We start from the raw sequence: 57,671 nt of genomic DNA, 5'->3' as shown, positions 1-57,671 counted from the left end.
CGATTGCCGAGCTGACCGGCGATCGAAGAGACCAGGACCACCGCCCCGCCTCCGGCCCTGGCGATCTCCGGCCTGGCCAGGTGGCTCAGGCGGAGCGAGCCGAAGACATTGTTGTGCATGATCACGTCGAAGGCCTTGCGATCGACGTTGTCCGACGGACCGTAGACCGGGTTGCTGGCCGCATTCAGGACCAGGTTGTCCAGGCGGCCATAGGCGTCGACGGTGCCGGCGACCAGCGCCTCGAGCTGTTCGTCCTGGCCAACGTGACAGGCGATGGCCCGAGCATCGCCGCCGGCTTCGCGGATCGCCTCGGCCACGGCGTCGCACGACTCCTGGTTGCGGCTGGAGATCACCACCCGATGACCGCGCGAGGCGAGCAGTTCGGCCGCCGCTCGGCCGATGCCGCGGCTGGATCCGGTGATGATGGTTACGGGCCCTTCGCTCATCGAGACTCCCACTGGGTTGACGATAATCGGGTCGACAATGATCGGGTTGACAATAGACGCGATCCGATCCGGGTCACGGACGCGGGTCAGCACATCCGATCATGCAAGCGTACGGTGTTCGGACGGCAGAAAGGCCACGCAGTTCAACCGTTCGGCGTGCCACCGCCCCGCCCTGTCGCGCTGCAATTCCGTGACCGACGCATTGTACAACTCCACATTCAGGCGGCGCTGCCAGGCGAGATCGCGACCGAGCAGCGCGGCCGCCAGCGTGCTGATGACGCCGGCGGACGTCACCGCGATGACGCAGCCGCCACGATCCAGCCCGGCTTGCAGGCGTCGTCCGGCACGGCGAACGCGCTCATCGAACCCGGCCCAGCTGCCGTTCACGGGACACGCCAGCCGCTCGCCCTGCCAGGCGGCCAGCACGTCGGGAAACAGGTCCAGGAAGGTCTGGAGGTAGGCCACCGGATCGGCCCGGGCTTCGTCCGGCGGCGGCGTCATGTCCAGTCCGGAGGCCGGATCGAACGCAGCCTCCAGCAGATGATCGACGCGATATTCGTCGAGATCCTCATCGACCCGGTGAGCGGCGCCGATCCGCTCCGCGGTCTCGCGATGGCGACGCAGCGCGCCTCGCACCACCGGCCCGGCATCGTAGCGCTCCTGCAGGTGACGCCCGAGGATTCCCGCCTGGACGTGTCCGGTCGGTGACAGCCGGTCGTAGTCGTCGGTCCCCAGCGACCCCTGGGCGTGGCGTATCAGCACGAGCCGGGCCGGGCCGACCCCGCAAGCCGACGTCGTCGAGCGCTCGCTGCGGGACTCGCCGCAGGCATCGAGAGCGGGTCTGGTCGTGGTGGCGGTCATCGGAGGAATCGGACCTCGGGCATGGGTGGGTCGGACGGCGATGGCGAACAAGCGTACACGGGGTCGGTCGATGGATGGGAAGGACGTCCGAAGACCGTTCCGCGAACCGATCGAGCGACCGGCAACGGGCTAGACTAGCCTTCTTCGTTGCGTTGGGTCCGTCATTCCATCCAGGAGGGAACAAACGATGACCATCGAAAGCATTCTCGGGGCACTGATCATCGGCGGGCTGGCCGGCTGGATCGCCGGCCTGCTGGTCAAGGGCCGCGGCCAGGGTCTGATCCTGAATATCGTGGTCGGCATCGTCGGTGCGATCCTTGGCAGCTGGTTGTTCGGCTTGCTCGATATCCATGCCGGTGGCGTGATCGGCAGCCTGGTCATCGCGATCGTCGGCGCCGCCGCGCTGCTCGGACTGCTGCAGCTGTTCAGGAAATAGTCCCTCGGCGCTCCGCTGCGGGCGCGGACCGATCCCCGGCTCCGTGAATCCGACGCCCTGATCTTCAACCCGCCCGGATCCCGAAACGATGAAACCGAAGGCATGACCGCGGACACCTTTCTCTGGCACGACTACGAAACCTTCGGCGCGGACCCGCGCCGCGATCGCCCCTGCCAGTTCGCGGCCATCCGCACGGACCTCGAACTCGCGCCGGTCGGTGAACCGGAAATGCTGTACTGCCGGCCGACCCTGGACATGCTGCCGGCACCGGAGGCCTGCCTGATCACCGGTATCACGCCCCAGCTCGCCGAGCAACGCGGCGTACCCGAGTACGAGTTCGCTCGACGGATCGCCGAACTCATGGGCGTGCCGGGCACCTGCGCGGTCGGCTACAACAATTTCCGCTTCGACGATGAAGTCACGCGCTTCCTGTTCTGGCGCAACTTCCTCGACCCGTACCGTCGCGAATACGCCAACGGCAACAGCCGCTTCGACCTGATCGACGTGCTGCGCCTGACCCGCGCGCTGCGCCCCGAGGGCCTGACCTGGTTCGACCGCGACGACGGGACTGCGGGGTTCCGCCTCGAGGACCTGGCGGCGGCGAACGGGCTGGAGACGGGGGATGCGCACGATGCACTGGCCGATGTGCGCAATACGCTGGCGCTGGCGCGGCGAGTCCGCACCGCGCAGCCGAAGCTGTGGAACTGGGCGCTGCGCCTGCGCGACAAGGCGATTGTCGACGGCCTGCTGTCGAAGCGCGAGGTGATCCTGCATGCCTCGGCGCGCTTCCCGGCGTCGATCCACTGCATCGCACCGGTCCTGCCCTTGTTCCGCCATCCGCAGATCGCCAGCCAGTGGCTGGTCTGGAATCTCCGGGTCGATCCTGCCGAGTACGCGGACCTCGACGCCGAAATGCTGTCCGACCTCTACTGGACTCCGGCGGCCGACCTGCCCGAGGACCTCGAGCGTCTTCCGGTCAAGTGGGTGCGGACCAATCGCTGCCCGATGATCGCGCCGACCGGCGTGCTCGACGACGCGGCCGCCGAGCGCACCGGGATCGACCTCGCCCTGGCCAACCACCACGCCAAACGGCTGGGCCGCGCCGAGGCACTGGTCGCCCGCCTGCTCGAGATCTTCGGCGCACCGCGCGAGCCGGCCGCCGGCGAGGCCCGCGAGGACGCCGACAGCGCGCTGTACGCCGGCTTCGTGCCGCGCGGGGACCGCGTGCTGGCCGACCGCATGGCCGACCTTTCACCCGAGCAGGTCGCCGAAGAGGTGAACCGGGATCCGTCGCCGTTCGCCGATGCGCGCCTGAACGATCTGCTGCTGCGATTTGCCGGGCGCCACGCACCCGGGACCCTCCATCCCGACCTCGAGGCCGCCTGGGAGAGCTGGAGACGACGCAGGCTGGTCGACGACCCGGACCTGGCGCCGATCCGGATCGACGAGTACCGTCTGCGCGTCGAGGCCTTGGCCGAGCAGCATCATGACCGGGGCGAGCTGTTCCGGGCCCTGCGCCAGTGGCCCGATCGGCTGGGTCTGGACGCGGGCGCCACCGCATCCTGAACGATCACCGGCCCGGCGCTGGCGGGGCCGCCAGGCCATCGATCACTCCCCTGCCGGCGACGCCGGTCCGCATGATTCCCGAATGAAATCCCACGCTTGGCCGAATCGGCGGCCGCTTTCGTTATGCACACACGAGACGGACCGCACGTTGACGCTTTCTTTACGCAAATTTCCTACAAAAAGTTTCAAGCTTTCGTCAATAAAGCATTGAAATATATACGCTTGTTGTGAAATGGCTGATTTTTGGTCAATTCCGTGACACCTGCGCGGCTGTCGGGGCCGGCCCGTTTACACACAAAGTTTTCCACAGGTTTTGTGGATAAACGAGCGGCTCCGGCGACACGCACCACCACCGGCCAGTCGCCGCCCGATGGCCGCTCCGACCGGGGCCTACGCCACCGCCAGCGCAAGCTGGTCGGGTGCCGCCTGGGGCCGTCCGCGCCGGGTGGCGTCGATCGCCTGGCGCAGCAACCGGTCGCTGCGCGGCGACACGAACTCCAGCACGCTGCCGTCGTCGAACTGCAGCATCATCACGACCGGCGGCTCGCCGTTCCGTCCGGGGCGCGCAATCACGCCCTCGATGCACTTGCCGACGATGCCGTCGCGCAGGCCGCGGCTGGATGAGGTCTCGATCGGGTTCATGGCGGTCTCCTGGTTCACCGGATTGGATCGTCCTGATGGTCGTAGTGGACCACCCGGCGTTCTCAGAACCCGAGAACGGAACCGCAGGATCTGCAGCAGGAGACTTCGAAGACGGCGACCGGCTTCGAAAACCGGTCCCGGACAGGGTCAGACGTTGAAGCGGAAGTGCATCACGTCGCCTTCCGCGACGATGTACTCCTTGCCTTCCAGGCGGAGCTTGCCGGCCGCCTTGGCCCCGGCTTCCCCGCCCGCGGCGATGTAGTCGTCGTAGGCCGTGACCTCGGCGCGGATGAAGCCCTTCTGGAAGTCCGTATGGATGCGTCCGGCCGCTTCCGGCGCGGTGGCGCCGCGTCGAACGGTCCAGGCGCGCACCTCCTTCGGTCCCGCGGTAAAGAAGGTCAGGAGGTCGAGCAGCTCGTAGCCGGCCCGGATCAGGCGATTCAGGCCGGGCTCGGACTCACCGAGATCGGCCAGGAACTCGGCCTGCTCGTCCGCCTCGAGCTGGGCAAGCTCCGCCTCCATGGCCGCCGACACGACGACCACCTCGGCCTGCTCGGCTTCGGCGCGCTCTCGAACGGCGGCAACGAAGGCATTGTCCTCGGCGCTGGTGTCGTCGACGTTGGCCACGTACAGCACCGGCTTGGCGGTAATGAACTGCCAGCTGCGCAGGCGGGCACGATCCTCGGCATCCAGCGACATCGAGCGCAGCGGGTCGCCGGTGCCCAGGTGGGCAACCACCCGTTCCAGCAGTGCGGCCAGCTTGATCGCGTCCTTGTCCCCCGACTTGGTCTGCTTGGCGGTCCGCGCCAGGGCCTTTTCGGCAGCATCGAGGTCGGCGAGCACCAGCTCCGTGTCGATGGTCTCGATGTCGGAGATGGGGTCGACCCGGCCGGCGACGTGGGTCACGTCGTCGTCCTCGAAGCAGCGCACGATGTGCGCGATCGCATCGGTTTCCCGGATGTGGGCCAGGAACTTGTTGCCCAGGCCCTCGCCCTTCGATGCACCGGCGACCAGGCCGGCGATGTCGACGAACTGCATGGTGGTCGGCAGGACTTTCTCGGGCTTGACGATCGATGCCAGGGCGTCGAGCCGGGGGTCGGGCACGGGGACCATGCCGACGTTCGGGTCGATGGTGCAGAACGGGTAGTTCTCCGCCGCGATCTCGGCCCGGGTCAGGCAGTTGAACAGGGTCGACTTGCCCACGTTCGGCAGGCCGACGATTCCGCACTTGAATCCCATCAGGTCCTTCCTCGATTTTCTGCTGATCTGTAGTCCGACCGTCCGATCGACCGGCTTGCCGACTCAGTCGGCCGACCGGTCCCGGGCGTGCAGCCGCTTCATCGCCTCGCCCGGGCGACCGGCCAGGAACTCGGGCACGACGTCGAGCGCCTTGTCGATCGAGGCTTCGATCGACCGTTCGTCGTCCGCCGGCGCCCTGGACAGCACCCAGGGGGTCACCTGCTCGGCAGTGCCCGGGTGGCCGATGCCGATCCGCAGCCGCCAGAACTCGGGGGTACCGAGATGGCGGAAGCTGCTGCGCAGGCCGTTGTGACCGCCGTGACCGCCGCCCTGCTTCAGGCGGGCCGTGCCGGGCGGCAGGTCCAGCTCGTCGTGCGCGACCAGCACGCGACCGGGGTCGATCCGGTAGAAGTCGGTGGCCGCCCGGATCGATTGTCCGGACTCGTTCATGAAGGTTTCGGGCGCGAGCAGTACGACATCCCGGCCATCCAGGGACGTCTTCAGCGCACGGCCCAGCAGCTTCTTCTCGCGGCGGAGTTCACCGCCGAAGCGGCGCAGCACGGCGTCCAGAAACCAGAACCCGGCATTGTGCCGGGTCCTGTCGTACTTCGAGCCGGGGTTTCCCAGCCCGGCTATCAGCCAGAGGCCGTCCATCGGTGATCGAAGTCAGGGACGTCCTTATTCGGACTTGTCCTTGTCCTCGTCGTCGGACTTGCCTTCGGCATCGCCATCGGCATCGCCGTCTTCGGACTCTTCGCCCTCGACGTCCTCGGCGGCTTCTTCGTCGGCCAGCTCCGGCTCGGCGCCTTCGGCCAGCGCGGCATCGGCTTCGGCGGCCAGCTCGCCCGTACCCTGGCCGGCACGGACGAAGACCGCGGAGACCAGGGTCTGGTCGAACTCTTCATCGTGCGCGATCGCCGGGATGGTCACGCCTTCCGGCAGCTTCAGCTCGCTGAGCATGAACGCACCGCCGGGCTCCAGGTCGCCCAGGTCGACCTCGATGTACTCCGGCAGATTCTTCGGCAGCGCCGAGATCTCGACTTCGGTGACCATGTGCGAGATGACCACGCCGCCCTTCTTGCCGGCCGGCGAGCTGTCTTCGTTGACGAAGTGCAGCGGCACGGAGATGCGGATCTCCTGGTCGTCCTTCACCCGCAGGAAATCGACATGCATGATCCGCGGCTTGTACGGATGACGCTGCAGGTCGCGAAGCACCACCTTCTGCTTGCGCCCGTCCCCGACCTTGAGCTCGAGGATGGAGGCATGGAAGGCTTCTTCTTCGGAGGCGTGGAAGAGGAAGTCGTGTTCGAGGGTCAGGGACACCGGGTCCCGGCCACCGCCGTAGACAACGGCCGGCACCTTGTTCGCGTGACGCAGGCGGCGGCTCGCACCTTTCCCCACGTCCTCGCGGACTTCGGCCGGCACTTTGTAGATCTTGCTCATTCGGGAATACCCCATGAAAGTTGAATGGAAACACCGGACGCCCGCGACCAGGCCTCCGAACCAGCCGCCCATTATAAACCGGTTTCAGGGGTCGAGAAAACCCCAGCGATATGGCCGCCTCGGCGTCTGCGGGGAATCCCCGTTCACCGCAGATGAACGCGGATGGACGCAGATAAAGAAGCCCGCGCACAAGCCGATCACATCCCTGCCCTGCGCTCGCTCACCCGATCCGGGACTGGCCCGGACGAACTCCCTGGGTCGACGCGGAATCGCACGGTAGAGCGGCTCCCCGTTCCGGCGAGTCGGCATCGGACGAGCGATGCTGACCTCCCTCAGTGCGGCGCTGCCGCACTGGAGAAAAACAGCAGCTGGAGATGGTGCGCGCTCCGTCGCTTCACGAACTCTAGCCAGGGTTCGCGTCTTCCTGATCCGCGTTCATCCGCGTTCATCTGCGGTAAGCGAATTGCTCTCCTGCCCGTCCAGACTCCGCCTAGTTACTCCGCTCCGCGGGCGGCCGCGAGGGCGTCGGCAAGGCGCTTGCAGCCGCGCAGGTCGAGCTTCGCCTTGACGCCCTTGACGTTGCCCGAAGGCACGAGCGCCGTGCGGAATCCCTGCTGGGCGGCCTCGCGAAGGCGCTCCTCGCCGTTATAGACCGGCCGCAGTTCGCCCGACAGACCCGCCTCGCCGAACGCGACCAGACCGCGGGGCAGCGGCTTCTCGCGCAGGGACGACTGGAGGGCGAGCGCGACGGCGAGGTCCGAGGCGGTCTCGCCGACGCGGATGCCGCCGGTCACGTTGACGAACACGTCCTGGTCGCCGACCTGGATGCCGCAGTGCCGATGCATCACGGCCAGCAGCATCGCCAGCCGGCCGGCGTCGACGCCGACTGCGACCCGTCGCGGCTGCGACAGGCTGCTGGGCGCGACCAGGGCCTGCACTTCGACCAGCATCGGCCGGGTGCCTTCCCGCGTGACCAGCACGCAGGAACCGGCCGACGGCTCGCTATCCTCCGACAGGAAGATCGCCGACGGATTGGCCACCGCCCGCAGCCCGCCGTCGGTCATCGCGAACACGCCCAGCTCGTTGGCCGCGCCGAAGCGGTTCTTGACCGACCGGATCAGTCGGAACCGGCTGCCGGAGTCGGATTCGAAGTACAACACGCCGTCGACCATGTGCTCGAGCACTCTCGGTCCGGCCAGCGCACCTTCCTTGGTCACGTGGCCGACCAGCACGACGCTGCAGCCGGTCTGCTTGGCGAACTGGACCAGCCGCGAGGCGCACTCGCGCACCTGCGCGACCGCGCCGGGCGCCGACTGCAGGGCTTCGCTCCACAGGGTCTGGATCGAGTCGATGACCAGGAACTTCGGCCCCTTGGCTGCCGCGGTCGCCAGGATGGTTTCCAGCCGCGTCTCGGTCAGGCACTCGAGCCGGTCGGGCTCCAGGCCGAGGCGCCGGGCCCGCATCGCGACCTGCGCGGCCGATTCCTCGCCGGTGACGTAGAGCGACGGGACCCGCTCGGCCACGGCGGCCTGGGCCTGGAGCAGCAGGGTCGACTTGCCGATGCCCGGGTCGCCGCCGATCAGGATCACCGAACCGGGCACCAGGCCGCCGCCGAGCACGCGGTCGAGCTCGCTGAGCCCCGAAGAGAAGCGCGGCGTGTCCTCGGCGCGCACGGCGCCGAGCCGCACCACCTCCGCCGATGCCTCGCCGGTCCAGTTCGAACCGCGCCGCTGGCGCGGCCCGCTTCCGCTCGCGGCCGCGGCGCTCTCCTCGAGGCTGTTCCACGCACCGCAGTCCGGGCACTGGCCCGACCACTTGGGCTGGCTGGCGCCGCATTCGCCGCACAGGTAGAGAGTCTTGGTCCTGGCCATGCGACTATTCTGGCAGAAGCCCGGGCGCAGCTTGCATCCCTGCGCCCTGCGCGATCGGTATCCGGGCTCGATTCCGAGACGGGGCGCAGGACCGGTCACCGATACAATGCAGGTACCAACTCCGAACCGACGAGGCCGCGTGGAGCGCGAAGAACAACCCCTGATCGGCGAGTCCGGCGCGTTCCTGGCGGTCCTGGAGCGCGTCTCGCACGCGGCCGCGCTGAACCGTCCGCTGCTGATCGTCGGCGAGCGCGGGACCGGCAAGGAATTGATCGCCGAGCGGGTGCACTTTCTTTCCCCGCGCTGGGACCAGCCGCTGGTCAAGCTCAACTGCGCAGCGATCAGTCCGGCGCTGCTGGAATCCGAACTGTTCGGTCACGAGGCGGGCGCGTTCACCGACGCCTCGCGGACCCGGATCGGGCGCTTCGAGCAGGCCGACGGCGGCACGCTGGTCCTCGACGAACTCGCGACCACCGCCGCACCGGTGCAGGAAAAGATCCTGCGCGTGATCGAGTACGGCGAGTTCGAGCGGCTGGGCAGCTCGGACACCCGCCGCGTCGACGTGCGCGTGGTCGGCGCGACCAACGAAGACCTTCCGGCGCTGGCCGCCGAGGGGCGGTTCCGCGCCGACCTCCTCGACCGGCTCGCCTTCGACGTGATCACCCTCCCTCCGTTGCGCGAGCGGCCCGAGGACCTGATGCCCCTGGCCGAACATTTCGCGATGCGGATGAGTCGCGAGCTGGGGCGCGAGCTCTTCGCCGGGTTCTCGCCTCGCGCTGTCGATCAGCTGCGCGCGTGGTCCTGGCCCGGCAATGTGCGCGAACTGAAGAACGTCGTCGAGCGCGCCGTCTACCGGCAGCCGGACGCCGACACTCCGATCGACGGGGTCGAGTTCGATCCATTCGAATCGCCGTGGCGCCCCGGTTCCGACGATCGCGCTGCAGCCTCCGATCGCTTGCCCGACGACCTGAAGGGCTGGCTGGCGGAGCGGGAGCAGGCATGGATCGAGCGGGCCCTGGCCGAATGCGGCCATCACCAGAAGCGCACGGCCGCTCGCCTGGGCCTGACCTACGATCAGCTGCGCGCGGCGCTGCGCAAGTACGGAATCTCGCGGTAGCGGACCCGCCGCGTGACCCGGCAGGCCAGCTCGTAGGGGATGGTGCCCAGGGCCCCGGCCACTTCTTCCACCGGCAGGCCTTCGCCCCACAGCACGACCGGATCGCCGACCGCGGCGTCGGGCTGCCCGTCGAGGTCGATCGTGACCATGTCCATCGACACGCGCCCGGCGATCCGCTGGCGACGACCGTTGACCAGCACCGGCGCGCCGTCCGGCATGTTGCGCGGGTAGCCGTCGCCGTAGCCGATCGCAGCCACCCCGATGCGCAGATCGCGTTCGGCGACGTAGCGCGCGCCGTAGCCGATCGAGTCCCCGGCCGGCACGTGGCGCACCGAGATCAGCTGGGTCGAGAGCGTCATCACGGGCTCCAGGCCCAGCGATGCGCCGGGACGATCGGCGATCGGCGAGACGCCGAACAGGAGCAGGCCCGCCCGGACCCAGTCCCGGCGCGCGTCGTGGCGAGTCAGCAGCGCGGCCGAATTGGCGATGCACCGCGGCCCCGCCAGGCCCTCGACGGCGTCATCGAAGAGCTGGATCTGGCGTGCGGTCATCGGGTGATCCGGCTCGTCGGCGCAGGCCAGGTGGGTCATCAGCACGACTTCGTGCACCCCGGGCAGGTCGCTCAGCCGCGCATGGGCCTCGCGCGCCCGGTCGAGCGCGAAGCCCAGGCGGTGCATTCCGCTGTCGATCTTCAGCCAGATCCTTGGTGCCAGCGTGCGGCCCGAGCGCTCGATCCACTCCAACTGTTCCGGCGAGTGGACGACCATTTCCAGGCCGAGCTCTTCGACGGCGGCCAGTTCGTCGCCGGTCAGGACACCCTCGAGCAGCAGTACCGGGATGCGCGGATCGAGGACCCGGATCGCGCGCGCCTCGTCCAGCGTCGCGACGGCCAGCAGGTCGGCCTGTCCGAGCGCCGGGAAGCAGCGCTCCAGCCCGTGGCCGTAGGCATCGGCCTTGACCACGGCGACCACGCGCGCGTCGCCGGCCCAGTCACGCACCTTCTGCAGGTTGCGCGCCAGGGCGGGAACATCGATGACCGCTTCGGTGCCTCGCGCCATGGGTTGGGTCCGCGTTTCGTTGTGTGGGCGCCGCGAAGATCCGACGGAAGATCGACCGTCTCGTCGGCCGATCAGCCGATCAGGATGCCACGGCGCTTCAGGTAGGCCAGCAGCTCTTCGACGCACTCGTCGACGCTGAGTTCGGACGTATCGACCACGATCTCCGGATCCTCGGGCGCCTCGTAGGGCGAGTCGATGCCGGTGAAATTCCGGATCACGCCGGCGCGGGCCTTGGCGTACAGGCCCTTGGGGTCGCGCGACTCGCAGACTTCCAGCGGCGCGTCGACATGGATCTCGATGAACTCGCCGTCTTCCATCAACTCGCGCACCATCGCCCGATCGGCCCGGAACGGCGAGATGAACGCGGACAGCACGACCAGGCCCGCGTCGGCCATCAGCTTGGCGACCTCGCCGATCCGGCGGATGTTCTCGACCCGGTCGTCGTCGCTGAAGCCGAGGTCGCGGTTCAGGCCGTGACGCACGTTGTCGCCGTCGAGCAGGTAGCTGTGGTGACCGCGCCGGAACAGCGCCGTTTCCAGTGCGTTGGCCACGGTCGACTTGCCGGCGCCGGACAGGCCCGTGAACCACAGCACCGCCGGACGCTGGGCCTTCTGCGCGGCCCTCGAGCGCTTGTCCACCGCCTGGCGATGCCAGACCACGTTCTGCGACTTGTCGGCCAGGGCGTCGGTAACGGGACGGACGATCATCCCGGCACCGACGGTCAGGTTGCTGACCCGGTCGACCAGGATGAAGGCGCCGGTGCCCGGGTGTGCGTGGTAGCCATCGAAGGCCAGCGGCCGGCCGGTCCGGATGCGGCAATAGCCGATCTCGTTCAGATCGAGCTGGTCGGCCGGATGGTGCTCGAGCGTGTTGACGTCGATGCGATGGTGCAAGGTCTCGGGCGTCGCAGGCAACTCGGTCGCGGCGAGCTTCAGGTCGTACTGGCGACCGGGCAGCAGCGGACGCTCGTTCATCCACACGACGCGGGCGTCGAACAGTTCGCCGACCCGTGGGAGGTCCCCGCCATGGACCAGCATGTCGCCGCGGCTGACGTCGACCTCGTCGGCCAGCGTGATCGTCAGCGATTGACCGGCCTTGCCCCGCTCGACCGGCCGACCGTGCAGCAGCACCTCGCGGATGCGGCTGCGCTTTCCCGACGGCAGCACGACCACCTCGTCGCCCGGCGTCACGGTACCGCCGGCGAGCTGGCCGCAGTACCCGCGGAAGTCCGAGCGACTGCGGTGCACGTATTGGACCGGAAACCGCATCGCACGCATCGCGTCGCGCCCGGCCCCGGTCGGCACCCGCTCCAGCCAGTCCAGCACCGTCGGCCCCTCGTACCAGGGCATGGACTCGGCCGGCCGGGTGACGTTGGCGCCGGTCAGCGCACTGACCGGCACGCAGTGGTAATGCTCGATGCCGAGCTGGTTGGCGAAGGCGGCGTAGTCCTTCTCGATCGCCTTGAAGGTCGACCGGTCGTGGTCCACCGCGTCCATCTTGTTGACCGCCACCAGCACGTGCTCGATGCCCAGGAGGTGGACCAGGTAGCTGTGGCGCCGGGTCTGGACCTGCATGCCGCGGGTCGCATCGACCAGGACCACCGCCGCCCTCGCGGTCGACGCCCCGGTCACCATGTTGCGCGTGTACTGCTCGTGGCCCGGCGTGTCGGCAATGATGAACTTGCGCGTGCCCGTGGTGAAATAGCGATAGGCGACGTCGATCGTGATGCCCTGCTCCCGCTCGGCCTGCAGACCGTCGACGAGCAGGGCGAGGTCCGGCGCATCGCCGGTGGTGCCGAATTTGCGCGAGTCGCGCTCGACCGCGGCCAGCTGATCGTCGAAGACCTGCTGCGTATCGAACAGCAGGCGCCCGATCAGCGTGGACTTGCCGTCGTCGACCGAGCCGCAGGTGATGAAGCGGAGCAGGTCCTTGGTCCGATGGCGGTCCAGGTACTGGTGGATGTCGAAGTCGGTCGAGGCCGTGCCGTTCATGGTCAGAAATACCCCTGCTGCTTCTTCTGTTCCATCGACGAGGACGCGTCGTGGTCGATCGCACGGCCCTGGCGTTCGGACGAGCGCGCCAGCAGCATCTCGTGGATGATCTCGGGCAAGGTCTCGGCCTCGGAGCGGATCGCACCGGTCAGCGGATAGCACCCCAGCGTGCGGAACCGCACCCGCTCCATGCGCGGCGTTTCGCCTTCGGCCAGCGGCAGGCGGTCGTCGTCGACCACGATCAGCATGCCGTCGCGATCGACCACCGGGCGCTCTGCGGCGAAGTACAGCGCGGGCACCGGGATGTTTTCCAGGTGGATGTACTGCCAGACATCGAGTTCGGTCCAGTTCGACAGTGGAAACACGCGAATGCTCTCGCCGTCGGCGACGCGGCCGTTGTAGAGGTTCCAGAGCTCCGGGCGCTGGTTCTTCGGGTCCCAGCGGTGATGGCGGTCGCGGAACGAGAACACCCGCTCCTTGGCCCTCGATCGCTCCTCGTCGCGGCGGGCGCCGCCGAACGCGGCGTCGACCCGGTGTTCGCTCAGCGCCTGCTTCAGTGCCTGGGTCTTGAGCACGTCCGTATGCACGCCCGGGCTGTGGTCGATCGGATTGATGCCCTGGGCCAGCCCTTCCCGGTTGCGATGGGTGATCAGCTCGATATCGGGGTCGGCGGCGACCCGGTCGCGGAACGCGTAGACCTCGCGGAACTTCCAGGTGGTGTCGATGTTGAGCAGCGGAAACGGCAGGCGCCCCGGCGCGAAGGCCTTGCGCGCCAGGTGCAGCATGACCGCCGAATCCTTGCCGATGGAGTACAGCATCACCGGTCGCTGCGCGGTCGCCGCGACCTCGCGGATGATGTGGATCGCTTCGGCCTCGAGCGCCTCGAGGTGGGTCATGGCAGCGTTGCCGGATGCCCGGCCGTTCATGGCGTGGTTGCCTTTCCCGTTCATAGCGACCGCACTCGCTCGCGCAGGAAGCCGGCGAAGTCGGCGCCCAGTTCGTGGTGATTCAGCGCGTAGTCGACCGTCGCCTGCAAATAGCCGAGCTTGCTTCCGCAGTCGTAGTGGCGGCCCTCGAACTCCAGGCAGTCGACGCCCTGCTCGTCGATCAGCGCCGCGATCGCGTCGGTCAGCTGGATCTCGCCGCGCGAATCCGGCGCGGTCGTTTCCAGCAGCTTGAAGATCCGCGGCGTGAGGATGTAGCGCCCGACCACGGCAAGGTTGGACGGCGCGTCTTCGGGCGCCGGCTTCTCGACGATGCCCCGAATCGGCTGGAACGGCCCGTCTCGCTTCTCCGGCTCCACCACCCCGTACTGGCGCGTTCGCGACGGATCGACCGATTCGACGCTCAGGACCGATCGGCCGGTGGCGGCGTAGCGTTCCGCCAATTGCTTGAGCACCGGGCGATCGCCGGCATCGATCAAGTCGTCGGCGAGGATCACGCCGAACGGCTTGTCGCCGACCAACGGCTGCGCGCACAGCACCGCGTGGCCGAGGCCCAGCGCCTCGCGCTGCCGGACGTAGACGCAATGGATGCCTTCCGGCAGAACGTCGCGGACCTTGTCGAGCAGGTCCTGCTTGCCGCGCTCGGCGAGCTCGGTTTCCAGCTCGTAGGCCATGTCGAAGTGGTCTTCCAGCGCGCGCTTGGTCCGTCCCGTAACGAACACCAGGGTGCGGGCGCCGGCGGCGATGGCTTCCTCGACCGCATACTGGATCAGCGGCTTGTCGACGACCGGCAGCATTTCCTTCGGGCTGGCCTTGGTTGCGGGCAGAAACCGCGTACCGAGGCCGGCGACCGGAAAGACCACCGTTTCGATCGCGGTGCGGGTCATGGCAGGGATGTCCTGGAGCCGGAAACTGGCGGCCTATTCTACCCGGCGCATTCGGCGAATGCCCGGAACCGGGGCGGCTGTCATGGAATCGTCCCCGGTGCTGCCCCCGTACCGGCGACCGCCGGGACCGGCTGGATTAAGCTGTCGAGTCCAGCCCGGAGGAAGGCCCCATGGCTCTGCTGCTGATCGCGCCGGACCGCGACACGTCCGAACTCGAACGCCGGCTGCGCGGCCTCGACCCCGATCTCGACCTGCGCCGCTGGCCCGATGTCGGCCGGCCGGGCGACGTCGTCTTCGCCCTGGCCTGGAAGCCGCCGGCGGAGGCCTTCGCCGGGCTGCCCGCGCTGCGCGCGGTCGGTTCCCTGGGGGCAGGCGTCGACCACCTGGTGGATCGACCCGACCTGGCCGACGACCTGGCCCTGACCCGCCTGGCCGGCCCACGCCTGGCCGCCGACCTCGCCGCCTACCTGGTCGCCATGACCGTGGACTGGTGGAAGCGCCTCGACGAGCAGCGCCATTGCCCGGACTGGCGGCCGCTGGAACCTCGCTCCACGCCCCGGATCGGCCTGCTCGGCACCGGAGCCATGGGCCGGACTGCCGCCCGGGCGTTCCGAACGCTGGAGCTCGACGTCGCGGGCTGGAACCGGTCCGGGGCGGCCTGTGATTCGATGGCGACCTGCAGCGGAGCCGACGGCCTGACCCGGCTCGCCGGCCGCTCGGACGTCCTGATCAACGTGCTTCCGCTGACCCCGGCGACCCGTGGCCTGCTCGACGGGGCGCTGTTCGAGCAGATGCCTTCCGACAGCCTGCTGGTCAATGTCGGCCGGGGCGAGCACCTGGTCGAGGCCGACCTGCTCGATGCGCTGGAGCGCAACCGTCCCGGGCGGGCGGTGCTGGACGTGTTCGGCGAGGAACCGCTGCCGGCCGACCACCCGTTCCGCCGTCATCCCCGGGTCGTCGTCACGCCCCACATCGCGGCACGAACCGACGCCGCCGAGGCGGCGCGACTGGCCCTGGAGCAGTACCGCGCGATCCGTCGTGGCGATCCCCCGCCCGGCCGTGTCGACCGGGCGCGGGGCTATTGACGCTTCGGAACCGCGCTGTCAGCGCTTGACGAACTTCAGCGTGAACCGGTCGCTTTCGCCGATCGCCTCGTAGTCCGCCGGATCTTCTCCCTCGGGCGTCCGCATCGACGGCGGCAGGGTCCAGACGCCGTTGGGGTGATCGGCCGTGTCCTTCGGATTGGCATTGACTTCGCTGGAGGCGGCCAACCGGAAACCGTGGGCTTCGGCCCGGGCGACGACCCAGCTGGCCTTGACGTAGCCGGTGAACTCGCTGTCGTCGGCGCCCTCGGGCAGCCGGTGGCCGACGATGCCGAACACGCCGCCGGCCTTCAGCACTTCGTGGACCGCGTCGAGCACATCGTCGAACACCCCGTCACGCTTCCACCCGTGCACGCTGCGGAACGAGACCACCAGGTCGGCCGAGCCGGGCTCGCCGAGCGACGCGCTCTGCGGCGGGTGGAACGGATGCACTTCGGGCTCGCCGAAGCGCTCTTCGTCGGCCACGCGTTCGCGCCACGCAGCCATGGCGGGCTCGTAGTAGCTCGGTGCGTCCTCGATGCTCAGGTCGAAGTGACCGGCCACGTAGCGGCCCTCTTCGGCCAGGTAAGGCGCGAGGATTTCCGTGTACCAGCCCCCGCTGGGCGCGAGTTCGACGACGGTCATGTCCGGCGCGATGCCGAAGAAGGTCAGCGTCTCGTACGGGTGCCGGTACTCGTCCCGGGCCGCTTCCTCCGCCGGCCGGTCCGGGTGGGCGATCGCGGCTTCCAGGCGCTCGTCGGCAAGGGCAGCGGACGCGAACAGGGTCGAGGTCAGGAACAGGCCGGCGATTCGGGCCGGGGAACGCTCGATGCGATGGTGCATGGTCGGATCTCCTTGCGTTGTAGATCGGCGATACGGATCAGGGATGCAGGTCGGCGCTACAGGTCAGGTGCGGTTCGCTTCGTGTCTTCCTCGCGGAGAATCGAGACGAAGGGTCAGGTCGAACAGGTCGTGCCCGCTTCGCGAGTACTTTCGCTCGAACGGCGTCAGTGCCGTGTCCGTGCCGAACGATACCACCGGCGGAACCGCCAGGCCGTGCAGCTGCAAGGTGCGCCGGCATTCCTCGGCGTAGATCGCCCAGTTCGTTCGCAGCGTAAGCGTGCCGCCGAGCGCGACCACGACAGGCCAGACCGGGTGGGCGTGCCAGCGGCGCTTCAGGTGCCCCGGCTTGGGCCAGGGGTTCGGATACAGCAGGTAATGACGCACCGGGCGATCGCCGCTCTCGAGCAACAGTCGCCAGACGTCTTCCAGGCGCGCACGCAATCGGAGTTCGTTGGCCATGGGCGGGCACGGCGCGCGAGACAGGCGGTGCGCCGAGCGGTCGACGCCGACGACCTGGGCCCCCGGATGGCGCCGCGCCAGGGTCGCGGTGGAGGCCGCCGTTCCGCAGCCCGCATCGAGCACCAGCGGCCGATCGCGCTGGCGCCAGCGGAGAAAGGTCTCGAACGCGGTTCGACTGCCGGCGTGGATCGGGGCCGCCCAGGAAGCGTGCCGGTGCCGGCGGACGGTTTCGGCCAGGCGGAGATGTGGACCGCGTTGCGATGAGTGCACGCGGCGGGCCGGTGTTTCCCGGGGAGACGGCAGGGGTGGTTTCGGGAAAATGGTGGGCCGTGAAGGACTCGAACCTTCAACCAACGGGTTAAAAGCCCGGTGCTCTACCACTTGAGCTAACGGCCCGCCCGAAACAAGCGCGGAATTATAGCAGCACGGACCGGCCCGATGAACCTCGGCGGCTTCGACGTCATTCTTCTCGCGCCTTGACGCGCTGGTAGACGAGTTCCTGCTCGTCGAGCGCGCGCTGGTCGAGCGGACGACCCTCGGCCTCGGCCTCGGCTTCCATCGCCCGGAATCGGCGCTCGAACTTGTGGTTGCTGCGGCGAAGCGCGCTGCCGGGATCGACGTCGAGCTTGCGCGCCAGATTGGCCACCGCGAACAGCACGTCGCCGAGCTCGTCCTCGAGACGATCCGGGTCCGCGCCGTCTAGCTCGGCCTCGAGTTCATCGAGCTCCTCGCGGATCTTGGCGAACACTTCGGCGGGGCCCGGCCAATCGAAACCGACCCGGCCGGCCCGCTTCTGCAGCTTGACCGCGCGACGCAGGGCCGGAAGGCCCCGCGATACGCCGTCGAGCACGCTGGTGGCGCCGGCCGAGGCCCGCTCCTCGGCCTTGATGGCCTCCCAGTTCGCGGTCTGGGCCTGCGAATCGAGCCCGGTCCGATGGTGATCAGACGGATCGTCGTCCGACCGATCGAAGACGTGCGGGTGACGCCGGATCAGCTTCTTGGCGATGCCGTCGGTCACCGCGGCGAAATCGAATACCCCCTGCTCCTTTCCGAGCCGGGCGTGGAACACGACCTGGAACAGCAGGTCGCCGAGTTCTTCCCGGATATGTTCCGGGTCGCCCTGCTCGATCGCATCGGCCACCTCGTGGGCTTCCTCGATCGTGTACGGCGCGATCGACCGGAAGTCCTGCTCCAGGTCCCAGGGGCAACCCGTGTCCGGGTCGCGCAGCCGGTCCATGACCTGCAGCAAGCGATCGATGGCTCGATGGGTCTCGCTCATTCGGATTCCTCGTCGGCGGTGGACGGGCGCGGGCGGCGCGCCTCGGGCGGCAGATCGACGATCACGCGCAGGCCGCCGAGCGGCGATCGCTCTGCCCGCACGCTTCCATCATAGCTGGACACGATCCGCTCGACGATCGACAGGCCCAGCCCCTGGCCTTCGACCGGCCCGCCGCGTCGCTGGTCGCCGCGCACGCCTCGCTGAAGCATCTTCTCGAAGTCCTCGCCGCTCATGCCCGGCCCGTCGTCGTCGACGCAGATCCTCAGGCCGCGCCGACGCAGGCTGGCCGTACCCTGCGTGGCCGACACACGGACGTGCGACGAGCCGTACTTGCCCGCGTTTTCGGCCAGGTTGCCGACCAGTTCGAGCAGGTCGCGTTCCTCGACGTTGGCGGCCAGCCCGGCATCGACGTCCAGCTCGAAGTCGACGCCCCGGTAGAGCTTGCCGAGGGTCCGGACCGCGCGCTCGAGCACCGGCCGGACGCCGACCAGGGCGCGCATGGTTCGCCGGCCGGACCGCAGCGCCCGGTCGAGCTCGGCGCGCACGCGCACCCGCATCTGCTCCACGGTCTCGCGCAGCGATTCGAGGTCGACGGAATCATCGTCGAGTTGCGTACCCAGCACCGCCAGCGGCGTCTTCAGCGAATGGGCCAGGTCGCCCAGGGCCCGACGGTATTGCTCGACGTTGCTGCGCTCGGTTTCCAGCAGCGCGTTCAGGTTCGCCGTCAGCGGCTCGAGCTCTCTCGGATAGCGGCCGCGCAGGCGGTCCGAGCGCCCTGCTTCGACATCGCCGATTTCGCCGGCGACGCGACGCAGCACCATCAAGGGCTGGATCAGCAGCACGATCAGGGCGATCAGCAGGATCAAACCCGCCAACACGAGCCAGCGCCAGAGGACCGACCGGAACCGGGCCAGGGTCTCGTCGAGGCGGGCACGATCCTCCGCCGCCCAGATCACGAAATCGACGATTCTGCCGTCGGGCAGCTCCCAACCCAGGCCGATGCGATAGCGATGCAGATCGTCTTCGCCGGCCGGAATGCGCTGCTCGGTCCCTCGCTCGACGGAGGCCGCCAGCGGCTCGACGGAGGTCCCCAGGACCGACGGTGACGCCCAGGACGCCGAATTCGCGACGATGCCGGCGTAGAGGCCGGACTCCGGCCGGGCAAGAAGCGAATCCCCGAGATTATCGGGTGGGACGAGCCGTCCTTCGGCGTCGACGTCCATGCCGGCCAGGACCTGGAAGGCCGCCCCTTCCAGCCGCTCGCCCAGGGCCAGCTCCGCTGCGCCGCGGTAGGCCTGCTGGATCGCCAGGCCGATCAGGCCCAGGGCCACCAACAGCACGACCAGGGCCGAGGCGGCGAGGCGGACGAACAGCGATGGGGCGGGCCGGCCGAAGCTCTCCGACTCGGCGGCAGGGTCGGAACCTGCGTGCTCGCGGACCGGGCCGCGCCGGCGGATCGACGGGACTCGAGAACCTCGGGAATCAGGCATCCGGACTGAAGCGATACCCCCGGCCGCGCAGGGTCTGGATCGGTTTCCAGTCGCCGTCCGGATCGAGCTTGCGCCGCAGCCGGCCGAGAATGACTTCGATGACGTTGGACTCGGGGTCCGCGTCGTCTTCGTACAGGTGTTCGTTCAGCTGCAGCTTCGACAACACCTGGTCCGGGTGGAGCACGAAGTAGGCCAGCAGCTTGTATTCGAACTGGGTCAGGTCCAGCGGCTCGCCGTTCAACGCGACCTTCTGCGAATTCAGCTGCACCTTGAGGGGTCCGAACTCCACCTCCGAGGTCGCGTGTCCGCCGGCCCGCCGCAGCAGCGCGTTGACCCGGGCCAGCAGTTCCTCGGTGCGGAACGGTTTGGTCAGGTAGTCGTCCGCGCCGGATTCCAGCGCCTCGACCTTGTCCTCCCAGTGATCGCGCGCGGTCAGGATCAGGACCGGGTAGCGCTTGTCGGCCCGCCGGAGCTCCTTGACCACGTCCAGGCCGGAGCGGCCCGGCAGGCCCAGGTCGACGATCGCCAGGTCCAGCGGATACTCCAGCGCCATGTAGGCGCCTTCGACGCCTTCGCCGCAGGCATCCACCACGAAGCCCTCGCGCTTGAGGCGCTCGGCCAGGGTCTCGCGGAGGGCGGTCTCGTCTTCCAGCAGCAGGACTCTCATCGACGACCTCTCTCGGCGGGAACCCGGATCGTGCGGACGACCCCGTCGCGGGTCATGATGCGGATTTCGTAGAAGCGTCGACCGTTGCGTTCGACGACTCGCGCCGACACCACCCGGGCATCGTTCTGGCGGGCGACCCGTTCGGCGACCTCGCGCAGGCTGTCGGCCCGCACCGGCTCGACCGGCACGAAGGCCGCGGCGCACGCAGCCACGAGCAGCGCGGCAAGCGTGGTTCGAAGGCGGGCGGTCCGGGTGGGTCGACGATTCATGCAGCCATTCTAGTCCGGCGGTCTGAATCCGTGCTGAACCGCGGATCGCGGCGTGGCCGACCGCTCGACTTCAAGCCGGGTCGGTGCCGCCACAAATGAAAAAGGCCGCCCCGGGGGCGGCCTTTTCCGAATCGGGGCGTCAGGCGCCCGGCGATTGCGTTACGCCATCATCCGGCGACCGGCGAACCCGCCCAGGGCGAGAAGCACCAGTGCCATCAGGATCAGGCCCCAGCGGTTCATGGTCGGAACCACGAGCGGCTGGCCGGCGCAGGTCACGGTGTAGTTGGCCGATGCCACGTCCGCGCCGGTCACCGTGCAGGCCACGTCGGCCTGGTAGATCTGCGGTGCGGCCGGGGTGCACTGGAACGTCGCGGACTGCGAACCGCCCGGTGCGACCGTGAAGCTGATCGGATCCGGCGAGAAGGTGAACACGCCGTCCGGATCGGTCACGGTGCAGTCCACGTCGTAGCTGTCGACCGAACCACCATTGGAGAACGTGATGTCGCCCGGGGGCGTCATCGTCACCGGCGGAACGATGCCGAGGTTCAGGGTGCCGCCGTCCGGCGGGGTCGACGAGAACGTGGCGTCGGTCTGACCGGCGCACTCGAGGTTGTACGTGGTCGGATCGTCGTCACCGTTGTGGTTGATCGTCAGCGTGCCGGTGAAGGAACCGGTGGTGCCGGCGTCCGGCGTACAGGTCACCTCGACCGCGTCGGCCGTGGCCGGATCGCCGACCTGGAACGGACCCGGGTCATTGATGACGGCCGCGAACTGCGGATCGCTGACGGTCACGCTCGACAGCAGCAGGTCGGACGCCGGGCTCGGGCCGACGCCGTCGTTGGCCACGTCGATACCGATCGGCGCCGAGGTGGTGCCGTTGGTCACCGTGCCGAAGTTCAGGGGGCCCGGGGACGCCGGGGTACCGGCGAAGGACGGAACCGCGTTGGCGATGTCGCAGTTGACGGTGACCGTGCGCGTGCCAGTGCCGCCGGCTTCGTTCGGGTCGTCGAAGGTCAGGGTAATGTTCTCGGACGACATGCCCGCCGTGGTCGTATCGCACTCCACGGTCACCGAGTCGGTCTCGTCGACCTGGATGGTGGCGTCGTTCAGACCGTCGGTGATGATGATGTCCGGCGTGCTTGCGCCGCCGTCGGTCAGCGTCGCGTTGGTGGCGGCATTGGTGAAGCCGTCGTCCGCGTTGGTAATGTCGAACGAGCCCGACGGGTTCGTGCCGCCGATCACCCCGGTCAGGTTGATCGTCGTGGTCGAAACGGCCACGTTCGGCGACTCGCCCTGGCACTGCACATCGTAGTTCGCGTTCGGCTGGTTCACCGAGTTGTTGGTGAACTCGACGTTGCCCATGATGTTGCCGCGGGTCGAGGGCGTGCACTCGATGTCGACACCGACCGACGCACCGCCGTCCGGAATGCTGAACGGCGCGGTGGTCACCGCGATGTCTGCGTTGCTGCTCGGGAACCCGGTCACGTCGAGCTGCTGGTCACCGATTTCGCTCACGGTCACCGCACCGATGCCGCCGACCGTTGTGCCGACCGGGGTCGGCCCGAGGTCGATGGTCGCGCCCGAAGCCGGGGTCGACGAGTACCCGGCCGCGCCGGTGATCGAGCCGGTGATCGTGGCGTTGTTGCCGGTCATGTTGACGTTCCCACCGGCGGTATCCGAACCCACGGCATTGGTGAAGGTCAGCGTGTGGGTGCCCGGCTGGTCGATCTGGAACGTGAACTGGCCGAACGACGCGATATTGAACGGCGTGATTTCGTCGGTCGGCGGGGTGAAGTCCGCGATCAGCGTGCGGATGGTCCCGTTCCCGGCGCCGCCCGGCTCGGTGCACGATGCATTGTGCGTGCCCGGTCGGTTGTTGCCGCAGTTGGAGATATCCGTCGGCGTGAGCGACGACGGGTCGTAGGTGATGTCGAACTGGAACCCACCGACGTCGTCGGCATCCAGCGCGCTGTAGTCATAGGTGATGACCACGGTGCTGCCGACAGAACCCGAAGCACTGTTGACAGTGATGTCGATATCGGCAAACGCGCCTGCCGAGGCCAGCAGAGCGGCCCCGGCGATGCTCGCCGGAAGAAGTTTCTTGAAGTACATGGCTAGTCTCACTCCTGGATTGAGATCGGTTGTCTAGTTATTGGAGGTGGTCGGGCGTGACGTCCGCGCCCTGCGCATCGGCGAAGAGCACGCCGTCCAGCGCGACCGATTCGGCCTCGCTGGCGGCCGCCAGCTGGCGCGCCTGCATCCGCGACGTGTTGTCGCGCGAAGGCGGCGCAATCGTCACCATCGTGCCGTCGGGCAGGACCTCGTTGGTCATCGAGAACACGATGACCCGGAGGTTGCCGTCCGAGTTGATGGAGCAGCTGGCGGTGTGCGATTCGGCCACGCTGGTGCCGCAGTCGAACTGGCCGTCGACCACCTTGATCCCCTTGACGTCGAACTGCAGGCCTGCGACCCGGCCGTCCGACACGTACTCCACGGTGAAGCCGTTGCCGGACTTCTGGATCCACAGATCCGCCGACGAGGCTTCGTTGTCGCTTGCAATGGCCGCGCCTGCGGCCAGCGTCACGGCTGCTGCTGCAGCCAGAATTCCACGATTGATCGACATGATGGTCAACTCCTCAAAAATTCGGTTTACAGCAGGCAGGCGCCGGTGGTGCCGGCGATGTTCACGGTCTGAACGATGTCCTGGATGTTGATGTTGCCGTCTTCGTTGCAGTCCGGCGTTCCGGTGGACAGCGCAGCACCACCCGCCTCGTTGACCAGGACGATGACGTCCTGAACGTTGACCGAGTCGTCGGCGCTACCGTTTGCATTGCAGTTGCAGACCCGACCGACCGCCGTGCTGCGGCGCGACTCGTACGCGTCGAAGCCCAGGGTGCCGGCGGCGCCGTTGATGTTGCCGAGGCGAACCGACTGCAGCTGCGTGCCGACGTTGCTCAGCGTGGTGTTCTCGACCGCGGCCTGGCCGTTGACCGAAAGGGAAATCACGCCGTTGCCGGCGCCCTGTGCCCAGTCGATCTCGACCGAGTTCCAGTTGCCCGAAACGCCGGCCTGGCTGACGCTCTGGCCGGTCAGCGTGTCGGTCAGGGTGATGTTGCCGCTGGCATCGACGCTGACGTCGAAGCGCTGGCTGCCGCCTGCGGTGTCGCCGAAGCCCTGGTAGACGTTGGCGGTCGCGGAATTGTCGGCGAGCACGTAGAAGCGCGCGACGATCCGGTCGATGCCGCCCGGGTTGTTGTCCTGGACGTAGCCGGCACCGGTGGCTTCCATGCCGCAGAGGCCGGCGTAGCGCGCAATGCTGTTCGCCTGCGGATCGCCCGCAGCGACGGCGCCGGAGTTGGCGCTCCAGTTGTTGAGCGTGCAAGCCATGGCGGCCTGGCCGGCGAATGCTGCACCCAGCAGCAACGCGCCTGCGGCGGCCGTCCGTCCGAGGATGGAATTCGAAATAGCGTTTCTCATGAGAACCAACTCCTGAATGTCATCGAGTTCAATGTGTTGCAGCAACATAAGTTAGGTGTTCGCGGGTCGTACCTAGGGCCCTCGGTAATCTTGCACACTCCCCGCCGGCGTCCGTGGTTTCCGGACCGCCAAGCGCGATAGTAGCAGCATTCCCGCCGGGTTTCCAATCCCCGATTCGTGCCGATTACGGCCCCGAAAGTGCCGATTTCATCACGTTTCGGAGCCCTGTTCCGGGCCGGTTCGCGACTTCGACCCCTACCTGTATAAACGCGATCCATGACGAATTCGCGTCACCGCCTGCTGTCCGGACGCCGACTCCCCCGCGGGTCCTGCCGTCGCCCGCCGCGCTCGGCCTGCGGAACGGGCCGTCCGGACCCCGGCATCAGAAGATCTCGGCGATGCAGCAGCGCAACGATCCGCCGGCCTTCTCGATCTCGTCGAGTTCGACCGCATGGACCCGGAATCCCCAGTCCTTCAGCCGCTCCCGCTTCTCGGGCGCCAGCGCCCGCCAGGCCGTGGCACTGAAGAACAGGTCCTTCGCGGTCAGGGCCAGGCAGTTGCCGGCGAAGGCCGTTTTTTCCTCCTGCGAGATCTCGAGCACGTGACCGGGAAACGATTCGGCGATCGCATCGGGCACCGCCGGGTCGACGAACGCGTCCGGGCAGATGACCAGGGCGCGCGAGGCCAGCACCGACATGACCACGTTGGTGTGGTACTCCGCCGGATCGAGATCGAAGCGGAAGGTCATGGCGAGTTCGAAGGCCTCGTGCATGGCTCGGCAACCGGCCTCGTCGACGCGCCGGGTCATGCCGCAGAACCCGAGCCTGCGCGCACGGTCCATGACCAGCGCGCCGGTGAGCTCGGCGACGCAGGAATCGTCCGCACCGAGATCGACGGTCTCGTATTCCATCAGGTCGGCGAAGAAGGCGCGGATATCGTCGCGCCGGGCTTCGCGCTGGCGCTCGGGGTTGAGCATGGCGCCGACGATGAAGCGCCCGGGAATGGTCGCGAACACGTTGTTGGGGAACAAGTCGTCGGGGTTGTCCTCGCGACCGGGGAAGCGGATCACGGGCACGCCGCAGGCGGCGATCTCCTCGGTCAGGCGCCGGTGCTGCGCCAGCGCGAGCGACGGGCTGACTCCGACGGTCAGGTCCATGTAGCGGTTGTCGCGAGCGGCCTGGCGGGAGAGGCGGAAATCGGCGGGCTCGACCAGGAACACGGCGCGCGGCACCGACGGGCAATCGGCGTTGAGCCAGCCTTCGGCCAGGCGTTCGCGAAACTCATCGGGACGGGTGACGATCATGCTGCGACAGACCTTTCGGGGCAGTACGGGGTGGACGACCATGGCTCGAACGCTCAGGGTTCGACCCGGGATGTGCGGACCGGGCGCGTGCCCGGCCGGGCGCAATTGTCGAGGCGACGTCCGACTTCGTCAACCGTTCCTGGCGCTGCGCCGTCGCGCCCGGAAGAACCCTCTCAGCCGGTCGGCCGCAACGTCGGCGAGCACGCCCTCGTCCACCCGGCAACGATGATTGAGCATCGGGTGATCGAGGATGTCGAACACGGAACCGGACGCCCCCGCACGCGGGTCCCGGGTCGCGAACACGACCCGCTCGACGCGGGCATGCACCAGCGCGCCGGCGCACATCGCGCAGGGCTCCAGCGTCACGTACAGGGTCGATCCGGGCAAGCGGTAGTTTCCCAGGCGTGCTGCCGCGCGACGCAGGGCCACGATCTCCGCATGGGCGGTGGGATCGGCATCGGCGATCACGCGGTTGGCGCCTTCGGCCAGCAGCGAACCCTGCGCGTCGACGAGCACCGCGCCGACGGGCACTTCGCCGGCCGCCTCCGCACCATCGGCCACCTCCAGGGCGCGCTGCATCCATGCCGCATCGACATCGCTCATCGCGGGCCCTCACGCTGGACCGGCAGCGACACGGGGCACGGCGCACCGGCGCGTTCCGGGATCACCGGGAAACGGTTGCGATCATTCATCCGGGGATCATATCGGAGTCCGGCGCGCGACTCGAAAGATGACGGAAATGTGACGCTATACTCGCCGCGTCGGAGTCGTCGGGCGAGCCGTTGAGCACCAAGCATGTCATAGGTCCGGGAGTGAACCGGCGGAATCGCCGTTCGAGGTGGCCCTGGACCGGCCGCCTTGCGCTGCACGCCCTCGCCGTGCTGGCACTCGCTGCCGCGGTCGTCGCGCTCGACCCCTGGATCGACGCCGTCCGGCCGCTGCCCCGGCTGCTTCTCAACATCGCGCCCGTCCTGGTGATCTACCTCGCGGCGCTGGTGCTGGTTCGCAGGGCCTCGCTGGCCGCGTTGGCCGCCCTGCTTCCGCTTGCGTTCATCCAGTACATCAATGCGGTCAAGCTCGAGGAACTCGGCCAGCCGTTCTCGATCCACGACATCGGGTTGACCGCCCAGCTGCTGGCCGACATCGGCCTGTTCGTACGCTACAGTCACGGGGCGATCCTGCTCGTGGTCGTCGGGCTGGTGATCGGCCTCGCGCTCGCGATGCGGCGCCTCGAGCCTCCCCAGCGAGCCGGCGCCTGGCAGGTCGCCCTCCTGGCGATCGCCCTCGCCGGCGCCGGCTGGTTGCTGTCGTCGTCGGCCGAGCGCGTCTACGAGGAGGCCGGTTTCTACGAGCGCGCGTGGGCGGTGGATGGCCGGATCGAGAACGTGGGGCTGGTCGCGCAGCTGGTCGCGCACTCGGCGCGGCGCGTGGCCGCCCGACCGGCACGGAATCCCCGTGCGCTGGCGCGCGCGCTGGAGAAGATCGAAGGTGCAGACGCCGGGGATCAACGCACCGGGGTCGGCACCGTGGTCGGCACCGGCGACACCCCGCCCGACGTTCTCGTGGTCCTCAGCGAAAGCTTCTTCGACCCGTCGATGCTGGCCGGACTCGAGGACTGCACCGCCCTGCCCGGCTGGTGCCGCATCCGGGACGCCGGCCTGTCCGGCGAGATGCTGGTGCCGACCTTCGGCGGCAACACCACCCGGACGGAGTTCGAAATCCTGACCGGCGTTCCATACCGCGCCCTGGCGCGAGAGGTCTACCCGTACAACTCGGTCGTGACCCGGCCGACGCAGTCGATCGCCTGGACCTTCCGCGAAGCCGGCTACCGGACCGCGGTCGTCCATCCGCACTCGCGCGGCTTCTGGAACCGCGATCTCGCGATGCCTGCGCTGGGCTTCGAACGCTTCATCGCCGCCGACGAGCTGCATGACCGCCAACGGCGCGGATTCTGGATTTCGGACACGGTGCTGACGGACGCCGTCATCGACCTCGGCGACGCGCTCGCCGCACCCTGGTTCCTGTTCGCGATCAGCATGGAGAACCATGGCCCCTGGAACGAAGAACGCCCCGGGCCCGGCGCCGCGGAGCTCGATCGCATTCCCGTCCCGCCGAACCTGCGGGCCCACGAAGCGCTGGCGCTCCGGCAGTACACCTACCACGCGCGCGCTGCCGTGGCCGAACTGGAGCGCCTGGTCGACTGGATGATGCAGCGCGACCGCCCGACGCTGCTGCTGTTCTTCGGGGATCACCTTCCAGCCCTCGACGAGGTCTTCGATCGCAGCGGCTTCGACCGACCGGAACCGATGAACCGGCAGCCGGTGCCCTGGCTGCTGCTCTCGAACCGCGATCTCGCTCCGATCCGGCCCGGTGCGGCACCCGAGCGCTCGTACGAACTCGGCCTGTGGCTGGTCGACCGGAGCGGGGTGTCGCGATGCCCGATCCAGCATGCGCTGATCCGGGCTCAGGGGGATCCCGCGCTGGCCGGGGTGATCGAGAGCGACGAGATGCTGGCGCTGTATGCCGAAGTGCTTCATCGACCGCCGGGCGATTGCCGGGCGAGGCCTGCGAGGGCGGCCGCAAGCCACACACCCTGAGCCGCAATCGGACGTCGTGGGGGCGCACGGTCGATGCGCCTTGCACGACCCGGCCGAGCTCAGCGTGAATCGCCCAGTACGCCCCGACAGGTCCGGCCGTCGATGGCCAGGTGCCAGCCGCCGGGATCGCCGACCGATCGCCCTGCTGCCAGCTCCCGGCCTTCGTCGACCTCGATCCAGGCCAGCGGCGACGAGTGCTCGATCACGGTCGCCAGCGGTGCGTCGATCATCGAGGTCGAGCCGGGCGCGCCCAGGCGGGCCACGAACGCGCTGGCCGCTTCGGCGAGGTCGGCGTTCAGGTCCTCGTCCGTTTCCCCCGGCCCGAGTTCGAAGGGGCGATAGCGGCGGGCCAGCACCGTACCGTCGCGATCGAGCAGGGTCAGGTACCAACCGGGCCGCTGCGGGGGCACCGGCCGCCCCCGGTGGATGAAGCGACCCGCCTGGTCCCGCCCCCCGAAGCGAACCTCGAGCGCCTGCGCGTCGGCGCCGACGATGGTCATCTCGGCCGGAACGCGGTCGGAGCAGCGGAGCCGGGTCGGAGCCAGGGAAAAGCTCGCCGCCAGGCCGTTGAGCACCGACAACAGCTCGTCCTTGGCGCAGGCGTCGACCGGGTATTCGATCGGCGCATCTCGTTCGCAGGGGCGCTTGTTGTCGAGCGGACGACCCGCATGAAAATCGACGAAGCGGGTGACGAAGTAGCGTGGCCCCTCGGCGGCCTCGCTCAGCGATCGGCCCAGGGCGAACTCGGCGTCGTGCTCGACGCCCAGCAGGTCGAGCACGGTCGGCGCCAGGTCGTAGCTCGCGCCCTCGGACTGCGCGGCTTCTGTCTCGGCCGCGCCGAGCACGACCATCGGCAGCCGCCGGTCGAACACGCCGTCGCCGAACAGGTCCTGCATGTCGTCGCTCGGGAAGATGTGGTGGTCGGCGGTGATCACCACCACCGTGTCGTCGAGCACGCCGGACGCCCGGATCGACTCCACCCATCGCGCCAGCAGCTGGTCGGTGCAGTGCACGGCGTCGAGGAAGCGGTCGTTGCCGCCCGGGTACGGGGTGCATTCGGCGTAGCGATAGCCGGGCAGATGGGTTCCGATGGTCAGCAGCGTGAGGTTCCACGGCGCGTCGCCGGTCTCGAGGCGTTCGATCCACTCCAGCGACTGCTCGAGCAGGTCGGGATCGGCCAGCCCCCAGGTGTCCGGTCGCTGGTCCAGGCCACGCTCGCGCCAGTCCTCGATGCCCAGCACCTCGTCGTAACCGTGCGCGGCCAGGAAGGCGCCCTTGCCGGCGAACCCGGTACCGGCCCCGCCGAGATAGACCTGGCGGTAGCCGGCGCGGTCCAGCACATCGCCGAGACAGGGCAGCTGTGCCGCCAGTCCGGCGCCTTCGGCCAACGAGTCGCTGCCGCGATCGAAGGGAATCAGCGTGCCGCAAAGCGAATTGGTGAGGCCCTCGATCGTGATGTAGCCGCTCGCCCAGAGGTGATCGACCCAGCCATGGTCCTCGATCAACCGCGCCAGGTTCGGCATCAACCCCGGCCAGCGCTGCTGATCGACGAGATGGACCCCGATCGACTCCAGGTAGACGACGACGAGATTCTTCGGCGAGGCGGCGGGGGCGGCATCGATGCGGTGCTTGCCGCGCAGGCTCACGTCCACCAGGCCGCTCTCGGCCCACCGGTCGAGCACGGCCCGGTCCACCGTGGTCACCCGCGGCGAGTTCCAATTCAGCCACCCCTGCACGAAGCGGACCTCCGGCTGGAGGACGAAGCCGGTGGCGAGCAGCCCGCCGCCGAGCGCCGCAACGAGGCCGATCGCCCGTCCCCCCGCGAGCACCGGCCGTCGAGTCAGGCCGATGACCAGGGCCAGCATCAGCACCAGCAGCACGGCGCCGCGACGCGCCAGCCGGTCGTACTCCTGCAGCGCGACACCGACCGACTCGCCCTGCAGGTGGAGAAAGAACTCCTGGGTGAAGCCCGCGCCGCTGAAATCCACCACCCCGTGCTGCAGCAGGCGCGTCACCAGCAGCAGGAGAAGCACGGGAATCAGCCAGGCCCAGCCGGGCTTCGGTCGACCCAGGGCGTGCAGGGCGATCAGCACGAGCACCAGGCCCAGGGTGCCGAGCAGCGCCAGCAGGCATTCGAACCCGGTCGCGTCCAGCGTCCGGAGCGTGAGCACCACGGGCAGCGCCAGGATCAGGGTCAGGCCACCGGCCAGGGCAGCCAGCGCGCCGGGTCGATGCGGGTGCTGCCCGCGTCCGTGCCCTGCCTCGCCGCCTCGGGCGGGGGCTGTGTCAGTCCCGACCACGCGCCGGACCGCCGATCATTCCCACTCGATCGTCGCCGGCGGCTTGCCGGAGATGTCGTAGACCACGCGCGAGACGCCGTGGCATTCGTTGATGATGCGGCGCGAGACGTGGTCGAGGAACTCGTGGTCCAGGTAGGCCCAGCGTGCGGTCATGAAGTCGATGGTTTCGACCGCACGCAGGGCGACCACGTACTCGTAGCGACGCGCATCGCCGACCACCCCGACCGACTTGACCGGCAGGAACACCGCGAAGGCCTGGCTGACCTTGTCGTACAGGCCGGCAGCGCGCAGCTCGGAGATGAAGATGTGGTCGGCTTTCTGCAGCGGCTCGACGTACTCGGGCTTCACTTCACCGAGGATCCGGACGCCCAGGCCCGGACCCGGGAAGGGGTGGCGCATGACCAGCTCGGCGGGCAGGCCCAGTTCGACGCCGATCCGGCGGACCTCGTCCTTGAACAGTTCGCGCAGCGGTTCGATCAGGTCGAGGTTCATGTCCTCGGGGAGGCCGCCGACGTTGTGGTGCGACTTGATCACCTTGGCCTTGCCGGTGGTCGCGCCGGCCGATTCGATGACGTCCGGGTAGATCGTTCCCTGGGCCAGCCACGACGCTTCCCGGTGGCGCCCGGCCGCGGCCTCGAACACCCGGATGAACTCGCGGCCGATGATCTTGCGCTTGGCTTCCGGGTCGGACACGCCGGCCAGCGCGTTCATGAACTGGTCGCGCGCGTTGACCCGCTCGACGCGCACGCCGAGATGTTCGGCGAAGGTCGCCATGACCTCGTCGCCTTCCCGGTAGCGCAGGAGGCCGGTGTCGACGAAGATGCACAGGAGCTGTTCGCCGATCGCCTCGTGCAGCAGCGCGGCCACGACGGAAGAGTCGACGCCGCCGGACAGGCCCAGGAGCACCGTGTCGTCGCCGACCTGCTCGCGAACCCGGGCGACCTGGTCCTCGATGATCGCCTCGGTGGTCCACTCCGCGGCGCAACCGCAGATGTCGAGGACGAAGCGCTCGAGGATCCGGCGCCCCTGCGCCGTGTGGGTCACTTCCGGATGGAACTGCAGCCCGTAGTAGGCGCGCGCGTCGTCGGCCATGCCGGCGATCGGCGCCGAGGCGGTGGTGCAGATGACGTCGAAACCGTCCGGCGTGCGGATCACCTTGTCGCCGTGGCTCATCCAGACCTCGAGCAGGGCCTTGCCCGACGCGTCGACCCGGTCCTCGATGCCGTCGAGCAGCCGGCAGGTGGCATTCAGGGCGACCTCGGCGTAGCCGAACTCCTTTTCGTCCGAGGGCTCGACGGAGCCGCCGAAATGCGCGGCCATCGCCTGCATGCCGTAGCAGATGCCCAGCAGCGGCACTTCGAGCTCGAACACGATGTCCGGAATCCGCGGGCTGTGCAGCCCGACCGACTCGGGCCCGCCCGACAGCACGATGCCGCTGGCCCGGAAGTCGCGGATCGCGTCGTCGCCGACGTCGAAGGGAAGAATTTCCGAATACACGCCGATCTCGCGGATCCGGCGCGCGATCAGCTGCGTGTACTGCGAGCCGAAGTCCAGGATCAGGATCCGGTCGGCGTGGATATCGTGGGTCGGCGTGGTTTCGGACATGATGTTGGATCCAGGGGCTGGGGGTCGGGAATCGGGAATCGGCGGCCGGGGGCCGGCGCAAAGCGACCGGGCGGCGGGCTAGGAACGATCCGACTCACGCTCGGGCCGCTCGCCCCGGTTCCATCAACCCAACTTGTAGTTCGGCGCTTCCTTGGTGATCGACACATCGTGGGCGTGGCTCTCGGTGACCCCGGCGTTGGTCACGCGTACGAAGCCGGGACGGGTGCGCATATCCTCGATCGTGGCGCAGCCGCAGTAGCCCATGGCCGAACGCAGGCCGCCGAGCATCTGGTGGATCACGCTGCCGAGCGGCCCCTTGTACGGCACCCGGCCTTCGATGCCCTCGGGCACCAGCTTCTCGGCTTCCGTGTCGCCCTGGAAGTAGCGATCCGACGAGCCGAGCTGCATGGCGCCGAGCGAGCCCATTCCGCGGTAGCTCTTGTAGGACCGGCCCTGGAACAGCTCGACGTCGCCCGGCGCCTCCTCGGTGCCGGCGAACAGGCTGCCGATCATCACCGCCGAGGCCCCGGCCACGATCGCCTTGGCCAGGTCACCGGAGAAGCGGATCCCGCCGTCGGCGATGACCGGCACTCCCTTCTTCTCCAGCGCGCGCGCCGCGGCAGCCACGGCACTGACCTGCGGCACGCCGACCCCGGCCACGATCCGCGTGGTGCAGATCGAGCCCGGTCCCTGGCCGATCTTGACCGCGTCGGCGCCGGCGTCGACCAGCGCTTCGGCCCCGTCGGACGTCGACACGTTGCCGCCGATCACCTGGACATGCGGATAGTGCTTCTTGCACCACGCGACGCGGTCGAGCACGCCCTTGGAGTGGCCGTGCGCGGTATCGACGACGAGGATGTCCACGCCCGCCTCGACCAGGCCGGCCACGCGGTCTTCCGTATCGCCGCCCGCACCCACCGCGGCAGCGACCAGGAGCTGTTCGGAATCGTCCTTGGCGGCATTCGGGAAATCGCGCGACTTCTGGATGTCCTTGACCGTGATCAGGCCGCGCAGCTGGAAGTCGTCGTTGACCACCAGCACCTTCTCGATGCGGTGGCGATGGAGCAGCTCGAGCACTTCGTCCTGGCTGGCACCTTCGCGCACCGTGACCAGCTTGTCCTTGCGGGTCATGATGTTGCGGACCGGGTCGTCGAGCTTCTTCTCGAAGCGCATGTCGCGGCTGGTCACGATGCCGACCAGCTCCCCGTCGTCGACCACCGGCACGCCGGAGATGTTGTGGCGGCGGGTGATCTCCAGCACTTCGCGGATGGTCGTCTGAGGTCCGACCGTGACCGGGTCCTTGATGACGCCGGCCTCGTACTTCTTGACCACGCGGACCTGGTGGGCCTGTTCGTCGATGGTCATGTTCTTGTGGACCACGCCGACCCCGCCGGCCTGGGCCATGGCGATCGCCAGTCGGGCCTCGGTGACCGTGTCCATGGCCGCCGAAAGCAGCGGAATGTTCAGGGTCAGGTCGCGGGTCACCCGGGTCGACAGGTCCGCGTCCTTGGGCAGCACGTCGGAGAAGGCGGGCACGAGCGAGACATCGTCGAACGTCAGGGCTTCTTCGATCAGGCGCATGGCGGCTCCTCCGGCAGGTAAATCCGGCCATTATAGCCCGGGCTGTCAAGCCCTCCGAGGATTCGCACACGAGGCGGCGTCTCCCTACAATACGGCGCTCTGCGACCGCCCTGCCCCCTTTCCGGAGCCGCCCGATGAGCCAGTCCGACCGCACGCCCGAACACGCAGCCCAGCCCGGCGCCGATCACGGATCCGAGCGCCCAGCGCGCGGCTTCCGCATGCCCGACACGCTGGCGCTGATGTTCTTCCTGATGATCGCCGCGCTGGTGCTGACCTGGATCCTGCCGGCCGGCAGCTACGAGCAGGTGACCAACGAGGCCGGCCGCGAGGTCGTGGTGCCGGGCACCTACGAGGTCATCGAGGACGCCGAGACGCTGAAGCCCTGGGCGCTGTTCACCTCGGTGCCGAAGGCGATGGAGGGCGCGGCCGACATCATCGTGTTCATCCTGATCATCGGCGGTGCGATGTCGGTGATCCGCTCGACCGGCGCGATCGAAGCCTTCCTCGCGAAGTTCATCACCCGCTTCGACCACCGCCCCGCCCTGCTGATCGGCGCCGGCATGCTGGTCTTCGGGATCGCCTCGGCAACGCTGGGCATGGCCGAGGAATACATCCCCCTGGTCGCGATCCTGATCGCGCTGTGTCGAGCGATGAAAATGGACGTCGTCGCCGCGATCGGCATCATGGTCTGCGGGTACTGCATCGGCTACGGCGCGACCTGGGTGAACCCGTTCACGCTGTTCATCGCTCAGGGCATCGCCGAGCTGCAGCCGGGCTCCGGCTTCTGGTTCCGATTCTTCATCTTCTGGCCGTTCCTGGCGATCGGCGTCCATCACGTCTGGCGCTACGCAACGAAGGTCCAGGCCGACCCGTCGGCCAGTCTGGTCGCCGATGTTCCGGGCGCACAGCCGCCGAAAATCACCGAGCAGCCACCGTTGGACGGAACTCGCAAGGCGGTCATCGCGCTGACCGTCGGTGCGATCGGATTGATGATCTGGGGCATCACCCAGCAGGGCTGGTACCTGAACGAACTCGGCGCCATGTTCATCGCGCTGGCCATCGTGGTCGGCCTTGCCGCCCGGATGAGCATCGACGACGTCGCGATCGGGTTCACCAAGGGGGCGGCCGAACTGGCCGGCACGGCGATCCTGATCGGCTTCGCCCGCGCGATCGCGGTGCTGCTCGAGGACGGCCAGGTCCTGCACACGATCGTCCACGGGCTGGCCGAGCCGCTGGTGGGCCTGCCCGCGGAACTGTCCGCCGTGGGCATGCTGGCGATCCAGGCTCTGATCAACCTGTTCGTGTCCTCCGGCTCGGGCCAGGCCTTCCTGACCATGCCGCTGATGGCCCCGATCGGCGACCTGGTCGGCATCGAACGCCAGGTCAGCGTCCTCGCCTACCACTTCGGCGACGGCTTCGTGAACATGGTCGCGCCGACCAACCCGGTGCTGATGGGCATCCTCGGCCTGGCCGGCATCCCCTACCTGCGCTGGCTGAAGTTCGTCGTGCCGCTGCTGCTGAAGCTGCTGGCCCTGGCCGCGGTGTTCATGGTGGTCGCGGTGCAGATCGGGTATCGGTAGCCTGGCGCGACTCGTCTGCCGCTGGCAAGGTCGATCGCCCGTTGCCCGTTCACAGGGCAGCCCTCCCTGTAGCCCGGGTAAGCAAAGCGCACCCGGGGCCTTCCAACCCGCTCCCGGGTGCGCTTCGCTTACCCGGGCTACGGAGACCGGCGCCAGCCACGAGACTCATCGCCCGTGCTTTGGTTAAGGTCGGCGACCCCCAGCCCCAAAAACCGGGACCGGAAATCCGGACACCGCGAGGGCGTCCGGCTCCGACGATGCCTCAGGGACAAGCGCCCTGCACGATGCGCGTCAGGTCGATCGTGCGGTCCGGGAAGTCCGGCAGGATCGAGTCGATCTGGATCGTCGCGTTGTTGCAGTCGCTGAAGGTCATCGTCAGCGTTCCGAACGGGGTGCGCACGACGTCGTCGGCGTCGAAGTTCGAGCCGAAGCCGGTGCCCGAGGTGATCACCGTGTCGGCGAACTCGATCGTGTCGCCCTGGATCGTGCCGGTGCCGATCAGCCACACCTGCTCGCCGTCGAGGTAGGTGTAGAAGGTGATCACGTGGACGCCCGCGCTGCCCTCGACGGCGAGCTGGAAGCCCTCGCCCGACCGATCCGGATTGAACCAGTTGCCGGCGCGCGTCGCATTGGCCGGGTCGGGGATGCCGCCGGCGCAGTCGACGGGGACGATGCGCTGCATCGGCAGCACCACGTCCTCGAAGCCGGCCACGATCGGCGCCATGGAGACGGTCGCCGTGTTGCAGTCGTCGAACTCCATTTCGACCGGACCGAACGGGATCCGGACCACGTCGTCCGGGTCGAAGGCCGCGCCCCAGTCGGCGCCCTCGGTGATCACCATGTCGTCGACCACGATCCGGCCGTCGCCGAGGCCGCCGGTGCCGATCATCCAGACCTGGTCGCCGTCGCGGTAGACGTAGCAGGTCAGGATGAACAGCGAGCCGTTGGCCTCGCGAGTCAGCTGGCAGCCCTCGCCGGAGCGCAACGGCTCGAACCAGTTGCCCGACACCGGCGCCTCGGGGGTCACGCTGCCGCAGCCGAGCACGCGGACGTCGTCGATCAACCACCCGTCGCGGCCGCCGATCGACGAATCGGTGCCGAGGCGATAGCGCAGGCGAACGGTCTGCCCGGCGAAGTCGCTGAGATCGACCGCATAGTCTTCCCAGCCCCGCGGATCGCCGCACCATCCCGGGGATCCGGCCAGGGGATTGTCGAAGCCGTCGTCGATGAGACCGTCCTGGGCGCGGAATCCGATCCTCGCACCGTTCAGCTCGGTCCAGCTACCGCCGTCATTGGTCGAAATTTCCAGGATCGCCCCGTCCCAGCACAGACCCGACCCGGCCTCGATCTCCTGCCGATTCTGGAAGCGCAGGGTCAGCGGGCCGATGTTCGGCAGGTCGATCGGCGGCGAGACCAGGCGCTGGTCGCTGACGGAAGCGACGTTGAGGGCCTGCCACGACGCCGAGCCGCTGACCGAGTCGCTGGTGATCCGGGCCCAGGTGTTCTGGATGCTGCCTGCGCCCTGGGTCCAGCCGTTGGTGCCGCTTTCCATGTCGTCGGACCAGAACTCGAAGGGCTGCTGGCCGGCGGGACACTCGCCGGCCGCCGGCGCGGTGACGAAGCTGCGCGTGACCGAAGGGGCGGCGGTTCCGCAGCCGTTCTCGGCGGTCACGCGCCAGAAGTACTGGGTGCGCGTATCCAGGCCGACGGTGGTCGACGTGGCGCCGCGGACCTGCTGACTGACCACCACGTCCTGGAACGCGAAGTCGGTCGCGACCTCGACCCGGTAGACCGCCGTCTCGCCGCTGCCGGTCCAGCTCAGGCTCACGCTGGCGTCCAGGCCGGTCTGGCCGTCGGCCGGCGCCACCGGCGAGGCGGCGCCCGGGGCCGACGCGGCGAGATGGAAGGCGAACGACTGCGACGTGCTGTTGCCGCCGCCGGTGCCGGTCACGGTGACGGTCCGCGGGCCGAGCGCCGCTCCGGCGAGATTGCCCAGGGTCAGCGTGCTGCTGCCGGGAGGAACCAGGGCCGCGGGCGAGAACGACGTCGATGCCCCGGACGGAGCGCCGGAGGCCGACAGGGTCACGGTCGCGGAGAATCCGCCGTCCGCGGACACGCCGACCGGCACCGCGACCGAGCCGTCGGCCCGGCAGGCCTGGACCGGGTCGAACGCATCGATCGTGAACGGCGACGAACCGCGGCCGGAGATCGTGAGCGGATTGCTGCCGATCGGGTCGAGGTGGTCGCGCATCCGGGTGCTGGGCGATCCGAGGCCGTCCCAGGCGTGGGCGAGCTGGCCGTAGAAGTCCGACAGCTGCAACCCGGTCGCGCCGCAGAAGGCCGGTCCGCCGGAGAGCACACCGACCAGCCGCTGGCTGGCCGTGTAGAGCGGCGAGCCGGACGAACCCGGCTCGGTCACGCCCGGCGGCAGTGACGGCGGCTGCGGCGACGGGATGTTGGTCAGGATCGGCGGATCCGTGTGCCAGAACGCATGCCAGTGCACGCCGGCGGCGCCCGCGATGTCGCCGGACTCGAGGTCCGTTTCGACGAAGGTGATGCGCTTCTCGTCACCGCTCGGGTGGTGGATGCTCGCGCACAGCCCCGCCGTGCTGCCGGCAGCGCCCTGCGGTCCGCAGCTGGCCGGGGTCGGACGCCGGTCCCAGCCGGACCAGAACAGGTCGAAGTCCGGATCGGCCGGGTCGTCGAACTCGATCAGCGTGAAGTCCGAGCAGTCGCCCGGATCGCTGCAGCTCGCACCGAAGGGGTCGGTGGTCGCCGCCAGAAACTCCGCGCCGCTGTTGGTCTGCGCAGGATCGGGCGGATTCACCTGCCCGCTGGCCGCGCTGCCGGGCGTGCGGCAGGACGGCCACTCGTAGTTCCAGTAGGCGACCACCGAAGAGGCGTTGCCTGGTTCGACGCCACAATGGCTGGCGGTGGCGAACAGCATCCGGCGATCGTTGGCGGTGTTGTTGACCAGGGACCCGGTGCACAGGAACTGGCCTTCGAGCGTGTAGCGGGCCACCGATCGCCGCGGGTCGTTCCAGGCGTCGCCCGGGCCGAGGCAGGCCACATCCATGTTGCAGCTGCCGGAGCGTGTGCCGCCGTCGCTCTTGCCGCAGTCCGACTCCCGCTTGCCGGGACCGTCGCCGACGCTGTCCTGGCGGTAGCCCGTGGCCACGCGCCCGAAGCCGCGATACCCGCGATTGACGCGCGCCAGTTCCAGCGAGGCGGCGTGCTGCTGTTCATAGGGAACATTCAGCTCGATGACGACATCGCCTGCGGGCAGCACCGGTGTCCAGAACTCACCGTGGCGCTCGTTGATCTCGGGCCCGAAGGGACCGAGCACTTCGAAGCGATCGAGCTCCCTGGCGGCGGCCGCGTCGAGCGAGTAGATCCAGAGCCGCGCGCCTTCGGGCAGGAACACGTTGCGGAAGCCGAAATTCAGCGACACCGCGTCCGGTGCCCGGACCCGCATGCGCCAGACCGCGTCGTCGCCGACCGCGCTCCAGCGCCCGCCCTTCGCCGGCGTCTCGGCGACGTCGATTCCCTCGGCGAAGCGCGGCGGCTGGCCGAAGGCCTCGGCGACCGCGTCTTCCGCCGCCAGGCGTTGGACCTCCAGCGCAGGCGCGGTCCAGCCATCGAGCGATTCGGACAACTTCCGGTCGTCGGCCCAGCTCGCGGGCTGCGCGGTGACGGCAGCGCTGACGCACAGGTGGGCCAGGACAAGGAAGGCGGCGAGGAAAAGTCGAAAGGAAGTCATGGCGGGCTCGGCCAGGAAAGCATCCGATTATCCAGACCCGTAGACAGCGCGGTCAAGCACAGCCCCGTCCCGCACCACCCGGACACGAAAACGCCGCCCCGGAGGACGGCGTTCTCGATGGATCGCAGCCCGGGTCGCCGGGGCAGGCCCCGACGACACACGGAAACGCTCCGGGGGCTTACCTCGGCGGCGCGCTCTCGAAGCCGTCGGCGAAGATGTCCTCGCCGACACAGCTTTCCACGCGAACGTCGTCGATCGTCCAGCCCTCGCGGCCGCCGACGGTACCGTCGGTTCCGACGCGGAAGCGCAGCTGGATCGTCTCTCCGGCGAAGTCGGACAGGTCGATCACGTAGTCCTCCCAGTCGCGCGGGTCGCCGCACCAGGCCGGGAGCCCGGCCAGCGGGTTCGGCCCGCCGGAAAAGTCGTTGACGATGCCGTCGTGCTCGCGGAACAGCACGCGAGGATCGGACAGTTCGGTCCAGTTGGCGCCGGCGTCCGTCGAAACCTCGACGATGGCCGCATCCCAGCAGGCGCCGGACGCGTCTTCGAGCTCCTGGCGGTTCCAGAACCGCAGCGTCAGCGGCAGTTCGGCCGCACCGGGCAGGTCGATCGGCGGCGAGACCAGGCGCTGGTCGCTCTGCGAATCGAGGTTCGCGGCGTTCCACGCGGTGGTGCCGCTGACCGAGTTGGCGTTGGTCTGCTGCCAGGTGTTCTGCAGGCTGCCCGCGCCCAGCGTCCAGCCGTTGATGCCGCTCTCCATGTCGTCGGAGAAGCGGGTCAGCGGGAACAGGTCGATCGGGCAGTCGCCCGGTTCGGGCTGGGTCGTGAAGTCGAACACCGCGCTGACCGCGCCGTCGCCGCAGGCGTTGCCCGGCGTGACGCGCCAGAAGTACTGGGTGCTGGAGTTCAGCGCGCCGGCGCCGACCTGGTACTCGTTGTTGCTGACCAGTTCGCTGATCACCACGTTGCCGAAACCGGCGTCGGTGGCGACCTCGACCAGGTACTCCTGCACCTGCGACGAGGCGGTCCACTGCAGCAGGGGCGTGCGGCTGGTGTTCATGGCGCCGTCGGCGGGCGCCGTCAGGTTGAAGGCACCCGGGAAGTCGTCGAACACGGTCAGGCCGAGGTCCACCGTCCGGTCCGATGCACCGGGCGACTGGCCAAGAACGGTCAGCGTGTACGGCCCGTTCGGTACCGTCTGGTCGACGGAAATCGTGGCGACCGACGAGTTGTCGGGGACCACCGGGTTCGGATTGAACGAACCGGTCATGCCGGCTGGCAGGGCCGGGTCGAAGCTCAGGGCGACCGGGTTGGTGAAACCGCTGATCGACAGTACGTCGATGGTCGGCTGGAAATCGTCGGCCGCAGACGCCGTGCAGACCTGGCCGACGGCGTTGGGCGAGCTCAGGGCGAAGCCGGGTTCGCCGCAGGCGTCGAAGCGGAAGGCCCCGATCCGCGTGCTCCAGGAGCCGCTGGTGTTGTACTCGCCGGTGAACCAGAAGGTGCATTCGTCGACCGGGTCGACGTTGAGCGACGAATAGTCGCCGTAGCGGTTGCTGTTGTTCGAGGCGCTGCCGTCGACGAGCACGAACTCGCCCCGCGGCATCGTATCGAGCGCATCGGAGACCAGCCGGCCGATGTAGCGCAGGCCGGGGAACACCGATGTCGCGTCGGACACGTTGTAGCCGAGGGCGATGTTGCCGGTACCGTCCATCGCGATCGACGACATCCACCGATTCACGTTGTCCGGCGAGACCACGCCTTCCTGGTACAGGTTCCATCCGGCCCCGGTGTTGCGCAGTTCGGCCCACAGCACGCCGTGGACGTCTGCCGAGCCGCCAACGACGTCGCCGACCCAGGTACCCACCAGTGCTTCGTAGCTGCCGAAGTTGCGGTACTGCGCCCGCCACATCACCGGCTCGCGCAGGGGGTCGAGCTGGGTGCCGCTGGTCGGCTGCGGCACGCAGGCGAACGCGGTCAGGCCACACAACTCGGACTCGAAGTCCTGGACCGGGATGTCCGTCGGACCGGTGAAGGTGCTGTTGGCCGGCGTGTCCCAGTCGACCGAGAATTCCCAGATCTCGAGGAAGTCCTGGCTGGGATCGACGCCCGGCGTGGCCGCCGAGCCGCCGTGCACTTCGTCGTCGCGGTGGCGGAAGAACAGGCCGGGTGTTCCGGGAGGCGGCGGCACCACGCCGTCCCAGTCGGCGGGCTGGACCATCTGGAAGCCGAAGCCCGACAGCGTCGGCACCTCGAAGACCTGGGCCGGCCGCGTCGGCAGGCCCTGGAGCATGTTCTCGCGATCGAACGCGTACACCGTGCGACCGGCGCCCGGCGGCGCACCGTTTTCGTTCGCGCCGATGTAGTAAGCATCCGGCCAGACGCCCCATTTGGGATAGTCGGGCAGGCCGCCCGACGACGAGGCGAACTCGTACAGGAACCAGTTGCCCGCGGTCGGGTCGGCGGTTTCGCTGATGTAGACGCAGAACGAGTTGCCGGTGAACTCGGACAGGAACCAGCGGCCGGACGGCTGACCGACGCCGTTGTCGACGGTCTCGTCGAACATGACGATCGGGTCGCCGCTGCCGCTGGTGCAGCCGGTGCCGGAACCCGTGGCCAGCGACGACAGGTTGAAGTTCGCGACCTCGGTGCCGTCGGTCTTGTCCAGGATCAGCACCCGGGTATTCCCGTTGATCATCTGGATGTAGTAGTCGTTGCCGACATCGCCGATCGTGTCCGGCGGGTTGACGCCGGTAAAGCCATTGCCGTCCTGATTGATCAGCGGCGTATCGAAGGCCCGGCCGCCGGACAGGGAAGGCATCCGGTTCTGCCATTCGCGAAGCAGGTTGGGCCCGGTCGGCTGGGGCTCGGTCACCGGCGGCACGTAGTCGCGCGGCACCCCCTTGCGCTGCGGAATCTCCTTGATCGGGTCCCCGGGTTTCCACTCCTGCGGCTCCGGCAGGCGGCTCATGTCGACCTGGATGTAGGCCGGCACCACGCCGTTGTCGTACAACTCGGCGCCGCGCAGGACGATCCTCTCCTGGGCGATCGCGGCGCTGGCGGCCACCAGGCCCGCCGTGGCCAGCACGAGCGCGCTGCGTGTCGGGGCGCGTTTCGATGACTTCATGTTCGTTTCTCCCTGGTTCGTTGCGTTCGATTCGATGCGACGCGTTCCCGGTCGAAGCACTGCGCGGCTTCGAGGCGTTCCGCGTTCGCGAATTCTCGGTTCTGCCGTTCGTTCAGGCCTGTCCTTCGAGTCGGCCGGTGGTCGGTCTCACCGGATGCCTTCGAACACGAGGCGGACCGGGGCCGCGTCGGTCCGGATCGCCAGCGTGGCGTCGGCCTCGTCGCCGCCGAAGTGTGCCGTGCGTCCGCGCACTTCGCGCCGGTTCAGCAGCCACGGCGAGTCGGTAGTGACCGCCGCGCCGGACAGCACTTCAAAGGCCAGCAGCCGGGGGTCGTTCATCAGCACGTCGACCGGCGCACCGCTGGTCGCGATCCGGCCGCCGGCCGGCGCGACGCCGCGCGGCGGCAAGTACACGACGTGGCCCTCGGTGACTTCGACATCCACCTCGCCGCTGGTGCGCACGCGCACGGTACCGCGATCGGCGCGCAGGCGGACCGGATAGCTCGCGCCGTGCATGGTGAAGTCGCCCTCGGCCAGTTCGACATCGAGCTCGACCCGGTCGGGCACGGCCAGCGTGAGGTCGATCCGGAGCACGCCGTCGAACGATTCCTGCGATCCCTCGGAGGCCGGCCGGAATTCGAGTACACCGTCGTCGCGCATCTCGATCGACGGGCGCACGGGGTTGGCCGCACCGGGTTCGGTCTGCACGGTCAGGGCCAGTTCGACCGACGAGGCCAGGGGTACTTCGCGAATGCGGACGTTGCCGAGGTGGTTGACCACGCGCAGGGACTGACCGTCCTTGACCGCGATCTCCTCGGTCAACCGGACGATCTCGCCCGCAGCGGCCGGCTCCGGTTCCGACGACGCGGCCGGACCGGCCAGCAGGAGCAGGCAGGACAGCACGAGAAGCCTCGGAAGGAGCGCTGCAGACCGGGGTGACATCATCGCCCAGAGCGTAGCAGACCCGTACGGCGAATTACACCTCGGCGGCTGGCCCGGGGTGAGCGCTTCGCCTCGCACGGGGCCCGCGAGCGGGGCGGAGGAATCCGCGGCCCCGACCCGTCGTGCCGAGCGCGACTCGGCTCAGTCGACGTAGAGGGAACTGACCGACTCGCCCTCGGCCATGCGACGGATCGTCTCGGCGAGCATCTGGGCCACGGAAAGCTGCCGGACGCGTCCGCACTCGAAGGCGGCCTCGGACAGCGGGATCGTGTCGGTCACGACGATCTCGTCGAGCCTGGAATTCGAGATGTTGTCGATCGCGCGCCCCGAGAGCACCGGATGCACGCAGTAGGCGACGACCTTCTTCGCGCCCTCGTCCTTCAGCGCGCCGGCCGCGGCGCACAGCGTGCCGGCGGTGTCGATCATGTCGTCGACCAGCACGCAGGTCTTGCCGCCGACGTCGCCGATCAGGTTCATCACCGTGGCCTCGTTGGCCCGCGGGCGACGCTTGTCGATGATCGCCAGGTCCGCATCGAGCCGCTTGGCGATGGCGCGGGCCCGCACCACGCCGCCGACGTCGGGCGAGACCACGATCATGTCGTCGTTGCCGTAGTGCTTCCAGATGTCGGCGAGGGTCAGCGGCGAAGCGTAGACGTTGTCGACCGGGATATCGAAGAACCCCTGGATCTGGTCCGCATGCAGGTCGACGGTGACGACGCGGTCGGTGCCGACCACACCGATCATCTTGGCCGCGACCTTGGCCGTGATCGGCACCCGCGTGGAGCGGGGCCGGCGGTCCTGCCGGGCGTAGCCGAAGTAGGGAATGATCGCGGTGACGCGGCCCGCCGACGCGCGCTTGAGCGCGTCGATCATGACCAGAAGCTCCATGAAGTTCTCGGCCGTCGGGTTGCAGGTCGGCTGGATCACGAAGATGTCCCGGGCCCGGACGTTTTCGACGATCTCGACCATCACCTCGCCGTCGCTGAACCGCCCGACGTTGGCCTTGCCCATCGGGACCCCGAGATGGCGAGCCACGGCGTGAGCGAGCTCCGGGTTGGCGTTGCCGGTGAACACCATCAGCGACGGTGTGTTCGAGGACGTGCTGGACGAAGTGCTCAACGCTCCGCTCCCTGTTCGGATTCGGCTGTTCGGTTTCGAGAAATGGCAGGGACGGCAGGACTCGAACCTGCGAATGCGGGGATCAAAACCCCGTGCCTTAACCAACTTGGCGACGTCCCTGTCGAGTGCCGTGAACCTGTGGCGTCCGGACGCGGCGGATTATAGCGGCTCGGCTTCCGGCGCGCGACCGGTCGGCGCCTTTTCGGCCGGGTTTCCACCCGACGGCACGGGCCGCTCGAAGGACCACCCGCTCAGCGCGGCGCGGATGCGGTACGGGGGATGGCGCGCCTCGATCCGGGCCGGCATCAGCACCGAGTAGCCGGGCGGAACCGACAAGCGCTGGAAGTCCAGCGCCCAGTCGTCGATCGTCAGGGCGGCCAGCGTACCGTCCTCGGCGTAGCGAAGCGCGGCGCGGTCGGGCGCCGGCAGCCCGACCAGCCAGCGCCTCATCCAGCGCACGGGAATCGGCCAGCCGGTCGCCTCGCGGACCAGGCGGTCCGCATCCGGACCGTGCCATTCCTCGAGATCGCTTCCGACCAGCCGGGCACCATCGGGGCCGAAATCCAGGCGCCATTGCTGGCCGCCGGCGAGCGTTCGCAGGTGGACCCGGTGGCGTTCGCCGTCGGCGGACCAGTCGAAGGCCAGGCTGCCGCCGCGCTCGCCGTCGGACAGGCCGAGCCGGCCGGAAACGGACCACACCGGGTGGGCCGCCAGCCAGCGCTCGCGCTCGTCGAGCCAGGCACCCTCCTCGCGGGCCTCGCGAACCGTGGCGCAGCCCGCCAGCGCGAGAAGGAAGGCGAAGGCGACGGCCGCCGCCCTGCGGTTCCCTGCACTGTTCATCGCCCCCCCCGAAGCAGCGACCGTGCTCATGAGTCGACGCCGACCCGCTCGAGCGTGGCGACGAACAGCGGGTCGTCCGGAAATTCCGCCCGGCCGCGCTCGATCCAGACGCGCGCTTCGTCGTAGCGTTCCAGCGCCCAGAGGACCTCGACCAGGTGGGCGACGATCTCGGCGTTGAGTTCGGCGGTCGCGGCCCGCTCGAGATAGGGTGCCGCCTGCTCGGCGCGGCCGAGCTTGAACAGCACCCAGCCCATCGAATCGAGGATGGCGGGGTTTTCGGGATCGATCGCGAGCGCGCGCTCGATCAGCCGATAGGCCTCTCGCTGCCGGTCGGTCCGGTCCGACAGCGTGTAGCCCAGTGCGTTGAGCGCGAGGGCGTTGTCCGGCTCGCGCTGGATCAGCGTGCGGAGGTCCTGCTCGGCCAGTTCGAGCCGGTCGAGGCGGACCGCGGCCATTGCCCGCCCGTAGAGCAGCGCGGCGCTGCCGGGCGTCTCGGCCAGGGCATCGCTGAACATCGCCAGCGCCTCGTCGCCGCGGCCCTGCTGGAGCAGGAGCTCGGTCTCGATCAGCCAGGCCTGTTCGGCCCGGCGCGGGTCCGGCAGGGCGCGGACCGCGGCGAACAGGTCCGAGGCCCGGTCCATCTCGCCCTGCTCGCCGAGCAACGCCGCCCGACGCAGGTCCGCATCGGGGCGGGCCGGACCCCGGACGCGATCGAACCAGTCGATCGCCGCCTCGTTCAGTCCGATCGCCTCGGCCGCCAGGGCCGTCAGCCAGGCCGCCTGGTCCGGGTCGCCGACCCCGGCGCCGTCGGCCCCGGCGTCGTCGGACAATTCGGCCAGCTCGTGCCAGTGTTCGCGCGCGCGGTCCTTGCGACCCAGCTGGTGCTCGACCAGGACCCGCGCATAGAGCACCTCGACCGACGGTGGCAGCTCGGCGAGTACCGCCAGCGCCTCTTCACGTCGCCCTTCGGCGCGTAGCAGCTCGACCTCCGCCAGGCCGGGGCCCACCGGATCTTCGGCCAGCTGCCGTGCCGCCGCGAAGCGTGCGCGCGCCCCCTCGACCTCGCCCAGCGCCTCGGCCAGGCGCCCCGCCCACATCGCGGCGGCGGCGGAAGGTTGGGCCTCGAAGGCACGATCGGCGTAGTTCATTGCCTCGGGCAAGCGATCGAGCTGCACCTGCAGGCGGCTGCGCTGGAGATCGGCGAAGGCCGGATCGTCGACCGGCGCATGGCGCTGCAGCAGCGCATCGAGGATGGCCTCGGCCGCCGACGGCGACGGCGCCGACGGAAGCAGCGCGGTCACCGTGCCCCAGGTCGACGGGTTGCCCGGACTGCGCTCGATGAACTGACCGAGACGCTGGCCCGCGGCGTCGAGATCGTCCTGCCGGAACGCCCCGAGAATCAGGAAGTGATGCGGCGGCGCGGCGTCCGGGTCCAGTTCCAGCCAGCGCCGGGCCGCGCGGTCGACCGCCGGCCAGTCCCCCAGCTGCGCCGCGACCCGGGTCGCCTGTTCGGCGATCTCGATGCGCTCGGACAGCACCATCGCCTCGAGATAGAGATCCAGCGCCGTCGCCGCGTCCCCCAGGTCCTGCGCCTGCCGTGCATCGGCCAGCAGGGATCGGATCGCGACGTCCCCCTCGGTGCTCGATGCCGCGGCCTGCGGATCGTCCGGTCCGGACGAAGAGAGCGGCCGCTCGGCCGTGCCGGCGCATCCCGCCAGCAGGACCAGCGCCGGCACCAACGACCCCCAGAGCCCCCGCAGGCCTCCCTGCGGCCGGGACGCACGCCGCGCGAAGCGGGCAGTGAGGACCCCGGGCAGGCGGCTGTCGCGCGGAATCCCCGTCGTTTTCTTGATTTGCTCTCGTCGAACGTCGAAAATGAGTGGTTTGTCCGAACCTGGTTCGCGCATGTCGCTTCTTGCCCTCGGGCTGAGTCATCAAACGGCGCCGGTCGCGGTTCGCGAGCGCCTCGCGTTCGTGCCGGACCGCCTCGACGACGCCCTGACCGCGCTGCACGCCGTCGACGGTGTCGAGGAATGCGCGATCGTCAGCACCTGCAACCGGACGGAACTCTATGTCGCCGGCGCCGAGGCTAGCATACAGGCCCTCGACGACTGGCTACACCGTTGGCACGGCGCGGCACCCGGCTCGATGGGCCGACACCTCTACGGCCTGCGGGGGTCTCCGGCGGTCGCCCACCTGCTGCGCGTGACCTCCGGCATGGACTCGATGGTGCTCGGTGAACCGCAGATCACAGGCCAGGTCAAGACCGCCTGGAGCGGGGCGCGCGAGACCGGCACGCTGGGCCCGGTGCTCGATCGGCTGTTCCAGCATGCGTTCCAGACCGCCAAGCTGGTCCGGACCGAGACGGGCATCGGACACAATCCCGTGACCCTGCCTTTCGCGGCCCTGAAGCTCGCGCACCAGATCTTCGGCGACGTCGGCCGGGTCGGCGCGCTGATGGTCGGCGCCGGCGAGATGATCGAGGACTGCTGCCGGCACTTTCTGGGCAAGGGCCTGAACCGGCTGACGATCGCCAACCGCAGCGCGGAACGGGCGGATCGACTGGCCGCGGAGTTCGGCGCGCGCGCGATCGGCCTCGATGCCCTGGCCGACGCGCTACCGGACCACGACGTGGTCGTTGCCTGCACCGGCAGCCCCGAGCCGGTGGTGACCGAGCCGATGATCCGGCGCGCACTCGAGAAGCGCCGGCGACGCCCTCTGTTCATGGTCGACCTCTCGGTACCGCGCAACGTCGAGCCGTCGATCGGCGAACTCGAGGATGTCTACCTCTACACCATCGACGACCTGCGCGAGATCGCCCAGCGCGGTCACCAGCAGCGCCTCGATGCACTGGACCAGGCCGGCGCCATCGTCGATGGCCAGACCGAAGCCTTCGATCGCTGGCTGAACCTGCACGCGGCCAGCGCCACGCTCAAGGCCATGCGCGAGCAGGCCTTCGACGAGCGCGACCGACTGCTCGATCGCGCGCTGCGCGACCTGGCCGCCGGGCGCGACGCCGAGGACGTGCTGAAGCAGTTCGGCCACCGCCTGACCAACCGGCTGCTCCACCCGCCGAGTACGGCGGTGCGCGAAGCCGCCGAGCGCGCCGACGATCCGCTGCTCGACGCGGCGCGTCGGCTGATGCTGCGGGGAGACGACGCGTGAGCCCGGGCATGCGCCGCCGGTTGGAACAGGCGGTCGAGCGCTTCGAGGAGGTCGAACGCCAGCTGGCCAGCCCCGAACTGGCCGGCGCCAGCGATGAGTTCCGGCGCTTGAGCAAGGAATACGCCGACCTGCAGCCCATCGTCCAGACCTGGCGGGCGCTCGAGGCGCTGGACGACCGCGAGGCCGAGGCTCGCGGACTGCTCGACGACCCGGAAATGCGCACCATGGCCGAAGACGAACTGGACGCCGTCGAGCAGGAGCGGCCGGCCCACGAGCGCGAACTGAGGCGCCTGATCATGCCGGCCGATCCCAACGACGAACGCAATCTCTACCTGGAAGTCCGCGCCGGCACCGGTGGCCAGGAGGCGGCGCTGTTCGCCGGCGACCTCCTCAGGATGTACACCCGCTACGCCGAAGGGAACGGCCTCCGGGTCGAGATGCTGTCGGCGCAGCCCGGCGAGGCCGGCGGGTGGCGCGAAGCCGTGGTCCGCGTCGTCGGCCGCGGCGCGTATTCGAAGCTCAAGTTCGAGTCGGGCACCCACCGCGTGCAGCGTGTGCCTGCGACGGAATCGCAGGGCCGAATCCACACCTCGGCCTGCACCGTCGCGATCCTGCCGGAAGTCGACGACGTCGATGCGGTCGACGTCGATCCCAACGACCTGCGCATCGACACCTTCCGCTCCTCCGGCGCCGGCGGCCAGCACGTCAACACCACGGACTCGGCGATCCGCATCACGCACCTGCCCAGCGGCATCGTGGTCGAGTGCCAGGACGAACGCTCCCAACACAAGAACAAGGCCCGCGCGCTGGCCCTGCTCGGCGCACGGCTACTGGAGGCCGAACGCGAGCAGCAACGCGCCGAACAGGCCAGTTCGCGGCGCCTGCAGGTCGGCAGCGGCGACCGCTCGGAGCGGATCCGGACCTACAACTTCCCCCAGGGGCGGATCACCGATCACCGGATCGGCCTGACCGTCTACGACCTGGAGAACGTGCTCGACGGCGACCTCGAGGCACTGATCGAACCGCTGACCGAAGCCGACCAGGCCGACCGGCTGGCCGAGCTGGGTTGACCGCCGGCCGCGGTCGAACGTCCAGCACGAAACCGGGCCGCACATGCGATGCCGGCGGATCGCGAAGGAAACGTGCCGGCGCGCCCGGACCGCTCCGGCCGATCAGCGGGAGGTCTTGCCCGCCTCGGGCATCATCCTGCGCATCTGCTTCATCATGATCCGGAAGTACAGCTCCGGGAACCAGCGCTTGAGCCGGTACATCCAGCGCGTGTCGCGATGGGTCAGGAGCATGAACTTCGGTCGTCGCACGGCCGACAACACCACGGCCGCGACGTCCTCCGCGCTGACCCCGGACCGGGCCATCCAGCGCTGGACCCGCTCGGCGTAGTCGCCGTCCGGCGCGCGCATGGTTTCGGTGAGCTTGGTCGTCACGAAGGCCGGGCACAGCACCGAGACCTCGACGCCGGCCGGCGCCAGCTCGGCGCGAAGCATTTCCGACAGCGCGATCACGCCCGCCTTGGCCGTGCCGTAGGAGGCGATCGCCGGCGCGCCGGCCAGGCCGGCGAAGGACGCCACGTTGATGATGTGCCCGTGCCCCTGGCCGCGGAACCGGTCGACGAACTGATGGCAGCCGCGCACCACGCCCATCAGGTCGATGTCCAGCACCCAGGTCCAGTCGTCGAGCGGCGTCTCGCCGAGCATCCCGCCGGTCGCCACGCCCGCATTGTTGATCAGCACATCCAGGCGCCCGTAGCGGGTGCCGATCTCGTCGTCGAGGCGCGCCCACTGCGCGCTGTCCGTGACATCCATCGCACAGGCCCAATGGCCTTCACCGTCGAGCCGGTCGGCGACCTGCCGGGCCCGGTCCTCGTGCTGGTCCGTGACCACCACCCGGTACCCCGCCGAAGCGAACGTCTTCGCCATCGCCGCGCCCAGTCCCGAACCCGCGCCCGAGATCGCGACCACCGGGGCCGTGCTGCTGCCATTCGTCATTGAACGAGTCTCCGTGCGAACCGTACCCGCGCCGCGATGGCGCCCCCGGCCGAGCATACCGGACCGCGTTCGCGCGGAGGAACCGGGTTCGCGAAACCGCCAGCCCCGTCGCCGCTCACCGGGACGCCGGACCCTGTCGCTAGAATAGCCGCCCTTCTGCCTTCGACCCGGATCACCCTTCCCGCATGTCCAGCCGCTTCCATCCGCTCGCTCCGCCCCGCGCCGCCTCGGGCGACCGCAGCCAATGGCCGGCCCTGGACGGGCTGGGCCTCGCGCTGGCGCTTTCGGCCTTTGCTCGACGGGCCGGCGGCCCGGTCCTCGTGGCGGCGGCCGACGGCTACGCCGCGCGGCGCCTGCGCGACGACCTGAACCTGCTCGACGGCCCGCGGGCCGAGCTGTTTCCCGACCTCGAGATCCTGCCCTACGACCTCTACTCGCCGCACCCGGACCTGATCTCGCGGCGGCTCGAGGTGCTGACCGCGCTGCCGGCGCGCACGGAGGGCATCGTGATCGCGCCGATCAGCGCGCTGATGCAACGCCTGGCGCCGAAATCCTGGCTGATCGGCCGCAACATCGACCTGCGGGTCGGCCAGGACCTCGACCTCGATTCCTTCCGCGGCCAGCTCGGCGACGCCGGCTATTCCCTGGCCGAGCAGGTCTGGCAGCCGGGCCAGTTCGCCCTGCGCGGCGCGGTTTTCGACCTTTGGCCGATGGGCTGCGAGCAGCCCTACCGGCTGGAGCTGTTCGATACGGAGATCGAGTCGATCCGCACCTTCGACCCCGAAACCCAGCGCTCGACGGGGAAGCTCGACGCGGTGCGCCTGCTGCCGGGCCGCGAGTACCCCTTCGACGAAAGCGCGCGCAGCGACTTTCGGCGCCGCTTCCGCAATCGCTTCGATGTCGATCTGCGCCACGCCACGCCCTACCAGGACGTCGGCGACGGCGTCCACGCCCAGGGCCTCGAGCAGTACCTGCCATTGTTCTTCGACGGGACGGCCGGGTTGCTGGACTACCTTCCGACCGAGCACCGCCTGGTCGTGCTCGACGGCGTGGAGGATGCCGCCACCGAATTCGCCGAACAGGTCGCGATCCGGCACGATCAGCGCCAGAGCGACCGCGAGCGCCCGGCCCTGGACCCGCACGAACTGTTCTTCGACGCCCGCGAACTGGTCGACGCGCTGAAGGCGGATGCCGCGGTCCAGGTCACGCGCCGGGCGCCGGGCCGGGATGCGGTGGCCGAGCCGCCGAAGCTCGATCTGGATCACGAACCGGATGCCGTGGCCGAGGTGCTGGCCGCGTCGGACCGGGTCCTCCTGGCCGCCGACACGGCGGGCCGACGCGAACTCATCCACGACAACCTCCGGCGGATCGGCCTGAAACCGAAGCTGCTGTCGTCCTGGGCCGCGTTCGTCAGCGCCGACGAAAGCGCCCCCCGCCTTGCCCTGGCGGTGCTGCCCTTCTCCGGCGGCTGCCGCCTGCCCGAGGCCGGCCTGACGGTGCTGACCGAGGCCGAACTGTTTCCGGGACATACGCGGACCGTGCAGCGCGACCGTCGTTCGGGCCAGGATCCGGAGAGCCTGGTCCGCAGCCTGGCCGACCTCCAGCCCGGCGCCCTGGTCGTGCACCTGGAGCACGGCATCGGCCGCTACATCGGCCTGGAGGTGCTCGACGTCGGCGACACGCGCGGCGAGTTCCTGACCCTCGAATACGCCGGCAGCGACAAGCTCTACGTGCCCGTGACCGACCTGCACCTGGTCAGCCGATACACGGGGGCCGATCCCGAGCACGTGACCCTGAACCAGCTCGGATCGGATCGCTGGAAGAAGACGCGGCGCAAGGCCGCGGAAAAAGTTCGCGACGTCGCCGCCGAACTGCTGAATCTCCAGGCCCGGCGCGCCGCGCGCGAAGGCCGGGCCGCCGAGTTCGATCGCGGCCTGTACGCGCGCTTCGCGGCCGGCTTCGAGTACGAGGAAACGGACGACCAGCAGGCCGCGATCGACGCGGTCCTGGCCGATCTGCGCGCGGCCCGCCCGATGGACCGGGTGGTCTGCGGCGACGTCGGCTTCGGCAAGACCGAGGTCGCGCTGCGGGCGGCCTTCGCGGTCACCGACGCCGGGCGCCAGGTCGCCCTGCTCGCGCCGACCACGCTGCTGTCCGAACAGCACCACCGAACCTTCGCCGACCGCTTCGCCGACTGGCCCGTCAACGTCGCCCTGCTGTCGCGGACCGGCGGCAAGAAGCAGACCGACGCCACCCTGGCCGGCCTGGCCGACGGGTCGATCGACATCGTCATCGGCACCCACCGCCTGCTGCAGGGCGACGTCCGGTTCAAGGACCTTGGACTGGTCGTGGTCGACGAGGAGCAGCGCTTCGGGGTACGCCAGAAGGAGCAGCTGAAGAAGCTGCGCGCCGAGGTCGACCTGCTGACGCTGACCGCCACGCCGATCCCGCGAACGCTGAACATGTCCATGACCGGCCTGCGCGAACTGTCGATCATCGCCACGCCGCCGTCGCGCCGGATGGCGGTACGGACCTTCGTGTCGGAATGGGACAGCGGGACGATCCGGGACGCGGTCAGCCGCGAGTTCCAGCGCGGCGGGCAGGTGTATTTCCTGCACAACGACCTGAAGACCCAGCCGAGGATCGCCGACGACCTGCAGAAGATGTTCCCGCGCGCGCGCATCGGCATCGCCCACGGCCAGATGCCGCCGGGCGAGATGGAACGGACCATGCGCGACTTCTACGCGCGCCGCATCAACCTGCTGATCGCCAGCACGATCATCGAGAACGGCATCGACGTCCCGACCGCCAACACCATCATCATCAACCGCGCCGACAAGTTCGGCCTGGCCCAGCTGCACCAGCTGCGCGGCCGCGTCGGCCGATCGCACCACCTGGCCTATGCCTACCTGATCACGCCGCCGCAGCGCTCCCTGACGCGCGACGCGCGCAAGCGCCTCGAGGCCATCCAGTCGCTCGAGGAGCTCGGCGCGGGCTTCACGCTGGCCACCCACGATCTCGAGATTCGCGGCGCCGGCGAGCTGCTCGGCGAGGACCAGTCCGGCCAGATCGAGGCGATCGGCTTCCAGCTCTACTCCGAGCTGCTGGATCGCACCGTCGAGGCGCTGAAGGCCGGCATCGAACCGGACCTGGACGAGCCGGTCGATATCGCCTCGGAGGTGGACCTGCACACCTCCGCGCTGATTCCCGACGACTACCTCCCCGACGTCCACCAGCGCCTGGTGCTCTACAAGCGCATCGCCCAGGCGAAGAAGGCCGAAGACCTGCACGACCTGCAGGTGGAGATGATCGACCGCTTCGGCCTGTTGCCCGACCCCGTCAAGCACTTGTTCACCGCCGCCGAGCTGCGGCTGCAGGCTCGGGAACTCGGCATCCGCAAGCTCGAAGTGGGCCCGGCCGGCGGCCGCGTCGCGTTCCTGCCGAAACCGAAGATCGACATGGCCGAGCTGATCCGGATGATCCAGAAGGAGGCCCACAGCTACTCCCTGCCGGACTCGGACCGCTTGCGCATCCACGGCGAATTCGAAGCACTGGAAGACCGGATCGGCGTGGCCGAAGACCTGATCGAGCGGCTGCGACCGGCCGGCGGCGATCCAGTACACTCCGCCGCATGAGCCGAGCCGCCTTTTCCGCCGCGCTGGTGGTCGCCTCCCTCGCCGGCAGCCTGCCGATCGGCGAGGCGCGCGCCCAGTCGAACGATGCGCCCACCGAATACCGGGTCGAGGTGCTGGTCGTCGAGCCGGTGGACGGCCGCTCCGACGACTGGCCCGTCGACGCCCCCGGGCGCTTCGACGGCGCGCTCGATCCCCGCGTCGTGGCCGAGGCCGGGCCCCTTCTGGCCCCCGCCTGGTCGGCGCTTGCCGCGCCCGGCGTCCCGATCCCGCAGCCGCTGGCCGAACGCACCGGTCGGGTCGCGCTGGACGAGAGCGAGGACGACTCCGATGCGGGAACTCCGGACGAGGCCTACCGCACCCTGACCCGACCCGCGATGTTCGCCGCGCTCGAGCCCTTGCCGGCCGGCCTGGCCGAGCTGCGAGAGCGCGTCGCCGACAGCGGCGAGTTCGAGCCGGTCACCGCGCTGGCCTGGCTGCAGCCGGCCGGACGGCCGCGACGGCCCGGCCCGATCCGGGTCCATGACGATGTCGTCGTCGATCGCCGGCCGGTCCCGCCAACGAACCCGGACCGCGTGGCACGCGAAGCGGAATCGCCGGTCCGTAGCCCGGTCGATCGGCGCAACGCGGCGATCGATTCGAACGAACGGCTCGTGCCCCCGGAGGGCAGCGCGCGGACGGGCCCGGCGTTCCGCCTGGACGGATCGCTGGCGCTGGTCCGCCGCCAGTTCCTGCACGCCGAACTCGACCTGCACTGGCAGACACCGGTCCGGCGCCTGGGCGAGCTTCGCCCGGGCGTGGACTCGATGCGGCTCGCACCGAACGATGCCGGCAGCGCCGACGGCTGGCGAGTCCACCGCCTGCGCCAGTCTCGCGTGATCCGTCCGGACCGCTGGGAGTATTTCGACAGCGAGCGCTTCGGTGTGCTGCTGCGCGTGACCGAGCTCGATCCCCTCCTTCCGCTGCCGCCGCCCGAGCCGCCACCCGCCGTCGACGGGGGCATCGACGCGGGGCCGCGGCCGCAGTCCGGGGCCCCCTCACCGGACACAGCGGAGCCCGCCCGGGGACGGTAGAATCCTCGCCCCGGCCCGACGACCGGCTCGACCCGGCCTCATTCCATGGATTCCAACACCCTGACCGCGCTGTCGCCGCTCGACGGCCGCTACGCCGCCCGCCTCGGCCCGCTGGCCGACCTGTTCTCGGAGGCCGGCCTCATCCGCCACCGCGTGCTCGTCGAACTGCGCTGGTTCCGCCACCTGGCCGACTGCGACGACTTCGAGCCGCTGGCGAAGCTGTCGGCCGACGACGCCGCCTACATCGACCGACTGGCCGAGACCTTCGACGATGAAGACGCCGCGGCGATCAAGGCGATCGAGCGGACCACCAATCACGACGTCAAGGCGGTCGAGTACTGGATCAAGGATCGCTTCGCCGAACGTCCGGCGCTGGCCGAACGCAGCGAGTTCGTGCATTTCGCCTGCACGTCCGAAGACATCAACAACCTCGCCTACGGCCTGATGCTGCGCGACGCGCTGGTCAACGTGCTCGATCCGGTGCTGGCCGACCTCGACCACCGCCTGGCCGCGCTGGCGATCGACCACGCCGACCTCGCGATGCTCTCGCGCACCCACGGACAGAGCGCATCGCCGACCACGCTGGGCAAGGAACTCGCCAACGTGGTGTTCCGGCTGCGTCGCCAGCGCCGCGGCCTGGCCCGGGTCGACATCACCGGCAAGATCAACGGGGCGGTCGGCAACTTCAATGCCCATATCGCCGCCTGCCCGGACCTCGACTGGCCGGCACTGGCCCAGCGCTTCGTCGAGGACCTGGGCCTGGTCTGGAACCCCTACACCACGCAGATCGAACCGCACGACATGATTGCCGAGGCCGCCCACGCGCTGGTCCGCATCAATACCGTGCTGCTGGACTTCGCCCGCGATACCTGGGCCTACATTTCGCTCGGCTACTACGCGCAGAAGACGGTCGAGGGCGAGATCGGCTCGTCGACGATGCCGCACAAGGTCAATCCGATCGATTTCGAGAACGGCGAGGGCAACCTCGGCCTGGCCAACGCCCTGCTCGACCACCTGGCGACCAAACTGCCGGTCTCGCGCTGGCAGCGCGACCTGACCGATTCGACGGTCCAGCGGTCGATCGGCAGCGCGCTCGGCTACTGCCTCCTGGCCTGGCGTTCGATCGAGCGCGGCCTGGACCGGATCGAGCCCGACCCGTCCAGGATCGGCGAGGACATCGACCGCGCCTGGGAAGTGCTGGCCGAAGCCATCCAGACTGTCATGCGCGTGCACGGCATCGAGCAGCCCTACGAGAAGCTCAAGGCGCTGACCCGTGGACAACGGATCGACGGCGAGCAGGTGCGCGCATTCATCGAGTCGCTGGCGTTGCCCGACGACGAACGCGACCGCTTGCTGGCCCTGCGGCCGGCCGACTACACCGGCAACGCCGCGGCCATGGCCCGGGCGATCGAGCAGTACACGTGAAACCGATCACGCTGGCCGAATGGGAGGACTTCGAGGCGCGCCGCTTCCTCGACGAGTTCTGGCAGCGCAAGCCGCTGCTGATCCGCGGCTGGCTGAAGCCCGCAGCGCTCGGCCTGGACCAGATCCAGCGTGCGGCGGCCGACGAGGAGCTGGCCTCCCGCCTGGTCACCGGGTCCTTCGAGAATCTCGACTGGGCGCTGGAATACGGCCCCTTCGGCGAGGACGACCTGGCGCAGCTGGACCGGCCCTACCAGTCGGTCCTGGTCCAGGACATGGACAAGAAGTTCGCCCAGGTCGCGGAGCTGCTCGAGGCCTTCGACTTCCTGCCCAACTGGCTGCTCGACGACATCATGGTCAGCCAGGCCGGCCCCGGCGGCTCGGTCGGGCCGCATGTCGACGCCTACGACGTGTTCCTCGTCCAGGCGGCGGGAACGCGTCGCTGGGAACTGGCCGGCAGCTTCCAGCCCGACCTGAACGAGGACTTCGAGCTTGCCGTGCTGCGCAAGTTCAAGGCCGAGGTCCACTGCATCGCCGAGCCCGGGGACGTCCTCTACGTCCCGGCGGGCATCGCCCACCACGGCATCGCCCAGCAGACCTGCCAGACCTGGTCGGTCGGCCTGCGTGCGCCGTCGTCGGCCGAGCTGCTGGCCGAACTCGCCGCCTACCTCGGCGAGCACGAGGGCCGGCTGCCGCGGCTCAACCCGTTGAAATTCGACACGGAGCGCGCCGAGCGGATCGACCAGACCCTGCTGCAGCACGCCCGGCGGCTGCTCGCTCAGGCGATCCAGCTCGACGACGACGCGCTGATCGCCTGGTTGGGCCAGACCCTGACCGCCTACCGCCAGTGGTCTCCCGAGGACGAAGACGACGAAGACGACCTGGGCCTGGAACCGCCGCTGACCTTCCGGCCGGGAACACGCCTGGCCTGGAGCGATACGGGACTGCTGTTCGTCAACGGCCAGCAGTGGAGCTGTCCCTCGGACTTCGCGCGGCAGCTGTGCCGGAACGGCCGGATCGAGCAGCTTCCGGACGACGAGGAAGCGCGCGCGGTGCTCGAGCAGCTGATCGAACAGAACGAGCTCGTCCGCCCGTCGTCGTGAACCCCGTGGCCAAGCGGCCGCGATGGCGCCGGGGGCCCTGTTCGCGGGCCGCAGGCGTTATACTTTTCGACTTGTCCGCGTGACGCGATCAGCGCCCTTCTCCGACTCATGACCGAAACACTGGAGCAGAAATACCGGACGTCCCACCTGTCCGGTCTGAATGCTGCCTTCGTGGAAGAACTCTACGAGGCCTGGCTCGACGATCCGGGGTCGGTCCCGGACCACTGGCGTGACACCTTCTCCGAGCTGCTCGACGGCGCGGAGGACGATACGCGCCACCGCCTGATCGAAGCTCGCTTCGAGGACCTGGCCGAGGAAATGGCGCGCGGCGGCGCCCCGGTAGCGGCCGAGGATTTCAAGCAGGCCGGCGTGCTGAGAATGATCAACGCCTACCGGGTCCGGGGCCACCAGCGCGCCCGCCTCGACCCCCTGGGCCTGAGTCAGCGGCCGAA

Annotated in this window: 45 protein-coding genes and 2 tRNA genes (2 of these 47 running past the window's edge); 13 read left to right on the top strand and 34 right to left on the bottom strand. The window is 69.1% G+C overall.

Annotated features, from left to right (window positions below):
• Nucleotides 1-446, bottom strand: partial view of an SDR family oxidoreductase gene (locus tag KUV67_11160; protein ID MBY6205441.1) — the 5' portion only. The gene continues 313 nt to the left of window position 1, outside the view; 446 of the gene's 759 nt are visible here — the first part of the coding sequence; the start codon lies at nt 444-446; the stop codon falls past the left edge of the window.
• A 99-nt stretch (nt 447-545) separates the two neighbouring features.
• Nucleotides 546-1,307, bottom strand: coding sequence for a histidine phosphatase family protein (locus KUV67_11155; protein MBY6205440.1), 762 nt, complete (start codon nt 1,305-1,307; stop codon nt 546-548).
• A gap of 187 nt (nt 1,308-1,494) precedes the next feature.
• Here KUV67_11155 and KUV67_11150 point away from each other — a divergent pair, with 187 nt between their 5' ends.
• On the top strand, nt 1,495-1,743 hold the full coding sequence (locus KUV67_11150; GenBank protein MBY6205439.1) for a GlsB/YeaQ/YmgE family stress response membrane protein: 249 nt from the start codon (nt 1,495-1,497) through the stop codon (nt 1,741-1,743).
• 102 nt (nt 1,744-1,845) lie between these two features.
• Nucleotides 1,846-3,309, top strand: coding sequence for an exodeoxyribonuclease I (gene sbcB, locus KUV67_11145; GenBank protein ID MBY6205438.1), 1,464 nt, complete (start codon nt 1,846-1,848; stop codon nt 3,307-3,309).
• 390 nt (nt 3,310-3,699) lie between these two features.
• Here the strand turns inward: sbcB and KUV67_11140 are convergent, their stop codons facing one another.
• The 5 genes from KUV67_11140 to radA all read right to left on the bottom strand — a co-directional run bounded on the left by KUV67_11140 (nt 3,700) and on the right by radA (nt 8,504).
• Nucleotides 3,700-3,951 (bottom strand): hypothetical protein, encoded by a 252-nt coding sequence (locus KUV67_11140; protein MBY6205437.1) that lies wholly within the window; start codon nt 3,949-3,951, stop codon nt 3,700-3,702.
• Between the two features lie 147 nt (nt 3,952-4,098).
• On the bottom strand, nt 4,099-5,190 hold the full coding sequence (ychF, locus tag KUV67_11135; GenBank protein MBY6205436.1) for a redox-regulated ATPase YchF: 1,092 nt from the start codon (nt 5,188-5,190) through the stop codon (nt 4,099-4,101).
• A 63-nt stretch (nt 5,191-5,253) separates the two neighbouring features.
• Complete coding sequence (pth, locus tag KUV67_11130) at nt 5,254-5,844, bottom strand: aminoacyl-tRNA hydrolase (GenBank protein ID MBY6205435.1); 591 nt, start codon at nt 5,842-5,844, stop codon at nt 5,254-5,256.
• Nucleotides 5,845-5,868: 24 nt separating this feature from the next.
• Nucleotides 5,869-6,633: a 50S ribosomal protein L25/general stress protein Ctc gene (locus KUV67_11125; protein MBY6205434.1), complete on the bottom strand. Its 765-nt coding sequence runs from the start codon at nt 6,631-6,633 to the stop codon at nt 5,869-5,871.
• A 494-nt stretch (nt 6,634-7,127) separates the two neighbouring features.
• On the bottom strand, nt 7,128-8,504 hold the full coding sequence (gene radA / locus KUV67_11120) for a DNA repair protein RadA (GenBank protein MBY6205433.1): 1,377 nt from the start codon (nt 8,502-8,504) through the stop codon (nt 7,128-7,130).
• A 106-nt stretch (nt 8,505-8,610) separates the two neighbouring features.
• Between radA and pspF the strand changes: the two genes are divergently transcribed.
• Entirely contained in the window at nt 8,611-9,621 is a 1,011-nt protein-coding gene (pspF, locus tag KUV67_11115) for a phage shock protein operon transcriptional activator (GenBank protein MBY6205432.1), read from the top strand.
• Here the strand turns inward: pspF and alr are convergent.
• The 4 genes from alr to galU all read right to left on the bottom strand — a co-directional run bounded on the left by alr (nt 9,579) and on the right by galU (nt 14,501).
• The gene (alr, locus tag KUV67_11110; GenBank protein MBY6205431.1) at nt 9,579-10,679 is read right to left on the bottom strand and encodes an alanine racemase; all 1,101 of its coding nucleotides are present in this window, start codon (nt 10,677-10,679) and stop codon (nt 9,579-9,581) included. The genes pspF and alr overlap by 43 nt on opposite strands.
• Nucleotides 10,680-10,750: 71 nt before the next feature.
• The gene (gene cysN, locus KUV67_11105) at nt 10,751-12,670 is read right to left on the bottom strand and encodes a sulfate adenylyltransferase subunit CysN (protein ID MBY6205430.1); all 1,920 of its coding nucleotides are present in this window, start codon (nt 12,668-12,670) and stop codon (nt 10,751-10,753) included.
• A gap of 2 nt (nt 12,671-12,672) precedes the next feature.
• Entirely contained in the window at nt 12,673-13,596 is a 924-nt protein-coding gene (cysD, locus tag KUV67_11100) for a sulfate adenylyltransferase subunit CysD (protein ID MBY6205429.1), read from the bottom strand.
• Between the two features lie 20 nt (nt 13,597-13,616).
• The gene (gene galU / locus KUV67_11095) at nt 13,617-14,501 is read right to left on the bottom strand and encodes a UTP--glucose-1-phosphate uridylyltransferase GalU (GenBank protein MBY6205428.1); all 885 of its coding nucleotides are present in this window, start codon (nt 14,499-14,501) and stop codon (nt 13,617-13,619) included.
• Nucleotides 14,502-14,671: 170 nt separating this feature from the next.
• Here galU and KUV67_11090 point away from each other — a divergent pair, with 170 nt between their 5' ends.
• A complete protein-coding gene (locus tag KUV67_11090; GenBank protein ID MBY6205427.1) occupies nt 14,672-15,586 on the top strand; it encodes a glyoxylate/hydroxypyruvate reductase A in 915 nt (304 codons plus the stop codon).
• 18 nt (nt 15,587-15,604) lie between these two features.
• Here the strand turns inward: KUV67_11090 and KUV67_11085 are convergent, their stop codons facing one another.
• The 12 genes from KUV67_11085 to tadA form a co-directional block, all read right to left on the bottom strand.
• A complete protein-coding gene (locus tag KUV67_11085; GenBank protein ID MBY6205426.1) occupies nt 15,605-16,426 on the bottom strand; it encodes a methyltransferase in 822 nt (273 codons plus the stop codon).
• A gap of 63 nt (nt 16,427-16,489) precedes the next feature.
• Complete coding sequence (locus tag KUV67_11080) at nt 16,490-17,155, bottom strand: methyltransferase domain-containing protein (GenBank protein MBY6205425.1); 666 nt, start codon at nt 17,153-17,155, stop codon at nt 16,490-16,492.
• Between the two features lie 50 nt (nt 17,156-17,205).
• Nucleotides 17,206-17,281, bottom strand: a tRNA-Lys gene (locus KUV67_11075).
• Nucleotides 17,282-17,345: 64 nt separating this feature from the next.
• Nucleotides 17,346-18,164: a nucleoside triphosphate pyrophosphohydrolase gene (gene mazG, locus KUV67_11070; GenBank protein ID MBY6205424.1), complete on the bottom strand. Its 819-nt coding sequence runs from the start codon at nt 18,162-18,164 to the stop codon at nt 17,346-17,348.
• Nucleotides 18,161-19,654 carry a hypothetical protein gene (locus KUV67_11065; GenBank protein MBY6205423.1) on the bottom strand — a complete coding sequence of 498 codons (1,494 nt, stop codon included), beginning with the start codon at nt 19,652-19,654 and terminating at the stop codon, nt 18,161-18,163. The genes mazG and KUV67_11065 overlap by 4 nt, the downstream gene beginning before the upstream one ends.
• The gene (locus KUV67_11060; protein ID MBY6205422.1) at nt 19,647-20,321 is read right to left on the bottom strand and encodes a response regulator transcription factor; all 675 of its coding nucleotides are present in this window, start codon (nt 20,319-20,321) and stop codon (nt 19,647-19,649) included. The genes KUV67_11065 and KUV67_11060 overlap by 8 nt, the downstream gene beginning before the upstream one ends.
• The gene (locus tag KUV67_11055; GenBank protein ID MBY6205421.1) at nt 20,318-20,590 is read right to left on the bottom strand and encodes a hypothetical protein; all 273 of its coding nucleotides are present in this window, start codon (nt 20,588-20,590) and stop codon (nt 20,318-20,320) included. Before KUV67_11055 ends, KUV67_11060 begins: the two co-directional genes overlap by 4 nt.
• 159 nt (nt 20,591-20,749) lie before the next feature.
• Nucleotides 20,750-22,702 (bottom strand): IPTL-CTERM sorting domain-containing protein, encoded by a 1,953-nt coding sequence (locus KUV67_11050; GenBank protein ID MBY6205420.1) that lies wholly within the window; start codon nt 22,700-22,702, stop codon nt 20,750-20,752.
• Between the two features lie 37 nt (nt 22,703-22,739).
• On the bottom strand, nt 22,740-23,213 hold the full coding sequence (locus KUV67_11045) for a hypothetical protein (GenBank protein ID MBY6205419.1): 474 nt from the start codon (nt 23,211-23,213) through the stop codon (nt 22,740-22,742).
• Nucleotides 23,214-23,239: 26 nt separating this feature from the next.
• A complete protein-coding gene (locus KUV67_11040) occupies nt 23,240-24,067 on the bottom strand; it encodes a hypothetical protein (protein ID MBY6205418.1) in 828 nt (275 codons plus the stop codon).
• A 382-nt stretch (nt 24,068-24,449) separates the two neighbouring features.
• Entirely contained in the window at nt 24,450-25,370 is a 921-nt protein-coding gene (locus tag KUV67_11035; GenBank protein ID MBY6205417.1) for a hypothetical protein, read from the bottom strand.
• Between the two features lie 129 nt (nt 25,371-25,499).
• Complete coding sequence (tadA, locus tag KUV67_11030; protein MBY6205416.1) at nt 25,500-25,973, bottom strand: tRNA adenosine(34) deaminase TadA; 474 nt, start codon at nt 25,971-25,973, stop codon at nt 25,500-25,502.
• A gap of 275 nt (nt 25,974-26,248) precedes the next feature.
• Between tadA and KUV67_11025 the strand changes: the two genes are divergently transcribed.
• Entirely contained in the window at nt 26,249-27,967 is a 1,719-nt protein-coding gene (locus KUV67_11025; protein MBY6205415.1) for an LTA synthase family protein, read from the top strand.
• Nucleotides 27,968-28,026: 59 nt separating this feature from the next.
• Here the strand turns inward: KUV67_11025 and KUV67_11020 are convergent, their stop codons facing one another.
• From KUV67_11020 to guaB, 3 genes are all read right to left on the bottom strand, one after another.
• A complete protein-coding gene (locus KUV67_11020; GenBank protein MBY6205414.1) occupies nt 28,027-30,267 on the bottom strand; it encodes an LTA synthase family protein in 2,241 nt (746 codons plus the stop codon).
• Nucleotides 30,268-30,282: 15 nt separating this feature from the next.
• Complete coding sequence (gene guaA / locus KUV67_11015; GenBank protein MBY6205413.1) at nt 30,283-31,872, bottom strand: glutamine-hydrolyzing GMP synthase; 1,590 nt, start codon at nt 31,870-31,872, stop codon at nt 30,283-30,285.
• A gap of 123 nt (nt 31,873-31,995) precedes the next feature.
• Complete coding sequence (gene guaB, locus KUV67_11010) at nt 31,996-33,453, bottom strand: IMP dehydrogenase (GenBank protein MBY6205412.1); 1,458 nt, start codon at nt 33,451-33,453, stop codon at nt 31,996-31,998.
• A 134-nt stretch (nt 33,454-33,587) separates the two neighbouring features.
• Between guaB and KUV67_11005 the strand changes: the two genes are divergently transcribed.
• On the top strand, nt 33,588-35,033 hold the full coding sequence (locus tag KUV67_11005) for an AbgT family transporter (GenBank protein MBY6205411.1): 1,446 nt from the start codon (nt 33,588-33,590) through the stop codon (nt 35,031-35,033).
• Between the two features lie 262 nt (nt 35,034-35,295).
• Here the strand turns inward: KUV67_11005 and KUV67_11000 are convergent, their stop codons facing one another.
• From KUV67_11000 to KUV67_10970, 7 genes are all read right to left on the bottom strand, one after another.
• Nucleotides 35,296-38,793 (bottom strand): hypothetical protein, encoded by a 3,498-nt coding sequence (locus KUV67_11000; GenBank protein ID MBY6205410.1) that lies wholly within the window; start codon nt 38,791-38,793, stop codon nt 35,296-35,298.
• A gap of 178 nt (nt 38,794-38,971) precedes the next feature.
• Nucleotides 38,972-41,920 (bottom strand): immune inhibitor A, encoded by a 2,949-nt coding sequence (locus KUV67_10995; GenBank protein MBY6205409.1) that lies wholly within the window; start codon nt 41,918-41,920, stop codon nt 38,972-38,974.
• A 147-nt stretch (nt 41,921-42,067) separates the two neighbouring features.
• On the bottom strand, nt 42,068-42,823 hold the full coding sequence (locus tag KUV67_10990; protein ID MBY6205408.1) for a hypothetical protein: 756 nt from the start codon (nt 42,821-42,823) through the stop codon (nt 42,068-42,070).
• Between the two features lie 180 nt (nt 42,824-43,003).
• Complete coding sequence (locus tag KUV67_10985) at nt 43,004-43,981, bottom strand: ribose-phosphate diphosphokinase (protein MBY6205407.1); 978 nt, start codon at nt 43,979-43,981, stop codon at nt 43,004-43,006.
• Between the two features lie 43 nt (nt 43,982-44,024).
• A tRNA-Gln gene (locus KUV67_10980) sits at nt 44,025-44,101 on the bottom strand.
• A gap of 39 nt (nt 44,102-44,140) precedes the next feature.
• Nucleotides 44,141-44,851: an outer membrane lipoprotein LolB gene (locus KUV67_10975; GenBank protein ID MBY6205406.1), complete on the bottom strand. Its 711-nt coding sequence runs from the start codon at nt 44,849-44,851 to the stop codon at nt 44,141-44,143.
• Nucleotides 44,848-46,557, bottom strand: coding sequence for a tetratricopeptide repeat protein (locus KUV67_10970; GenBank protein ID MBY6205405.1), 1,710 nt, complete (start codon nt 46,555-46,557; stop codon nt 44,848-44,850). Before KUV67_10970 ends, KUV67_10975 begins: the two co-directional genes overlap by 4 nt.
• A 169-nt stretch (nt 46,558-46,726) precedes the next feature.
• On the opposite strand from KUV67_10970, the gene hemA reads away from it, so the two are divergent.
• Both hemA and prfA read left to right on the top strand, forming a co-directional pair.
• On the top strand, nt 46,727-47,986 hold the full coding sequence (gene hemA, locus KUV67_10965) for a glutamyl-tRNA reductase (GenBank protein ID MBY6205404.1): 1,260 nt from the start codon (nt 46,727-46,729) through the stop codon (nt 47,984-47,986).
• Nucleotides 47,983-49,056, top strand: coding sequence for a peptide chain release factor 1 (gene prfA / locus KUV67_10960; protein MBY6205403.1), 1,074 nt, complete (start codon nt 47,983-47,985; stop codon nt 49,054-49,056). The genes hemA and prfA overlap by 4 nt, the downstream gene beginning before the upstream one ends.
• Before the next feature lie 102 nt (nt 49,057-49,158).
• Here the strand turns inward: prfA and KUV67_10955 are convergent, their stop codons facing one another.
• Nucleotides 49,159-49,989, bottom strand: coding sequence for an SDR family NAD(P)-dependent oxidoreductase (locus KUV67_10955; protein ID MBY6205402.1), 831 nt, complete (start codon nt 49,987-49,989; stop codon nt 49,159-49,161).
• A 185-nt stretch (nt 49,990-50,174) separates the two neighbouring features.
• On the opposite strand from KUV67_10955, the gene mfd reads away from it, so the two are divergent.
• From mfd to KUV67_10930, 5 genes are all read left to right on the top strand, one after another.
• Complete coding sequence (gene mfd, locus KUV67_10950; protein ID MBY6205401.1) at nt 50,175-53,624, top strand: transcription-repair coupling factor; 3,450 nt, start codon at nt 50,175-50,177, stop codon at nt 53,622-53,624.
• On the top strand, nt 53,621-54,694 hold the full coding sequence (locus KUV67_10945; GenBank protein ID MBY6205400.1) for a peptidoglycan binding protein CsiV: 1,074 nt from the start codon (nt 53,621-53,623) through the stop codon (nt 54,692-54,694). Before mfd ends, KUV67_10945 begins: the two co-directional genes overlap by 4 nt.
• Nucleotides 54,695-54,739: 45 nt before the next feature.
• Nucleotides 54,740-56,119 carry an adenylosuccinate lyase gene (gene purB / locus KUV67_10940; protein MBY6205399.1) on the top strand — a complete coding sequence of 460 codons (1,380 nt, stop codon included), beginning with the start codon at nt 54,740-54,742 and terminating at the stop codon, nt 56,117-56,119.
• Nucleotides 56,116-57,219, top strand: a complete 1,104-nt coding sequence (locus tag KUV67_10935) for a cupin domain-containing protein (protein ID MBY6205398.1) — start codon at nt 56,116-56,118, stop codon at nt 57,217-57,219. Before purB ends, KUV67_10935 begins: the two co-directional genes overlap by 4 nt.
• Before the next feature lie 108 nt (nt 57,220-57,327).
• Nucleotides 57,328-57,671 carry the beginning of a 2-oxoglutarate dehydrogenase E1 component gene (locus KUV67_10930; protein MBY6205397.1) on the top strand. It continues 2,467 nt past the right edge of the window, so 344 of the gene's 2,811 nt are visible here — the first part of the coding sequence; its start codon is at nt 57,328-57,330; its stop codon lies off the right edge, out of view.

The sequence above is a fragment of the Halomonas denitrificans genome, from assembly GCA_019800895.1.
Classification (GTDB): domain Bacteria; phylum Pseudomonadota; class Gammaproteobacteria; order Xanthomonadales; family Wenzhouxiangellaceae.
Note: the sequence above shows the minus strand (reverse complement) of the source record. Positions and strands in the feature narration are given on the sequence as shown.

Excerpts from the sequence above, each read along its gene's own strand:
- tadA (MBY6205416.1), bottom strand. The coding sequence starts at position 25,973 with ATGAGCGATGTCGATGCGGCATGGATGCAGCGCGCCCTGGAGGTGGCC.
- guaB (MBY6205412.1), bottom strand. The coding sequence starts at position 33,453 with ATGCGCCTGATCGAAGAAGCCCTGACGTTCGACGATGTCTCGCTCGTG.
- cysN (MBY6205430.1), bottom strand. The coding sequence starts at position 12,670 with ATGAACGGCACGGCCTCGACCGACTTCGACATCCACCAGTACCTGGAC.
- radA (MBY6205433.1), bottom strand. The coding sequence starts at position 8,504 with ATGGCCAGGACCAAGACTCTCTACCTGTGCGGCGAATGCGGCGCCAGC.
- KUV67_11035 (MBY6205417.1), bottom strand. The coding sequence starts at position 25,370 with ATGATCGTCACCCGTCCCGATGAGTTTCGCGAACGCCTGGCCGAAGGC.
- KUV67_11065 (MBY6205423.1), bottom strand. The coding sequence starts at position 19,654 with ATGCCTGATTCCCGAGGTTCTCGAGTCCCGTCGATCCGCCGGCGCGGC.
- hemA (MBY6205404.1), top strand. The coding sequence starts at position 46,727 with ATGTCGCTTCTTGCCCTCGGGCTGAGTCATCAAACGGCGCCGGTCGCG.
- KUV67_10975 (MBY6205406.1), bottom strand. The coding sequence starts at position 44,851 with ATGAGCACGGTCGCTGCTTCGGGGGGGGCGATGAACAGTGCAGGGAAC.
- mfd (MBY6205401.1), top strand. The coding sequence starts at position 50,175 with ATGTCCAGCCGCTTCCATCCGCTCGCTCCGCCCCGCGCCGCCTCGGGC.
- mazG (MBY6205424.1), bottom strand. The coding sequence starts at position 18,164 with ATGAGCGAGACCCATCGAGCCATCGATCGCTTGCTGCAGGTCATGGAC.
- pth (MBY6205435.1), bottom strand. The coding sequence starts at position 5,844 with ATGGACGGCCTCTGGCTGATAGCCGGGCTGGGAAACCCCGGCTCGAAG.
- guaA (MBY6205413.1), bottom strand. The coding sequence starts at position 31,872 with ATGTCCGAAACCACGCCGACCCACGATATCCACGCCGACCGGATCCTG.
- KUV67_11045 (MBY6205419.1), bottom strand. The coding sequence starts at position 23,213 with ATGTCGATCAATCGTGGAATTCTGGCTGCAGCAGCAGCCGTGACGCTG.
- KUV67_10945 (MBY6205400.1), top strand. The coding sequence starts at position 53,621 with ATGAGCCGAGCCGCCTTTTCCGCCGCGCTGGTGGTCGCCTCCCTCGCC.
- KUV67_11150 (MBY6205439.1), top strand. The coding sequence starts at position 1,495 with ATGACCATCGAAAGCATTCTCGGGGCACTGATCATCGGCGGGCTGGCC.
- galU (MBY6205428.1), bottom strand. The coding sequence starts at position 14,501 with ATGACCCGCACCGCGATCGAAACGGTGGTCTTTCCGGTCGCCGGCCTC.
- ychF (MBY6205436.1), bottom strand. The coding sequence starts at position 5,190 with ATGGGATTCAAGTGCGGAATCGTCGGCCTGCCGAACGTGGGCAAGTCG.
- KUV67_11090 (MBY6205427.1), top strand. The coding sequence starts at position 14,672 with ATGGCTCTGCTGCTGATCGCGCCGGACCGCGACACGTCCGAACTCGAA.
- KUV67_11155 (MBY6205440.1), bottom strand. The coding sequence starts at position 1,307 with ATGACCGCCACCACGACCAGACCCGCTCTCGATGCCTGCGGCGAGTCC.
- purB (MBY6205399.1), top strand. The coding sequence starts at position 54,740 with ATGGATTCCAACACCCTGACCGCGCTGTCGCCGCTCGACGGCCGCTAC.
- KUV67_10995 (MBY6205409.1), bottom strand. The coding sequence starts at position 41,920 with ATGAAGTCATCGAAACGCGCCCCGACACGCAGCGCGCTCGTGCTGGCC.
- KUV67_11050 (MBY6205420.1), bottom strand. The coding sequence starts at position 22,702 with ATGTACTTCAAGAAACTTCTTCCGGCGAGCATCGCCGGGGCCGCTCTG.
- KUV67_11085 (MBY6205426.1), bottom strand. The coding sequence starts at position 16,426 with ATGCACCATCGCATCGAGCGTTCCCCGGCCCGAATCGCCGGCCTGTTC.
- KUV67_11125 (MBY6205434.1), bottom strand. The coding sequence starts at position 6,633 with ATGAGCAAGATCTACAAAGTGCCGGCCGAAGTCCGCGAGGACGTGGGG.
- sbcB (MBY6205438.1), top strand. The coding sequence starts at position 1,846 with ATGACCGCGGACACCTTTCTCTGGCACGACTACGAAACCTTCGGCGCG.
- KUV67_10955 (MBY6205402.1), bottom strand. The coding sequence starts at position 49,989 with ATGACGAATGGCAGCAGCACGGCCCCGGTGGTCGCGATCTCGGGCGCG.
- pspF (MBY6205432.1), top strand. The coding sequence starts at position 8,611 with ATGCAGGTACCAACTCCGAACCGACGAGGCCGCGTGGAGCGCGAAGAA.
- KUV67_11055 (MBY6205421.1), bottom strand. The coding sequence starts at position 20,590 with ATGAATCGTCGACCCACCCGGACCGCCCGCCTTCGAACCACGCTTGCC.
- KUV67_11040 (MBY6205418.1), bottom strand. The coding sequence starts at position 24,067 with ATGAGAAACGCTATTTCGAATTCCATCCTCGGACGGACGGCCGCCGCA.
- KUV67_11000 (MBY6205410.1), bottom strand. The coding sequence starts at position 38,793 with ATGACTTCCTTTCGACTTTTCCTCGCCGCCTTCCTTGTCCTGGCCCAC.
- cysD (MBY6205429.1), bottom strand. The coding sequence starts at position 13,596 with ATGAACGGCCGGGCATCCGGCAACGCTGCCATGACCCACCTCGAGGCG.
- KUV67_11060 (MBY6205422.1), bottom strand. The coding sequence starts at position 20,321 with ATGAGAGTCCTGCTGCTGGAAGACGAGACCGCCCTCCGCGAGACCCTG.
- alr (MBY6205431.1), bottom strand. The coding sequence starts at position 10,679 with ATGGCGCGAGGCACCGAAGCGGTCATCGATGTTCCCGCCCTGGCGCGC.
- KUV67_11140 (MBY6205437.1), bottom strand. The coding sequence starts at position 3,951 with ATGAACCCGATCGAGACCTCATCCAGCCGCGGCCTGCGCGACGGCATC.
- KUV67_11005 (MBY6205411.1), top strand. The coding sequence starts at position 33,588 with ATGAGCCAGTCCGACCGCACGCCCGAACACGCAGCCCAGCCCGGCGCC.